Annotated in this window: 55 protein-coding genes and 2 tRNA genes (2 of these 57 running past the window's edge); 19 read left to right on the top strand and 38 right to left on the bottom strand. The window is 73.6% G+C overall.

What is annotated here, in order from left to right; genetic code table 11:
• From ACQPYX_RS08275 to ACQPYX_RS08265, 3 genes are all read right to left on the bottom strand, one after another.
• Positions 1–458: the 5' portion of an AAA family ATPase gene (locus tag ACQPYX_RS08275; RefSeq protein ID WP_433802410.1), read on the bottom strand. The gene continues 433 nt to the left of window position 1, outside the view; only the first 458 of its 891 coding nucleotides appear in the window; it begins with the start codon at positions 456–458; its stop codon lies off the left edge, out of view.
• A gap of 82 nt (positions 459–540) precedes the next feature.
• Positions 541–1548 (bottom strand): 1-aminocyclopropane-1-carboxylate deaminase, encoded by a 1008-nt coding sequence (locus ACQPYX_RS08270; protein ID WP_433802409.1) that lies wholly within the window; start codon positions 1546–1548, stop codon positions 541–543.
• A 9-nt stretch (positions 1549–1557) separates the two neighbouring features.
• Positions 1558–2196, bottom strand: coding sequence for a GntR family transcriptional regulator (locus tag ACQPYX_RS08265; RefSeq protein WP_433802408.1), 639 nt, complete (start codon positions 2194–2196; stop codon positions 1558–1560).
• A 78-nt stretch (positions 2197–2274) separates the two neighbouring features.
• Between ACQPYX_RS08265 and ACQPYX_RS08260 the strand changes: the two genes are divergently transcribed.
• Both ACQPYX_RS08260 and ACQPYX_RS08255 read left to right on the top strand, forming a co-directional pair.
• Positions 2275–4419 carry a RecQ family ATP-dependent DNA helicase gene (locus tag ACQPYX_RS08260; RefSeq protein WP_433802407.1) on the top strand — a complete coding sequence of 715 codons (2145 nt, stop codon included), beginning with the start codon at positions 2275–2277 and terminating at the stop codon, positions 4417–4419.
• A gap of 23 nt (positions 4420–4442) precedes the next feature.
• Positions 4443–4643 carry a hypothetical protein gene (locus ACQPYX_RS08255; protein ID WP_433802406.1) on the top strand — a complete coding sequence of 67 codons (201 nt, stop codon included), beginning with the start codon at positions 4443–4445 and terminating at the stop codon, positions 4641–4643.
• Positions 4644–4653: 10 nt separating this feature from the next.
• Here the strand turns inward: ACQPYX_RS08255 and rpmF are convergent, their stop codons facing one another.
• Positions 4654–4824 (bottom strand): 50S ribosomal protein L32, encoded by a 171-nt coding sequence (rpmF, locus tag ACQPYX_RS08250; RefSeq protein ID WP_433802405.1) that lies wholly within the window; start codon positions 4822–4824, stop codon positions 4654–4656.
• Between the two features lie 190 nt (positions 4825–5014).
• Here rpmF and ACQPYX_RS08245 point away from each other — a divergent pair, with 190 nt between their 5' ends.
• Genes ACQPYX_RS08245 through ACQPYX_RS08235 form a run of 3 tightly spaced genes read left to right on the top strand, consistent with a single transcriptional unit; the run spans position 5015 to position 8843 of the window.
• The gene (locus tag ACQPYX_RS08245; protein WP_433802404.1) at positions 5015–6529 is read left to right on the top strand and encodes a fatty acyl-CoA synthetase; all 1515 of its coding nucleotides are present in this window, start codon (positions 5015–5017) and stop codon (positions 6527–6529) included.
• On the top strand, positions 6526–7209 hold the full coding sequence (locus ACQPYX_RS08240; protein WP_433802403.1) for a ComEA family DNA-binding protein: 684 nt from the start codon (positions 6526–6528) through the stop codon (positions 7207–7209). The genes ACQPYX_RS08245 and ACQPYX_RS08240 overlap by 4 nt, the downstream gene beginning before the upstream one ends.
• 32 nt (positions 7210–7241) lie before the next feature.
• Entirely contained in the window at positions 7242–8843 is a 1602-nt protein-coding gene (locus ACQPYX_RS08235) for a hypothetical protein (RefSeq protein WP_433802402.1), read from the top strand.
• Between the two features lie 9 nt (positions 8844–8852).
• On the opposite strand, the gene ACQPYX_RS08230 is transcribed toward ACQPYX_RS08235, so the two are convergent.
• The 10 genes from ACQPYX_RS08230 to ACQPYX_RS08185 form a co-directional block, all read right to left on the bottom strand.
• Positions 8853–9788 (bottom strand): hypothetical protein, encoded by a 936-nt coding sequence (locus tag ACQPYX_RS08230; RefSeq protein WP_433802401.1) that lies wholly within the window; start codon positions 9786–9788, stop codon positions 8853–8855.
• Positions 9789–10007: 219 nt separating this feature from the next.
• Positions 10008–11282, bottom strand: a complete 1275-nt coding sequence (locus tag ACQPYX_RS08225) for a dicarboxylate/amino acid:cation symporter (protein WP_433802400.1) — start codon at positions 11280–11282, stop codon at positions 10008–10010.
• Positions 11283–11495: 213 nt separating this feature from the next.
• Positions 11496–12749, bottom strand: coding sequence for an aldehyde dehydrogenase family protein (locus tag ACQPYX_RS08220; protein ID WP_433802399.1), 1254 nt, complete (start codon positions 12747–12749; stop codon positions 11496–11498).
• A 67-nt stretch (positions 12750–12816) separates the two neighbouring features.
• Positions 12817–13995, bottom strand: a complete 1179-nt coding sequence (gene proB / locus ACQPYX_RS08215) for a glutamate 5-kinase (RefSeq protein ID WP_433802398.1) — start codon at positions 13993–13995, stop codon at positions 12817–12819.
• Complete coding sequence (obgE, locus tag ACQPYX_RS08210) at positions 13980–15524, bottom strand: GTPase ObgE (protein WP_433802397.1); 1545 nt, start codon at positions 15522–15524, stop codon at positions 13980–13982. Before obgE ends, proB begins: the two co-directional genes overlap by 16 nt.
• Before the next feature lie 76 nt (positions 15525–15600).
• Positions 15601–15858, bottom strand: a complete 258-nt coding sequence (gene rpmA / locus ACQPYX_RS08205) for a 50S ribosomal protein L27 (protein WP_433802396.1) — start codon at positions 15856–15858, stop codon at positions 15601–15603.
• Positions 15859–15871: 13 nt separating this feature from the next.
• Positions 15872–16171 (bottom strand): 50S ribosomal protein L21, encoded by a 300-nt coding sequence (gene rplU / locus ACQPYX_RS08200; RefSeq protein ID WP_433802395.1) that lies wholly within the window; start codon positions 16169–16171, stop codon positions 15872–15874.
• A 167-nt stretch (positions 16172–16338) separates the two neighbouring features.
• Positions 16339–19596 carry an Rne/Rng family ribonuclease gene (locus ACQPYX_RS08195; RefSeq protein ID WP_433802394.1) on the bottom strand — a complete coding sequence of 1086 codons (3258 nt, stop codon included), beginning with the start codon at positions 19594–19596 and terminating at the stop codon, positions 16339–16341.
• A 134-nt stretch (positions 19597–19730) separates the two neighbouring features.
• Positions 19731–20612 carry a TIGR03936 family radical SAM-associated protein gene (locus ACQPYX_RS08190; RefSeq protein ID WP_433802393.1) on the bottom strand — a complete coding sequence of 294 codons (882 nt, stop codon included), beginning with the start codon at positions 20610–20612 and terminating at the stop codon, positions 19731–19733.
• Complete coding sequence (locus ACQPYX_RS08185) at positions 20609–22603, bottom strand: TIGR03960 family B12-binding radical SAM protein (protein ID WP_433802392.1); 1995 nt, start codon at positions 22601–22603, stop codon at positions 20609–20611. Before ACQPYX_RS08185 ends, ACQPYX_RS08190 begins: the two co-directional genes overlap by 4 nt.
• 59 nt (positions 22604–22662) lie before the next feature.
• On the opposite strand from ACQPYX_RS08185, the gene ACQPYX_RS08180 reads away from it, so the two are divergent.
• Complete coding sequence (locus tag ACQPYX_RS08180) at positions 22663–23544, top strand: alpha/beta fold hydrolase (RefSeq protein ID WP_433802391.1); 882 nt, start codon at positions 22663–22665, stop codon at positions 23542–23544.
• On the opposite strand, the gene ndk is transcribed toward ACQPYX_RS08180, so the two are convergent.
• From ndk to ACQPYX_RS08145, 7 genes are all read right to left on the bottom strand, one after another.
• A complete protein-coding gene (gene ndk / locus ACQPYX_RS08175) occupies positions 23525–23932 on the bottom strand; it encodes a nucleoside-diphosphate kinase (protein WP_433802390.1) in 408 nt (135 codons plus the stop codon). The genes ACQPYX_RS08180 and ndk overlap by 20 nt on opposite strands.
• Positions 23933–23947: 15 nt before the next feature.
• On the bottom strand, positions 23948–24868 hold the full coding sequence (locus tag ACQPYX_RS08170) for a hypothetical protein (RefSeq protein WP_433802389.1): 921 nt from the start codon (positions 24866–24868) through the stop codon (positions 23948–23950).
• Positions 24869–24971: 103 nt separating this feature from the next.
• Positions 24972–25133, bottom strand: a complete 162-nt coding sequence (locus ACQPYX_RS08165) for a hypothetical protein (RefSeq protein WP_433802388.1) — start codon at positions 25131–25133, stop codon at positions 24972–24974.
• 17 nt (positions 25134–25150) lie between these two features.
• On the bottom strand, positions 25151–25537 hold the full coding sequence (locus tag ACQPYX_RS08160) for a DUF4233 domain-containing protein (protein WP_433802387.1): 387 nt from the start codon (positions 25535–25537) through the stop codon (positions 25151–25153).
• The gene (gene folC / locus ACQPYX_RS08155; protein ID WP_433802386.1) at positions 25534–27084 is read right to left on the bottom strand and encodes a bifunctional tetrahydrofolate synthase/dihydrofolate synthase; all 1551 of its coding nucleotides are present in this window, start codon (positions 27082–27084) and stop codon (positions 25534–25536) included. Before folC ends, ACQPYX_RS08160 begins: the two co-directional genes overlap by 4 nt.
• Before the next feature lie 22 nt (positions 27085–27106).
• Positions 27107–27223 (bottom strand): MFS transporter small subunit, encoded by a 117-nt coding sequence (locus ACQPYX_RS08150; RefSeq protein ID WP_433802385.1) that lies wholly within the window; start codon positions 27221–27223, stop codon positions 27107–27109.
• A complete protein-coding gene (locus ACQPYX_RS08145) occupies positions 27220–28575 on the bottom strand; it encodes an OFA family MFS transporter (RefSeq protein WP_433803692.1) in 1356 nt (451 codons plus the stop codon). The genes ACQPYX_RS08150 and ACQPYX_RS08145 overlap by 4 nt, the downstream gene beginning before the upstream one ends.
• Positions 28576–28665: 90 nt before the next feature.
• Here ACQPYX_RS08145 and fdhD point away from each other — a divergent pair, with 90 nt between their 5' ends.
• Positions 28666–29508, top strand: coding sequence for a formate dehydrogenase accessory sulfurtransferase FdhD (gene fdhD / locus ACQPYX_RS08140; RefSeq protein WP_433802384.1), 843 nt, complete (start codon positions 28666–28668; stop codon positions 29506–29508).
• Between the two features lie 85 nt (positions 29509–29593).
• Positions 29594–30511 (top strand): alpha/beta hydrolase, encoded by a 918-nt coding sequence (locus ACQPYX_RS08135; protein WP_433802383.1) that lies wholly within the window; start codon positions 29594–29596, stop codon positions 30509–30511.
• A gap of 182 nt (positions 30512–30693) precedes the next feature.
• Here the strand turns inward: ACQPYX_RS08135 and clpX are convergent, their stop codons facing one another.
• From clpX to tig, 4 genes are all read right to left on the bottom strand, one after another.
• Positions 30694–31980, bottom strand: coding sequence for an ATP-dependent Clp protease ATP-binding subunit ClpX (clpX, locus tag ACQPYX_RS08130; protein WP_433802382.1), 1287 nt, complete (start codon positions 31978–31980; stop codon positions 30694–30696).
• Positions 31981–32178: 198 nt separating this feature from the next.
• Entirely contained in the window at positions 32179–32832 is a 654-nt protein-coding gene (locus tag ACQPYX_RS08125) for an ATP-dependent Clp protease proteolytic subunit (RefSeq protein WP_230750983.1), read from the bottom strand.
• An 11-nt stretch (positions 32833–32843) separates the two neighbouring features.
• Positions 32844–33449, bottom strand: a complete 606-nt coding sequence (locus tag ACQPYX_RS08120; protein ID WP_433803691.1) for an ATP-dependent Clp protease proteolytic subunit — start codon at positions 33447–33449, stop codon at positions 32844–32846.
• Positions 33450–33617: 168 nt separating this feature from the next.
• Entirely contained in the window at positions 33618–35060 is a 1443-nt protein-coding gene (tig, locus tag ACQPYX_RS08115) for a trigger factor (protein ID WP_433802381.1), read from the bottom strand.
• A 197-nt stretch (positions 35061–35257) separates the two neighbouring features.
• On the opposite strand from tig, the gene ACQPYX_RS08110 reads away from it, so the two are divergent.
• From ACQPYX_RS08110 to ACQPYX_RS08090, 5 genes are all read left to right on the top strand, one after another.
• Positions 35258–36175, top strand: a complete 918-nt coding sequence (locus ACQPYX_RS08110) for an aldo/keto reductase (protein ID WP_433802380.1) — start codon at positions 35258–35260, stop codon at positions 36173–36175.
• A gap of 18 nt (positions 36176–36193) precedes the next feature.
• Complete coding sequence (locus ACQPYX_RS08105; RefSeq protein WP_433802379.1) at positions 36194–38323, top strand: NAD(+) synthase; 2130 nt, start codon at positions 36194–36196, stop codon at positions 38321–38323.
• A gap of 74 nt (positions 38324–38397) precedes the next feature.
• A complete protein-coding gene (locus ACQPYX_RS08100; protein WP_433802378.1) occupies positions 38398–39438 on the top strand; it encodes a DUF418 domain-containing protein in 1041 nt (346 codons plus the stop codon).
• On the top strand, positions 39435–40538 hold the full coding sequence (locus tag ACQPYX_RS08095; RefSeq protein ID WP_433802377.1) for a sensor histidine kinase: 1104 nt from the start codon (positions 39435–39437) through the stop codon (positions 40536–40538). The genes ACQPYX_RS08100 and ACQPYX_RS08095 overlap by 4 nt, the downstream gene beginning before the upstream one ends.
• Positions 40539–40551: 13 nt before the next feature.
• Complete coding sequence (locus tag ACQPYX_RS08090) at positions 40552–41196, top strand: response regulator (protein WP_433802376.1); 645 nt, start codon at positions 40552–40554, stop codon at positions 41194–41196.
• 55 nt (positions 41197–41251) lie between these two features.
• Here the strand turns inward: ACQPYX_RS08090 and ACQPYX_RS08085 are convergent, their stop codons facing one another.
• On the bottom strand, positions 41252–41983 hold the full coding sequence (locus ACQPYX_RS08085; protein ID WP_433802375.1) for a hypothetical protein: 732 nt from the start codon (positions 41981–41983) through the stop codon (positions 41252–41254).
• Positions 41984–42149: 166 nt separating this feature from the next.
• Here ACQPYX_RS08085 and ACQPYX_RS08080 point away from each other — a divergent pair, with 166 nt between their 5' ends.
• Entirely contained in the window at positions 42150–42731 is a 582-nt protein-coding gene (locus ACQPYX_RS08080) for a DinB family protein (protein ID WP_433802374.1), read from the top strand.
• On the opposite strand, the gene ACQPYX_RS08075 is transcribed toward ACQPYX_RS08080, so the two are convergent.
• From ACQPYX_RS08075 to ACQPYX_RS08050, 6 genes are all read right to left on the bottom strand, one after another.
• On the bottom strand, positions 42721–43050 hold the full coding sequence (locus ACQPYX_RS08075) for a DUF4180 domain-containing protein (RefSeq protein WP_433802373.1): 330 nt from the start codon (positions 43048–43050) through the stop codon (positions 42721–42723). The two genes, ACQPYX_RS08080 and ACQPYX_RS08075, sit on opposite strands and share 11 nt — an antisense overlap.
• Before the next feature lie 136 nt (positions 43051–43186).
• The gene (locus ACQPYX_RS08070) at positions 43187–44191 is read right to left on the bottom strand and encodes a carbon-nitrogen hydrolase family protein (protein ID WP_433802372.1); all 1005 of its coding nucleotides are present in this window, start codon (positions 44189–44191) and stop codon (positions 43187–43189) included.
• A 69-nt stretch (positions 44192–44260) separates the two neighbouring features.
• On the bottom strand, positions 44261–45205 hold the full coding sequence (locus ACQPYX_RS08065) for a helix-turn-helix domain-containing protein (RefSeq protein WP_433802371.1): 945 nt from the start codon (positions 45203–45205) through the stop codon (positions 44261–44263).
• A gap of 38 nt (positions 45206–45243) precedes the next feature.
• Positions 45244–45822 (bottom strand): methyltransferase family protein, encoded by a 579-nt coding sequence (locus ACQPYX_RS08060; protein ID WP_433802370.1) that lies wholly within the window; start codon positions 45820–45822, stop codon positions 45244–45246.
• A 190-nt stretch (positions 45823–46012) separates the two neighbouring features.
• Positions 46013–47620, bottom strand: coding sequence for a transposase (locus tag ACQPYX_RS08055; protein WP_433800559.1), 1608 nt, complete (start codon positions 47618–47620; stop codon positions 46013–46015).
• Positions 47621–47735: 115 nt separating this feature from the next.
• Positions 47736–47812 (bottom strand) — tRNA-Pro (locus ACQPYX_RS08050).
• A gap of 626 nt (positions 47813–48438) precedes the next feature.
• Here ACQPYX_RS08050 and ACQPYX_RS08045 point away from each other — a divergent pair.
• Positions 48439–48512: transfer RNA gene (locus tag ACQPYX_RS08045), tRNA-Gly, on the top strand.
• On the opposite strand, the gene ACQPYX_RS08040 is transcribed toward ACQPYX_RS08045, so the two are convergent.
• Complete coding sequence (locus ACQPYX_RS08040; RefSeq protein WP_433802369.1) at positions 48481–49659, bottom strand: MFS transporter; 1179 nt, start codon at positions 49657–49659, stop codon at positions 48481–48483. The two genes, ACQPYX_RS08045 and ACQPYX_RS08040, sit on opposite strands and share 32 nt — an antisense overlap.
• A 72-nt stretch (positions 49660–49731) precedes the next feature.
• Between ACQPYX_RS08040 and ACQPYX_RS08035 the strand changes: the two genes are divergently transcribed.
• Entirely contained in the window at positions 49732–50637 is a 906-nt protein-coding gene (locus ACQPYX_RS08035) for a LysR family transcriptional regulator (RefSeq protein WP_433802368.1), read from the top strand.
• A gap of 188 nt (positions 50638–50825) precedes the next feature.
• Positions 50826–51029: a cold-shock protein gene (locus tag ACQPYX_RS08030; protein WP_018335397.1), complete on the top strand. Its 204-nt coding sequence runs from the start codon at positions 50826–50828 to the stop codon at positions 51027–51029.
• Between the two features lie 127 nt (positions 51030–51156).
• On the opposite strand, the gene ACQPYX_RS08025 is transcribed toward ACQPYX_RS08030, so the two are convergent.
• Genes ACQPYX_RS08025 through ACQPYX_RS08015 form a run of 3 tightly spaced genes read right to left on the bottom strand, consistent with a single transcriptional unit; the run spans position 51157 to position 52910 of the window.
• Positions 51157–52074 carry an alpha/beta hydrolase gene (locus ACQPYX_RS08025; RefSeq protein WP_433802367.1) on the bottom strand — a complete coding sequence of 306 codons (918 nt, stop codon included), beginning with the start codon at positions 52072–52074 and terminating at the stop codon, positions 51157–51159.
• Positions 52075–52116: 42 nt separating this feature from the next.
• Complete coding sequence (locus ACQPYX_RS08020; RefSeq protein ID WP_433802366.1) at positions 52117–52596, bottom strand: SRPBCC family protein; 480 nt, start codon at positions 52594–52596, stop codon at positions 52117–52119.
• Positions 52593–52910 carry an ArsR/SmtB family transcription factor gene (locus ACQPYX_RS08015; protein ID WP_230751031.1) on the bottom strand — a complete coding sequence of 106 codons (318 nt, stop codon included), beginning with the start codon at positions 52908–52910 and terminating at the stop codon, positions 52593–52595. The genes ACQPYX_RS08020 and ACQPYX_RS08015 overlap by 4 nt, the downstream gene beginning before the upstream one ends.
• Positions 52911–53276: 366 nt before the next feature.
• On the opposite strand from ACQPYX_RS08015, the gene ACQPYX_RS08010 reads away from it, so the two are divergent.
• Positions 53277–53576: a hypothetical protein gene (locus ACQPYX_RS08010; RefSeq protein ID WP_433802365.1), complete on the top strand. Its 300-nt coding sequence runs from the start codon at positions 53277–53279 to the stop codon at positions 53574–53576.
• A 185-nt stretch (positions 53577–53761) separates the two neighbouring features.
• Entirely contained in the window at positions 53762–54403 is a 642-nt protein-coding gene (locus ACQPYX_RS08005) for a TetR/AcrR family transcriptional regulator (RefSeq protein ID WP_433802364.1), read from the top strand.
• Here ACQPYX_RS08005 and ACQPYX_RS08000 read toward each other — a convergent pair.
• Entirely contained in the window at positions 54321–55712 is a 1392-nt protein-coding gene (locus ACQPYX_RS08000) for a uracil-xanthine permease family protein (RefSeq protein WP_433802363.1), read from the bottom strand. The genes ACQPYX_RS08005 and ACQPYX_RS08000 overlap by 83 nt on opposite strands.
• Positions 55709–55999, bottom strand: partial view of a TetR/AcrR family transcriptional regulator gene (locus ACQPYX_RS07995; RefSeq protein WP_433802362.1) — the 3' end only. Its footprint extends 366 nt past the window's final position; the window shows 291 of its 657 coding nt (coding positions 367–657); the start codon falls outside the window, past its right edge; the stop codon is at positions 55709–55711. The genes ACQPYX_RS08000 and ACQPYX_RS07995 overlap by 4 nt, the downstream gene beginning before the upstream one ends.

The following is a 55999-nucleotide window of genomic DNA, read 5'->3' as shown; positions in this document are numbered from 1 at the left end:
TCGACCTCGACGTCGGCCTTGTCGGTCTCGTCGACGAGCAGCACCGTCGGCTCGTCACGACGGATCGCGGTGAGCAGCGGGCGGGTGAGGAGGAACTCCTCGGAGAACACGTCGTCGCGGGTGGCGTCCCAGTCCTGTCCCTGGCTGGCCTGGATGCGCAGCAGCTGCTTGGCGTGGTTCCACTCGTAGAGCGCGCGGGCCTCGTCGATGCCCTCGTAGCACTGCAACCGCACGAGCCCGGCGTCGGTCGCCTCGGCCACCGCCCGCGCGAGCTCGGTCTTCCCCACGCCGGCCGGGCCCTCGACCAGCAGCGGCTTGCCGAGCCGGTCGGCGAGGAAGACGGTCGTCGCGACCGCGTTCGAGGCGAGGTAGCCGACGTCGCCGAGGCGCGTGACGACGTCGTCGACGGAGTCGAAGAGAGTCGCCCGGCCGGTCGCGTCGCTGCCCACGGTCCGCATCCTGCCCGGAGATCGACGAGTTGTCCCCCGCTGATCACGGGGACTGGGCCACATCCGACGTCGGGAACGCCCCGGACGGAGATCAGGCGAACGCCCCGCTGTAGGCGTTGAGCGCGGGCTGGCCCCCGAGGTGGGCGTAGAGCACCGTCGAGCCGCGGTCGATCTCCCCGCCGACGACGAGGTCGACCAGGCCGGCCATCGACTTGCCCTCGTAGACCGGGTCGAGGATGACGCCCTCGAGGCGGGCGGTCAGCTCGATCGCGTCGCGGGTGGAGGCGACCGGGATGCCGTAGCGCTCGCCGGCCCAGCCCTCGAGGACGGTGACCTCGTCGTCGCGCAGGTCGCGCTCGAGGCCGATCAGCTTCGCGGTGTGGCGGGCGATGCGGTCGACCTGGTCGCGGGTCTTCTCGAGGGTCGCGGAGGCGTCGATCCCGATCACCCGCCGGGGGCGGTCGGACTGCGCGAAGCCGGCGATCATCCCGGCGTGCGTGGAGCCGGTGACGGTGCAGACGACGATGGTGTCGAAGAAGACACCGAGCGCCGCCTCCTGCTCCTCGACCTCGCGAGCCCACTGCGCGAACCCGAGGCCGCCCAGCGGGTGCTCCGAGGCCCCGGCGGGGATGCCGTAGGGGACGCCGCCGGCGTCGCGGACCTCCTGCAGGGCGCGCTCGTAGGAGTCGCGCAGGCCGATGTCGAAGCCCGCCGGGTCGAGCCGCACGTCCGCGCCGAGGATGCGCGAGAGCAGGATGTTGCCGACCTTGTCGTTCACGCTGTCGGGCCAGTCGACCCAACGTTCCTGGACGAGGCGGGCCTTCAGGCCGAGCTTCGCCGCGACGGCCGCCACCTGCCGGGTGTGGTTGGACTGCACGCCCCCGATGGAGACGAGCGTGTCGGCGCCGCTGGCCAGGACGTCCGGGACGATGTACTCCAGCTTCCGGGTCTTGTTGCCGCCGTAGGCGAGCCCGGAGTTGCAGTCCTCGCGCTTGGCCCAGATCGCGGCGCCCCCGAGGTGGGCGGTGAGCCGGTCGAGCCGGTGGACCGGGCTGGGACCGAAGAGCAGCAGGTGGCGGTCGAAGTCGTCGAGGGACACGGCGTTCTCCTAGGTGAGGGTGAGCCAGTTGGCGCGGGCCTCGCGGCCCGCCTCGTCGGCGTCGCCGGCCCGCAGGAGCTCGACGATCCGGGCGTGCTGGGCGACCGAGGCACGTCCGGTCAGGGACGCGAAGCGGGTGCGTTCCATGCGGCGGAGCAGGGGCGTGACCTGGTCGAGGGTGTCGCGCAGCGCCCGGTTGGCGGCGACCTCGACGGGGACGCCGTGGAAGGCGTCGTCGGCGGCGATGGCGGCGTCGACGTCGTCGTCGTGCAGGGCGCGCTCGAACCGCTGGTTCGCGTGGGTCATCGCGTGCAGGTGCGCGTCGGTGAGGTGCGGCGCGGCGGCGCGGGTCGCGAGCTCGTGCATCGCCGCCGCCACCTCGGCGGCGTCGCGCGCGGCCCGGTGGTCCAGCGGGCTGACGACGGTGGAACTGCCCGGCTTCACGACGACGAGGCCCGCGAGTTCCAGCCGGGCGATCGCCTCCCGCACGGGGGTGCGGCTGACGCCGAGCCAGCGGCAGAGCTCGGCGTCGTGCAGGCGCTCCCCCGGCTCCAGGGTCCCGTCGACGATGGCCGCGCGGAGCTGCGCGAACACCTGCTCGCGCAGGGAGGTCCGCGGGGCCGCGGCGTCGGAGCTCGGAACCGGCATGCGATATATTGCATGGCAGATCCCACGGGATGTCAAGGACCGGCCCACGCTGTCGGGCCCCTGTGCTTTCGTGGGGCCATGACGACCTCGCCCTCGGAGCTGACCACCGATCTCCGTGCTGACGCCGAGGCCACGCTGCAGCGGCTGGCGGGCCCGGACGCCCGTCTGCGCGAGGACCAGTGGCGGGCGATCGAGGCGTTGGTCGCGCACGGGCGGCGCGCGCTGGTCGTCCAGCGCACCGGGTGGGGCAAGTCGGCGGTGTACTTCGTGGCCACGGCCCTGCTGCGGGCCCGCGGGAAGGGTCCGACGGTGATCGTCAGCCCGCTGCTGGCGCTCATGCGCAACCAGATCGAGGCGGCCGAGCGCGCGGGGATCCGGGCGGTGACGGTCAACTCGGCGAACACCGACGACTGGCAGGCGGTCTACGGCGAGGTCCGCGCCGGTGAGGTCGACGTCTTGCTCGTCAGCCCGGAGCGGCTGAACAACCCGGAGTTCCGCGACCAGGTGCTCCCCGAGCTCTCCCGCACGGCCGGGCTGCTCGTGGTCGACGAGGCGCACTGCATCTCCGACTGGGGGCACGACTTCCGGCCCGATTACCGCCGGCTCCGCACGCTCATCTCCGAGCTGCCCGAGGGCGTGCCCGTCCTCGCCACCACGGCCACGGCGAACGACCGCGTGACCACCGACGTGGCCGACCAGCTCGGGGTCAGCGGTCAGGGCGACGGCGCGCTGGTGGTGCGCGGCGAGCTGGACCGCGAGTCGCTGCACCTCAACGTGCTGTCCCTGGCGAAGGGCGCCGACCGGTTCGCGTGGCTCGCGCAGCACCTCGACGAGCTGCCGGGCTCGGGGATCGTCTACACGCTCACGGTCAGCGCGGCCGACGAGCTCGCCGCGTTCCTGCGCGAACGTGGCCACGCGGTGACCGCGTACACCGGGAAGACCGACCCGGCCGACCGCGAGCGCGCGGAGGACGACCTGCTGGCCAACCGGGTCAAGGCGCTCGTGGCCACGTCCGCGCTCGGGATGGGCTTCGACAAGCCCGACCTCGGCTTCGTCGTCCACCTCGGGGCGCCGCAGTCGCCGGTGGCCTACTACCAGCAGATCGGCCGCGCCGGCCGTGGCGTGGAGCGCGCGGAGGTGCTCCTGCTGCCCGGCCCGGAGGACCGCGACATCTGGGCCTACTTCGCCTCGCTGGCCTTCCCCGGCGAGCCGCAGGTGCGGGTGGCCCTCTCGGTGCTCGGCGACGCCGGCCGGCCGCTGTCGACCGCGGCGCTCGAGCCGCGCGTCGAACTGTCCCGCGGGCGCCTCGAGATGATGCTCAAGGTCCTCGACACCGACGGCGCGGTGAAGCGGGTCAAGGGCGGCTGGGAGGCCACCGGGCAACCTTGGGAGTACGACGGGAAGCGCTACCTCGGCCTGGCGAAGGCCCGGCGGGCCGAGCAGCAGGCGATGCTCGACTACATCACCACCGACGGCTGCCGCATGGAGTTCCTCCGCCGCCAGCTCGACGACCCGGGGGCCCGCCCGTGCGGGCGGTGCGACAACTGCACCGGCAAGCACTACGACCCGTCGGTCGGCGAGGACGTCCGGGTGCAGGCCCAGGAGGTGCTCGACCGCCCCGGGGTGCCGCTCGCGCCGCGCAAGCAGTGGCCGAGCGGGATGGACGCGCTGGACGTGCCGCTCAAGGGCAAGATCAGGCCGGAGGAGTCCGCCGAGGAGGGCCGCGCCATCGGTCGGCTCACCGACGTCGGGTGGGGCCCCCGCCTGCGCCCGCTGATGCGCGCCGACGACCTCACGCCCGACGCGGTCGTGGACGCGGCCGTGCAGGTGCTCAAGGGGTGGGGCTGGGCGGAGCGGCCGACCGGGATCGTCTGGCTGCCCAGCCGCACCCGGCCCGCCCTGGTGGAGAGCTTCGCCCAGCGGATCGCCTCGATCGGGAGGCTCCCGCTGCTCGGGGCGCTCGCCGACGACGCGCCGCCGGTCTACTCCGACCCGGAGGACGACAGCGAGCCGGAGCCGCCCAACTCGGCGCAACGCCTCGCCGAGGTGTACCGGCGGCTGTCCGTCCCGGCGGAGCTCGACCCGGAGAGCCTGCAGGCGGGACCGGTGCTGCTGATCGACGACGTGTCCGACTCGGGGTGGACGCTCACCGTCGCGGCGATGCTGCTGCGCCGCGCCGGCGCCCCGGCCGTGCTGCCGCTGACCGTGGCGACGACGAACTGACGCCCGCTCTCTATCGTCGACCCATGCGCGCCCGGACCCCGCTCCGCATCGTCGGCGTCGTCGCCGCCCTGCTCGGCCTGCTGTTCGCCCTGCAGGGCATCGGCCTCGTGGGCGGCAGCTTCATGACCGGCCAGCGGCTCTGGCTGGTCATCGGGATCGTGCTCGTCGTCCTCGGGATCCTGGTGGCCTCCGGCGGGCTCTTCCGCCGCGGGCCCCACCGCTGAACCGGCCTCGTCAGCCCTCCGGGCGCAGGACGCCGCGCTGGTAGGCGCGCACCAACCGGCGCGGCACGCGGATCTCGCGTCCGTCGACCGTGATCGGCACGAGGTCGGGCGCCTCGGCCTTCCACTGCGACCGGCGGGCGTGGGTGTTGGCGCGCGACATCCGGCGCTTCGGGACAGCCATGCCCGTGATGATAACCGTTACCGATAGAGCCTCTGGCCTCCACGGTGACACCAGGCATCCCGAGCGGCCCGCGAACCTGACTGATGTCCCTCTCGGGAGGGGCGGGGACACCCCGCGCGGCCACTGGACGGCACCCGATCGTTCGGTGAGAGTGACCGGGCACCCCGCACGGCTGGAGGGAAGGGACGACGTGGACACCCGCGCCAACACCGTGGACGGCGTCCTGCGCCGCAGCGCCCGCCGTACGCCCGACCGCCCGGCGCTGGTCTTCGACGACCGCACGTGGACCTACCGCGAGCTCGACGAGGCCACCACCCGGACGGCCGCCTGGCTGCGCAGCCTCGGCGTGGCCCAGGGCGATCGCGTCGCCACCTACGGCCGCAACTCCGACGCCTACGTCCTCAGCTTCCTCGGCGCCGCCCGCCTCGGCGCGGTGCACGTGCCCGTGAACTACGCGCTCACCGGCGAGGAGCTCGCCTACCTGGTCGACCAGTCGGGCTCGAAGGTCCTGATCGTCGACCCCGCGCTCGCCGGGCACGTCGAGGCCCTCGACCACCGGCCCGACCAGGTCGTCCCGATGCGCGACGCCCCCGGCAGCCTGCTCGAGGCGGCACGGACCGGGGCGGTGCCCGAGCTCGACGTGACCGTCGACGACGGCGACCTCGTCCAGCTGCTCTACACGAGCGGCACGACGTCGAAGCCCAAGGGCGCGATGATGACCCACCGCGGGCTCGTCCACCACTACGTGTCCTGCCTCCACGCCCTGACCCTGGAGCAGGACGACGACCCGCTGGTCTGCATGCCGATCTACCACTCCGCCGGCATGCACGTGTTCACGCTGCCCTACCTCGCGGTCGGGGCGACGGTGCGCATGATGGAGGCCCCGGACGTCCCGGAGATCCTCCGCCGCGTCGAGGCCGAGCGGATCGGTTCGCTCTTCCTCGCCCCCACGGTGTGGGTGCCGGCGGTGAACCACGCCGACTTCGCGACCCGCGACCTGTCCAGCCTGCGCAAGGCCCACTACGGCGCGTCGATCATGCCGGGCCCGATCCTCGCGCGGCTCCGCGAGCGGCTGCCGGAGCTGGGCGTCTACAACTGCTTCGGCCAGTCCGAGATCGGCCCGCTCGCGACCGTGCTGCAGCCCGAGGAGCACGACGAGCGCCCGGAGTCGTGCGGGCGGCCGGTCCTGTTCGTCGAGCTGCGGGTGATCGACGAGAACGGCGACGACGTGGCGCCCGGCGGGTCCGGCGAGGTCGTCTACCGCTCGCCCCAGCTCTGCGAGGGGTACTGGGACAAGCCCGAGGAGACCGCGGAGGCGTTCCGGGACGGCTGGTTCCACTCCGGCGACCTGGTGCGGATCGACGAGCAGGGCTTCATCACCGTCGTCGACCGGATCAAGGACGTGATCAACACCGGCGGCATCCTCGTCGCGTCCCGCGAGGTGGAGGACGCGCTGTACACCCACGACGCGGTCGCCGAGGTCGCCGTGATCGGCACGCCCGACGACCGGTGGATCGAGGCCGTCACGGCCTTCGTCGTCCTGCGCCCCGAGCACGCCGACGGGTTCGACCCGGCCGCCCTCGTCGAACACGCGAGGGGCCGGCTCGCGAAGTACAAGGTGCCGAAGTCGGTGCACCTCGTCGAGGAACTGCCGCGCAACCAGTCCGGGAAGCTGCTCAAGCGGGTCCTGCGGGACGCGGTGTGACGGCGCCCGTCGCGCCCCGCGGGAACTGGTTCACCCGCGGCGGGTGGTGGTTCTTCGTCCACGTCCTGAGCCTCGGCGTCCTGACGGTGGTCCCCTACGCGCACGCGGCCACGGTGACCCGCCGTCGGGCGCACGCGGTCGTCGCCGCGGCGGTCGGCGCGGCGACGGTGCTCTGGATCGTGCTGGTCTCGGTCGCGCCCCGGGACGTCACCGGCCGCACCACCGGCGCACCGAACGCGATCGCCGCCCTGATCTTCTTCGTGCTCCTCGTCGGCGGGCTCGTCGGCCTGATCGTGCTGCGGACACAGGTGTACGGCGGCACCCGCGCTCCGTCGCGTCCGGACGGCTCCGATCCCGCCGTCTCCCGGGCGCTCGCCGCGCGGCGGCGTCGGACCGAGGCGCGGCGCCTCGTCACCGACGACCCCCTGCTGGCCCGCGAGCTGCGCATCGGCCGGCCCGACCTGCCCCGCGACTACGACGACGGCGGCCTCGTCGACCTCAACACCGCGCCCGCGCCGGCCATCGCCGACCTCTGCGGACTCGACCCCGCCCAGGCCGGGCGGATCGTGCAGGCCCGGCAGGCCGCGGGCCGGTTCGCCTCCGTCGAGGACGTCTTCTCCTGGACCGAACTCCCCGTCGACACGTGGGACCGCATCCGCGATCGCGGCGTCACGCTCTGACCGACCCGCCTCGCGTCGTGCGACCCGGATGAGTGACATCCGAGAGCGTTTCGTACGGTCGGGGGATCGACCTGACCACCCTCCCCGCCCGCCGTCGGGGAACCGGACTGCGCATCGCCGCCCACGAACTGCGCGACGCCGCCACCGCGATCCCCCGCGCCGTCGCCCTCCCCGCGGCGATCGGACTGTCGACGGCGCTCGCGACGGTCCTCGCCCTCGCCCTGCGCATCGGCCTCGTCACGCTGCCGGGTCTGGGCGGCGGGCTGATCGGCGCCGGGGACAACGGCGACGCGTTCCGCCTGTTCTGCACCGCGGGGCTCACGCCGGACACCCCGTCCCGCGTCTCGCTGTGGCGGGGCGTGGTGGTCACCCTGTTCACGTCCGGCGCCACCCCGTGCACCGCCGCGCCCTCCTCGTCGGCGTTCCTGCTGGGCCTCGTCGTCCCGTCCGGGCCCGGGATGTGGTCCCTCACCGCCTACGCGTGGCTGCTCGCCGGGCTCGCCGCGGCCGTCGTCGGGATCGGCGCGGCGACCCTGGCGACGGTGCGCCCGTGGCGGGCGGCGCTCGTCGTGATCCCGCTGGTCGGTCTGCTCGGCGTCACCTGGTGGACCCGCTTCCTCGTCTCGCTCTACGCCGAGCCGACCGCCCTGGTGGCCACCGTCGGGGTCCTCGTCGGACTGCTCGTCGTCGCCGGGACCCGGCCCGAGCACCGGTGGCAGCGCCTGGTCGCCCTCGCGCTGCTCGGGGCCGGTGGTCTCCTCGGCGCCACCGCCAAGCCCGGGTTCGTGCCGATCGGCCTGGTCGCCGCGGCCTGCGCCGCGCTGGTGGTCGTCCGGTCGCGGTCCCGACGGCGGGTGTGGCGGCTCGCCGGGCCCCTCGTCGCGGTGGCGCTGCTGGCCGGGTCCGCGTACCCGGTGAGCGCCGCGCTCGAGGGCCAGGAACGCGCCTACGCCACGGTCAACGCGCACAACCTGATCTTCACGGCGGTGATGCCGGAGGTCGGCCCGGACGTCGTCGTCCCGGCCCTGGGCCTCCCGCCCGGCGCGGCCGCCCACTCGGGCGAGGGCTACTACTGGGCCGGCGGCCTCGGCATCCCGGGCTGGGCGACGGCGGTCGGCGACCGGCCCGACGAGGCCCGCGCCACCGCCCGCACGCTGCTGCTCGAGCACCCCGGGGCGTTCGCGACGATGGTCGGGCGCGGCCTCACCGCGACCCTGCGGCCCCAGCTGACCTACCTGCCGTCGGAACCCTTCGGCACCGCACCCGAGCACTTCGAGGGACGGACGGTCTACCCGGAGGCGGGCCCGCAGACGGCCCTGCTCGTCCGCTGGCTCGACGCGATCCCGCTCGGATGGCTGCCGCTCGCCCTCGTCGTCGCCCTCCTCGCGGCCGGCGCCGCCACCGCGCTCCCCCGGGCGCGGCGCGGCGACCCGCTGGTCGTCGGGCTGGTCCGCGTCGCGGGGGCGGCGGCGCTGCTCGGGCTCGGCATCGTCACCCTCGCGGTGGCCGGCGACGGCTACTACGAGCTCTCCAAGCACGTCTGGCTGGGCTCGTACCTGTTCCTGACGGCGGGTGTCACCGGCCTGGCGGCCGCGGTCGCCGCGACGACGGCCCGCTTCCGCCGCCGCGCCTGAGCACGCGCCTCAGGACCGGGTGTAGGTCCGGGTGCCGATGATCGTCGTGCCCGCGGGCAGCTGCGCCATCCCGGGGTTCGGACCGTCGGGCCCGCCCTTGTCGATCTGGTACTGCAGCAGGGCGTTGCTGGCCCCGGCGTCGGCGAAGAACAGGTCGATGCGGTACCGCGCGGTGTCCGGGTCGAACTGGCGGCCGAGGTAGTACTGCCCGCAGTCGAAGGTCTCGTCGGCGCGGGTGACGCACGGCTTGTCCTGCGGGAAGAACCGGCCGGTGCCGAAGTCGAACGTGGTCGCCCAGAGCAGGGTCCCGTCGGGCAGCCCGTTGTAGTTTCCGCCCATCCGGAAGGTCTTCGGCACCGTCGTCGTGACGGGGTCGAGGATGGTCGCCGCCGCCGGTTCCCGCGGCCCGGACCACGTCGTCAGCGCCACCGTCGCGAGCGCCAGCCCGGCGCCGACCAGGAGCGACACCACCGCGACGAGCGCCACCGGCACCCGTCGTCGGGACGGCGCGGGAACCGGCACCGGGGCGGGCGCGACGGGCGCCGGCGCCGGGGGCTCGGGCGTGGCCTCGGCGGCCCAGGGCGGCGGGGTCGCGGTGACCGCCTCCCCGGTGCGGCGCCGGGTCTCGAGGACGTGCAGGTGCGCCCAGTAGACGCTCCAGGACTCGACCTCGTCGTCGTCCGCGCCCGCCGCCCGCAGCACCGCCCGCACGAGCGGCAGGTCGGGGAAGGTCTCCCCGCGCAGTGCCTTCGCGAGGGCCGAGCGGCTGAGCCGGACGTCGTCGGGGAAGCGCGCGAGGATCGTGTCGAGCGTCGGTTCCCCGAGCTCCGTCAGCGTCGCGCGCAGCCAGTGCGCCAGCTCCCGTCGTGGTGTGCCGTCGCGTTCCACCCGTGTGGGCCGCCGCCCCGGTTCCCCCCGTCGCGGCCCGTCCCCCTGCTCCCCCATGGGCCGTGACTATGCCCTACGGCGGGGAGAGAAATACCTGGTCGACGGGCCCTTCGTGTCGACCTTTTCCGCGGCGCTGGCGCGCGGGCCGATCTTCTCGGTATCAGTGTCACCGACGGCGCGAGGGGGGACGGGTCGTCACCCGTGGCCGGCTCCGGCCGGCCACGGGCCGCTGGGGGGAGCGGCCGGGCGCCCACGGTGCCCGGCCGTGGCCCGCCGTCACGCGGGCTGGGGCTCCGACTCCGTCTCCGACGTCGACTCCTCGGCGCGCTCCTCGAGCAGGCCCTCCTGCGCGGCCACGAGCGTCGGCACCGTGATCTGCCCGGCGACGTTCGTCGCGGTCCGCATCATGTCCATGATCGGGTCGATGCCGATGATCACGGCGATGCCGGCGGCGATCACCGCGGGCGGCATGCCGACCGCGGCCAGGGTGAGCGTCAGCATCGTGAACCAGCCGGTGGTGCCCGCCGTCGCGAGCGCCCCGAAGACGGCGACCGCGACGATGACCACGTACTGCCACGCCGCCAGCGGCACGCCGGCGAGATGGGCGATGAAGATCGTGGCGAGCGCCGGGTACACGGCGGCGCAGCCGTCCATCTTGGTGGTCGAGCCCAGCGGCACCGCGAAGCCCGCGTAGTTGCGCTCGACGCCGAGGTCGATCGCGGCCTGCCGCGAGAACGGCAGCGAGGCGCCCGAGGACCGGGAGACGAAGGCGAACTGCAGCGTCGGCCAGGTGACGCCGAAGAAGCGGCGCGGGCCGATGCCGGCGACCACGCGCAGCAGCAGCGGGTAGACCACGAACAGCACGAGCGCGCACCCGAGGTACACGGTGCCGATCAGCCCGAACAGGGAGCCGACGACGCCGGACCCGTACGTCGCGAACGCGTTCCCGATCAGGCCGAGGACGCCGATCGGGGCGAGCACGATGATGCCGCGGATGACGGTGAGGACGATCTCGAAGGCCGAGCGGGAGAACGCGACGAAGGGCTCGGCCTTCTCCCCCAGCGCGTAGGCGGCCGCGCCGACGAGCAGGGCGGCGATCACGACCTGCAGCACGTTGTTCTCGGCGAACGCGGCGATCGGGTTGGCCGGGACGAGGTCGGTGAGGAAGGCGCCCCAGGAGCCCGGCGTCTTCGCGTCGACCTTCGCGACCTCGGCCGGGTCGGCCGCGAGCGTGAGGCCCTCGCCCGGGCGGAACACGAGTCCGATCGCGAGGCCGATGAGCACGGCGATCAGCGACGTCCCGGCGAACCAGGCGACCGTGCGCCCGCCGAGCCGCGCCGCGGTGCGGCCACCGCCGAGGTCACGCAGGCTGACGATCCCGACGACGATCGCGAGGAACACCAGCGGCGCGACCGTGAACTGCAGCAGGTTCGTGAACAGGGTGCCGATGGTGTCGAGCGTCGAGGCGAGCCAGTCGGCCCCGGAGACGCGGGCGACGATCCCGAGCAGGGCGCCGAGCACGAGCCCGGCGAGGGTGAGGAGGGCGAACACGCGCGGTGCCTTCCAGGCACGCGCGGCACGGACGACGAGGGACAACGGAGGAGTTCCTTCACGGGTCGGCGGGTCGGGTCGGCGTCAGGGCCGACAGCCGCTGACCACCCGACGGTTCAGGTCGATGACCCGCCGCCGCACCAGGTACGTACCTCTCCCGCGCACGAGCAGGACAACGCGCCCGGTCCGGGTGGTGTTCCTGCTGTGTGAGCGCTATCCCAGGCCGACCGCCGTCGAGGCCGGGACCACCACGAACTGCCGCAGGACGAGGTCGGTGAAGACCACCGGGCCGCGCGGGCCGGGCACGTGGTCGACGTTGATGCCGGTCTCCGGCACGCGGCGCAGCTTGAACCCGTCGAGCAGGCGCGTGGTGGCGTTCCAGAACGCCCCGGTGCCCGCGTAGGTGTCGAGGAAGGTGCGCGCGGCCGCCTCGTCGGCGGTGACCACCGTGGCGGCGAGGCCCGAGGTCTCCCGGTTGGCGATGGCGGCGGCGTCGGCCGGGCCGGACGCGGGGGCCACCGTCACCGTCGCCTCGTGCCCGTCGTCGAGGGCCCACTCGTGCCCGAGTGCGTGCTCGTGCGGCGGCAAGGAGGCCGTCACCCCGGCGCCGGCCAGCAGCTTGACCAGGATCGGCGTCACCGTGTCCCACTGCGGGGCGTCGACCAGCAGCAGGTTCAGCCGGTTGCACACCCCGAGCCGGTCGACCGACTCCGTGACCAGCTTCGCCGCCAGCTCCGGGTCGGCCGCCCGGTCGACGTACAGGACCCCGCCGCCGTCGGCGTGGGCGAGCGTCCGGACGCCGTGCTGCGCCGCCTCCAGCCCCAGGGACCGGGTCGTCTCCCCCGAGCCGCGCAGGATCACGAGCGGGATCAGGCCCGGGCGGCGCACCAGCTCGACCGCGCACTCGCGGCTCGCGTCGCCGACCAGCGTCACCGCGTCCGCGGGCAGCCCCGCCGCTGCGAGGGCCGGCCCGACGACGTCGGCCATCAGCGCGCTCGCCGACGCCAGGGCCGCGCCGCCGGTGCGCAGCACGCCCGCGTTGCGCGACTTCACCAGCTGGGACGCCACGTCGACCACCACGTTCGGCCGGGCCTCGAAGTTCGCGCCGATCACCCCGACCGGCCGGCGCCGCTCGATGAGCCGCAGCCCGTCGGGGCGCTCCTCGACGACCGTGTCCCGCGGCGGCACCGGCACGTCGGCGAGGACGCGCAGCGACTCGGCCATCGCCGCCAGCCGCTGCTCGTCGAGACGCAGCCGGTCGAGCAGCGCGCCGGTCATCCCCGCGTCCTGCGCGGCGGCGAGGTCGGCGGTGTTCGCGACGACGAGCGTGGGCGCCTTCGACACGAGCAGCTCGGCCATCCCCCGCAGCGCCGTGGCGATCTGCGCGTCGTTCGCGGCCGCCATCGCCGGTGCGGCAGCGGCCGCCCGCTCGCCGCAGTCGGTCACGATGTCGGCGGGGGTGCTCATCGGCCCAGTATGCCGATCTCGTCGTCGCCGTTCCCCGGGCGGCGGGTCGGGTCGGCGCTCGGCCGCCTCAGGTCTGCGCGGCCGACTCCGGCACGGAACGCCCACCGACCGGCACCAGGTCGTCGGCGTGCACGACCTCCCGACGCTGCTCCGGCGCCAGGTCACCGGTCTTGCGGCCGACGAGTTCCGGCATCTCCTCGGAGTCGAACGCCACGACCCCGCGCGCGACCGTCTCGCCGCGCGGACCGACGAGGTCGACCACGTCCCCGGCCTCGAAGTCGCCGTCCGACCCGGTGATCCCCGCCGCGAGCAGGGAGCGCCGCTTCGCGGCCGGCCCGGACGTGATCGCCCGCACCGCCCCGTCGTCGAGGTGCAGCCGTCCGTGCGACCCGGCCATGTGCCGCAGCCAGAAGCGGCGCGCGGACAGGCGCGGCCCGGTGGGGGCGAACACGGTGCCGACGTCACCCGGACCGAGGGCCGCCGCGGCGTGCGCGGCACCCGCGACGAGGACCGGCACCCCGGCGCCGGAGGCGAGGTCGGCGGCCGCCAGCTTCGAGGCCATGCCCCCGGTCCCCACCGACGAGGCCCCCGGCTTGGCGACCCGCACCGCGGCGAGGTCGGCCATCCCGTGCACCTCGTCGATCATCGCCGCGCCCGGGACCCGCGGGTCGTCGTCGTAGACGCCCTCGACGTCGGAGAGCAGCACCAGTGCGTCGGCCCCGACGATGTGGGCCACGAGGGCGGCGAGCCGGTCGTTGTCGCCGAACCGGATCTCGTCGGTGGCCACGGTGTCGTTCTCGTTGACCACCGGCACCACCCCGAGGCCGAGCAGCCGCTCGAACGTCCGCTGCGCGTTCCGGTACGGCGCGCGGCGCACCACGTCGTGGCTGGTCAGCAGGACCTGGCCGACCACCCGCTCGTGCCGGGCGAAGGCGTCGGCGTAGGCCCGGGTGAGGTGGAGCTGACCGACCGAGGCGGCCGCCTGCTGGGTGGCGAGGTCCCGGGGACGGCGCGCGAGCCCGAGCGGCGACAGTCCGGCCGCGATCGCGCCGGAGGACACGAGGATCACCTGCGTCCCGGTCGCCGCCCGCTCCGCGACGGCGTCCACGAGCGCGTCGAGCCGCGAGACGTCGAGCCCGCCGGACACGCTGGTCAGCGAGGACGACCCGACCTTGACGACGAGCCGGCGCGCCTCCTGGACGGTGGTGCGCGCCGACCCGCCCGCCCCCGTCACTCCTCGTCCCACCCGGCCAGGTTCTCCCACGACACGGACTCTCCCCCGTCGGCCCACGACGCGACACCGAGATCGGCGTCGTCCCGGTGCCGGCGGCGCTCCGACCGGGCGGCCTTGCGCTCGGCGGCCGAGGACCGCTCGACCCGCCCGACGTTGTCCAGGCGCGCGTCGGTGCCGCGGTTGCCCGACTGGATCGGGCCGCCGAGCGCGGCCACGCCGGCCGGGGTGGAGGGCTCCCAGTCGAAGGTGTGCACCCCGATGGTGACCATGTCGCCCGCCGAGGCGCCGGCCTCCGCGAGCGCCTCCTCCACACCGAGCTTGGCGAGCCGATCGGCGAGGTAGCCGACGGCCTCGTCGTTGGCGAAGTCGGTCTGGCGCACCCAGCGCTCGGGCTTCTCGCCGCGGACCAGCCACGCCGGCCCCTCGGCGGGATCCACGGAGGTGTCGGCGACGACGGTGAACCCGGCGTCGTCGACCGCCTTCGGGCGCAGCACCACGCGCGGCGGCACCGTGACGAGCGCGGTGCGGCGCGCCTCCTCCACCGCCCCCGCCATCAGGAAGGTCAGCTCGCGGAGGCCGGTGTGCGCGGCGGTCGAGATCTCGACGACGGGCCAGCCGAACGCCTCGACGTCGGGCCGCACGAGCTCGGCGAGATCGGCCGCGTCGGGCACGTCCATCTTGTTCAGCGCGACGATCCGCGGCCGCTCCGAGAGGTCGGTGCCCAGCGCCGGGGTGTACGCCGCCAGCTCGGCCTCGAGCGCGCGGATGTCGGACACCGGGTCGCGGTCGGTCTCGAAGGTCGCGCAGTCGACGACGTGCACGAGCACCGAGCACCGCTCGATGTGCCGGAGGAAGTCCAGGCCGAGGCCCTTGCCGCCGGACGCGCCCGGGATGAGGCCGGGGACGTCGGCGACGGTGAAGGTCGTGTCGCCGGCGCTGACCACACCGAGGTGGGGCGTCAGCGTGGTGAACGGGTAGTCGGCGATCTTCGGCCGGGCCGCGGAGAGCGCGGAGACCAGCGACGACTTGCCTGCGCTCGGGAACCCCAGCAGCCCGACGTCGGCCATGGACCGCAGCTCGAGCACCAGGTCGCGGGTGTCGCCCGGCTCGCCGAGCAGCGCGAATCCGGGCGCCTTGCGGGTGGGGCCGGCGAGGGCGGCGTTGCCGAGCCCGCCGCGGCCGCCCGCGACGGCCACGAAGCGCATGCCAGGGACGTTCAGGTCGCCCAGCACCTCGCCCTCGGGGGACATCACGACGGTGCCCTCGGGCACGGCGAGTTCGACGTCCTCGGCGTTCGCGCCGTTGCGGAAGGCGCCCATGCCGGGGCGGCCGTTGCCGGCGACGGCGTGCGGACGGTGGTGGAAGTCCAGGAGGGTGTGCACGCCCGGGTCCGCGACCAGCACGACGTCGCCGCCGCGCCCGCCGTTCCCCCCGTCCGGGCCGCCGAGCGGGACGAACTTCTCGCGGCGGATCGAGGCGCACCCGTGTCCGCCGGAACCGGCGGTCACGTGGAGCGTCACGCGGTCGACGAAACGAGCCATGATGCCTTCCTGGGACAGACGAAGGGGCGGACCCGATCCGGGCCCGCCCCTCGTCTGGAGTGCTGCTGGTGGAGGCTCAGGCCTCGACCGGCACGATGTTGACGTTCTTGCGGCCGCCCTTGTGGCCGAACTGCACGGCGCCCGCGACCAGCGCGAACAGCGTGTCGTCCCCGCCGCGGCCGACGCCGACGCCCGGGTGGAAGTGCGTGCCGCGCTGGCGGACGAGGATCTCGCCGGCCTTGACGACCTGACCGCCGAAGCGCTTGACCCCGAGCCGCTGGGCGTTGGAGTCGCGACCGTTGCGGGAGCTGGATGCACCCTTCTTGTGAGCCATGTGTTCCGCTCCCCTACTTCGAGATGCCGGTGATCTCGACCTGGCTGTAGCGCTGGCGGTGGCCGACGCGCCGCTTGTAGCCGGTCTTGTTCTTGTACTTCATGATCCTGATCTTCGGACCCTTGACCTCACCGCGGACGGTGCCGGTGATCGACACCTTCGCCAGGTCGTCGGCCGAGGACAGGACGGTCGAGCCGTCGACGACGAGCACGGGCTGCAGGTCGACCGAGTCGCCGTCCAGCAGCTCCACGTCGAGGACGTCGCCGACCGCGACCTTGTACTGCTTGCCGCCGGTCTTCACGATCGCGTACATCTCGGACGCAGGCTCCTGTCGTACTGGACGTTCTGTCTGGGTCGGGAGGCCCGCCCACCGGGCGCCTCACCGTGTGCCGACGTGGTCCACCCCGGCACTGCTCGCTCCACGATACCCGCCCGGTCCGGCTCCCCCGAGGTCGGGGTCGCCGGACCGGCGCGGGGTGGTCAGTTCCCGCCGACCGCCACGGGCGGGCCCGCGGGACGGGACGCGGCCCGTCGCCGCTGCCGCTTCGGGGCGGGCTCCGCGTTCCCGACGACGGGTGCCTCGCCGTCCTCGTCCGCCTCGTCGGTCTCGATCGACGCCACGGACACGGTGGAGGCGGACGTGTCCGCCTCCGTCGCCGCCGGGCGCGGCGGGGCCATCGCCCCGATCCGCCCGGTGATGAACGGCTCCTCGGGCTGGTCGGGCTCCTCCGACACCGGCGCGGCGGCCACGACGGGCTCGGCCGCCCCGGCGGACGCGGCGGGAGCCGGCTCCGGGGTGCCGGTCGACTCCTGCGCCAGGTCGGTCTCGAGCGCGACCTCCGGCTCCTCGGCCACGGCCTCGTCGTCGTCCTCGGCCCGGTCGTCGCCCGTGGACGCGTCCTGGGCGACCTCGGGGGTCTTGACGACCTCGCCGGTCGACTCCTCGGCCAGGTCGGCCTCGAGGGCCACCTCGGACTCGTCCGCGTCCTCCACCTCCGGGACGGCGACGGCCGTCGCCGGCGCCTCCTCGACGGTGCCGGTGGACTCCTCGGCGAGCTCGGCCTCGAGCTCCACCTCGGGCTCCTCCGCGCCGTCCGCCGCGGACGAGCGGCGGGCCGCCACGTCGGCGGGGCTGGGCACGGGGCCGTCGTGGCCGTTCGCGCTCGCCACGACGGTGCTCGGCGAGCCGCCGTCGGAGGAGGCGCCGCGGCGTCCGCGGCCCCGGCGGCGACCCGAGCCGGACGACCCGTTGGACCCGGCGGACCCGGTCGAGGTCTCGGTCGCCGGCGCGGGGGACGCGGCCTTCGCCTCGTGGGTGTGGCCGCCGCCGCTCACGCCGGTGACCGGCTCGGTCTGCACGATCACGCCGCGGCCCTTGCAGTGCTCGCAGACCGTGGAGAACTCGTCGAGCAGGCCCTGCCCGACGCGCTTGCGGGTCATCTGCACCAGGCCGAGCGAGGTGACCTCGGCGACCTGGTGGCGGGTGCGGTCGCGGCCCAGGCACTCGGTGAGCCGGCGCAGGACCAGATCGCGGTTCGACTCCAGGACCATGTCGATGAAGTCGATGACGATCATGCCGCCGATGTCGCGCAGCCGCAGCTGGCGCACGACCTCCTCGGCGGCCTCGAGGTTGTTCCGGGTGACCGTCTCCTCGAGGTTGCCCCCGGAGCCGGTGAACTTGCCGGTGTTGACGTCGACCACGGTCATGGCCTCGGTGCGGTCGATCACCAGCGTGCCGCCCGAGGGCAGCCAGACCTTGCGGTCGAGGGCCTTCATCAGCTGCTCGTCGATCCGGTAGGCGCTGAAGACGTCCTCGGGCCCGATGTGGCGCGAGAGCCGCGGCACGAGCTCCGGGGCGACGTGCGAGATGTAGCCCTCGAGGGTCTCCCAGGCCTGCTCGCCCGAGATCACCAGCGAGGAGAAGTCCTCGTTGAACATGTCGCGCACGACCCGGATCAGCAGGTCGGGCTCCTCGTGCACGAGGGAGGGCGCCTTGGGCTTGCTCTTGCCCTTGCCTTCTGCGGCGTCCTTGCCGGTCTTCTCGATGACCTCCCACTGCGCCGCCAGACGACGCACGTCGGCCTCGAGCTCGGCCTCCTCGATGCCCTCCGCGGCCGTGCGGATGATGACCCCGGCCTCGTCGGGAACGATCCGCTTGAGGATCTCCTTGAGCCGCTTGCGCTCCGGCTCGGGCAGCTTGCGGCTGATGCCGGTGGCGCCGCCGCCGGGCACGTAGACGAGGAAGCGGCCGGGCAGGCTGATCTGCGTCGTGAGGCGCGCGCCCTTGTGCCCGACCGGGTCCTTGGTCACCTGGACCAGCACCGCGTCGCCGGAGGACAGGGCGTGCTCGATCTTGCGCTGCTTGCCGTCGAGCCCGGCGGCGTCCCAGTTGACCTCGCCGGCGTAGAGCACCGCGTTGCGCCCGCGGCCGATGTCGACGAACGCCGCCTCCATCGAGGGCAGCACGTTCTGCACGCGGCCGAGGTAGACGTTGCCGACCATCGAGTTCTGGCCGCTGCCCGCGACGAAGTGCTCGACCAGCACGCCGTCCTCGAGGACCCCGATCTGGTTCCGGTCGGCCTGCTGGCGGACGACCATGGTCCGCTCGACGGCCTCGCGCCGGGCGAGGAACTCGGACTCGGAGAGGATCGACGGGCGACGACGCCCGGCCTCGCGGCCGTCCCGACGACGCTGCCGCTTCGCCTCGAGGCGGGTCGAGCCCTTGACGCCCTTGACCTCGTCGTCGCTGGAGCGCTTCGGCTCCTTCTCGGCCTTCTCCGCCTTCTCCCGGACGTGGGTGACGGTGTTCGGCGGGTCGTCGTTCGACGACGCGGCGTCCGACGGGTCGTCCGACCCACGACGGCGGCGCCGACGGCGGCGGCGCGAGGAGCCCGACTCGGAGGAGCCGTCGTCGGACGACGCGTCGCCCTGGTCCTCGGTGTCGTCGGAGTCCTGGTCGTCGGTGTCCTCGCCCTCCTCGGAGTCCTCGGACTCGTCGCCGGCGTCGTCGTCGCCGTTCGCCTCGTCGCCGCCCCGCCCGCGACCACGGCCGCGGCGGCCACGACGACGACGGCGGCGGCCGGACTCGTCGTCGGACTCGGAGTCGGTGCCGTCGGCGGCCGGGCCGGACCCGGTGGAGGTGTCCTCGTCGGCAGGCTCGTCAGCGGCGTCGGCCGACTCGCCCTGCCCCGGCGTCACCACGCCTGCGGAGCGGCTGCCGCGGCGCCGGCGGCGGCCGCCACCGGACTCGGCCTCGTCGCCGTCGCCGCCGCCCCGGGCGGGCGTGGCCGCGTCGGGCGCGAGGAAGAGGGCGGCCGGCGCGGCCGGCGCGGCGTTGATCGCGCCGGTGACCCGCGGCTCGGCGTCCGCCGCCGGGTCGTCGAGGGTCAGGTTCGCCGGGATGTCGGGGAGCGTCTCCGGCACGACCGTGGCCTCGGAGGCCTCGACGGCGTCCGCCACGGCCTCGGCGGGCGGCGGCTCGCTGGGGAAGAAGTACTCCACCACCTGCGAGACGGTCGCGCGGTCGACGCTGGACTGGGCGCTGCGCGCGGCGACCTCGAGCCGGGCGAGCAGCGCGAGCACCTCACGGCTGGACGAGCCGACGAGCCGGGCGAGGGCGTGCACCCGCAGCTTGTCGGGGAGCGCGGCGAGCGCCGCCTCGTCGGGACGACCCGGACTGCCCGTCGCGGGGTCGGCGGGCAGTGATGACGCCTCGGGGTGTGCGTCGTTCTCGGACATGCAACTCCTTCGGCCCCCGGGCGCGACCTCGCGGTCGCGGCCACACGAGGGCATCGCGTGGTCTCGCCTGCCGGCGGCCACCCGACGGGCGGGCGACCTCCTGGAATCTCCGGGACGTGCCGCGCGGGACGGGGTCAGCGACCGATCGGGTCGCGGTCCGCCTCGAGCGGGTCGAGCAGCGCTCCGTCGTCGTCGAGCCGGCCCTGCGCCGTCCTCGTCGATCTGACGGGGACGGGCGGCTCCAGCCCGGCGACGATACGCAGCGCGTTCACCACGTCGTCGGGTCGCACGGCCGGCGTGGTGTGCCGTACGACCGCCGACAGTGTCCCACACACCGCCGACGGCGCATGCGTTCGGCGGTAGGTGATCGCCGACGGGCGTGTCGGCCGCGTGTCGTCCGCTGTCGGTTCATCGTTCGGGTGACGCTCGTCGTGCGTCTCGGTGACGTCGTCGACGGCACCCCGCGGCGATCCCGCCGGCGGGTCCTCGACGAGCACCGACACGAGCGCCGAACGCACGTCCAGGGTCCGCGGGCCGTTCTTGGTCATCCGCTCGACCTCGACGACGTCGGAGTCCAGCAGCGCCGCCACGGCGTCCCGCAGGTCGGCCGGGTCCACCCCGGGCAGCTCGATCCGCCAGGACGAGCCGTCGATCCGGTCGGCGAGGGCGCCCGGGCCGGACCGCACGACGTCCAGGACGACGAGGCCCTCCGGCAGCACCGCCCCGACCTCGCGGGCGACCGCGGACGGGTCCAGGTCGGCGGTCAGCCCGATCTCGACGAACTCGGCCTCGCTCGCCGCGCCGGTCGGCGAGGCACCGATCCAGGACAGCCGCGGGTGCGGGCTGAACCCCTGGGAGAGCGAGACCGGCACGCCCGCCCGGCGCAGCGCCCACTCCATCGCCCGGGCGACGTCGCGGTGGGAGCTGAACCGCGCACGGCCGCGCTTCGCGAACCGCATCCGCACCTTGGCCACCGTCGGCGCGGACGGGTGCGCGGCCTCGCCCTTGTAGCTCACGGGGACAACCGCGGGTTGTGCACCGGGGTCGAGGTGCGCGTCTCCACCGGCGTCAGCGGCAGCATCCGGCCGGGGGCCATCTCGCCCGGCATCGGGCCGATCTGGATCTCGGTGCCCATCTGCGGGCAGACGCCGCAGTCGAAGCACGGCGTCCAGCGGCAGTCGTCCTGCTCCCGGGAGTCCAGGGCGTCCTGCCAGTCGTCCCACAGCCAGCCGCGGTCGAGCCCGGAGTCGAGGTGGTCCCAGGGCAGGACCTCGTGCTGGTCGCGCTCGCGGGTGGTGAACCAGAACAGGTCCACGCCCTGCGGGGGCAGCTGCTCGGCGGCGGCGGTCTCCCAGCGCTGATAAGAGAAGTACTCGCTCCAGCCGTCGAAGTGCCCGCCGTCGCGCCAGACCGCCTCGATCACCCGGCCGACCCGGCGGTCGCCCCGCGAGAGCAGTCCCTCGATCAGTGAGGGCTGGCCGTCGTGGTAGCGCAGGCCGACGTTGCGGCCCAGCGAGCGGTCGGAGTTGATCGCCTCGCGGAGCTTGCGCAGCCGGTCGTCGACGACCTCGGGCGCGGTCTGCGCCGCCCACTGGAACGGGGTGTGCGGCTTGGGGACGAAGGCGCCGATCGACACCGTCGCCCGGACGTCCCCGCGCCCGGCCGCCTTGCGCCCGGTGCGGACGACCTCGTGGGCCATGGCCGCGATCTGCAGCACGTCCTCGTCGGTCTCGGTGGGCAGACCGCACATGAAGTACAGCTTCACCTGGCGCCAGCCGTGCTCGTAGGCGGTCGCCACGGTGGCGATGAGCTCCTCCTCGGAGACCATCTTGTTGATCACCCGGCGCAGCCGCTCCGAGCCGCCCTCGGGCGCGAACGTCAGCCCCGAGCGCCGCCCGGAGCGGGTCAGCTCCTCGGCCAGGTCGACGTTGAAGGCGTCCACCCGGGTCGAGGGCAGCGAGAGGCCCGTGCCGGTGCCCTCGTAGCGGTCGGCGAGACCCTTCGCGATCTCGCCGATCTCCGAGTGGTCGGCGCTGGACAGCGACAGCAGGCCCACCTCGGAGTAGCCCGACGCGGCGAGCCCGGACTCGACCATCTCCGAGACGCCCTGCTTGGACCGCTCCCGCACCGGCCGCGTGATCATCCCGGCCTGGCAGAAGCGGCAGCCCCGCGTGCAGCCGCGGAAGATCTCCACGCTCATCCGCTCGTGGACGGTCTCCGCCATCGGGACCAGCGGCTTCTTCGGGTAGGGCCAGTCGTCGAGGTCGCTCGTGGTGCGCTTGTGGACCCGCTCCGGCGCCGCGGGCGAGGTCGGGCGCACGGCCGCGATCGACCCGTCGTCGTGGTAGTCGACGGCGTAGAGCGCGGGGACGTAGACCCCCGGGACCCCGGCGAGCCGCTCCAGCGTCTCGTGGCGCGACAGACCCTCCGCCTTCGCCGCCTTCACGACGTCGGTGATGTCCCCGACGACCTCCTCGCCGTCGCCGAGCGCGACGAGGTCGACGAAGTCGGCGATCGGCTCCGGGTTGAAGGCGGCGTGACCACCCGCGAGCACGAGCGGGTGCTCGACCGTCCGGTCGGCGGCATGCAGCGGCACGCCCGCGAGATCGAGGATCTCGAGCAGGTTCGTGTAGCCGAGCTCGGTGGCGAACGAGACGCCGAGGACGTCGAACGCCGCGACCGGGCGGTGGGCGTCCACGGTGAACTGCGGGACGTCGTGCTCGCGCATCAGCGCCGCGAGGTCCGGCCACACCGCGTACGTGCGCTCGGCCAGGGCGTCCGGGCGCTCGTTGAGGACCTCGTAGAGGATCATGAGGCCCTGGTTCGGGAGGCCGACCTCGTAGGCGTCCGGGTAGCAGAGCGCCCAGTGGACCTCGGCGTCCTCCCACGGCGTCACCGTCGCGTTGCGCTCACCGCCGACGTACTGCACGGGCTTGCGCACCCGGGGCAGCAGCGGCTCGAGCCGGTCGTACACCGACTCCGGCGCGGTCGACAGATCGAGGGACATGGTTCTCCAGGGTAAACGTGACCGCGAACCGTCCTGCGCGCGCGGGCGAACGATCTCCCGTGACCGGCACCGAGCGCTTCGTCCGCTCCGGCGACCTGCGGATCTGCACGACGACGACGGGCTCGCCCGACGATCCCGCCGTCCTGCTGGTCATGGGGCTCGGGTTGAGCTACGACTGGTGGCGCGAGGACTTCTGCGACGCGCTCGCCGCCCGCGGCCGGTACGTCGTGCGGTTCGACAACCGCGACGTCGGCCGCTCCACCCACGTCACCGGGGCCGGCATCTCGCCCTGGGGCTTCCTGACGAGGCGCGCGCGCCCGGTCTACTCGCTGGGCGACATGGCGGACGACGCCGCGGCCGTCATCGACGCGTACGGGGGCTCCGCGCACGTGGTGGGCGCCTCGCTCGGGGCGATGGTCGCCCAGGAGGTCGCGATCCGGCACCCGGACCGGACGCTGTCGCTGACGTCGATCATGGGGCGTCCCGGCGACGGCCGGACCGGGAAGGTCTCGTGGCGCCGGGTCCCGGACTTCCTGCGCCCGCCCGCCGCCGACCCCGTCGAGGACATGGTCCGCACGTTCCGGCGGATCGGCTCGGCGTCGCGGACCGCGCAGGACGACGAGGACGTGCGCGTGACGATGCGTCGCGCCGCGGGCCGCGAGGCCACGGTCGCCCACGACGGGCAGGGCGGCGGACGCCAGCTCGCCGCCTGTGTCGGCGAGCGGGACCGCACCGCCGACCTGCGCGGCCTGCGGATGCCCGCCCTCGTCGTCCACGGGGCGGCCGACACCGTCATCCGTCCCGACGGCGGCCGGGCCACCGCCGCCGCCATCCCCGGCGCCGAGCTGCTCGAGCTGCCGGGGATGGGTCACGACCTCGCGCGGGCCTCGTGGCCCGCCGTCATCGACGGAATCTGCTCGCTCAGCCGAACCAGAGCTTGATCTCGCGCTCGGCCGACTCCGGCGAGTCCGAGCCGTGCACGATGTTCGAGCCGGTCTCCAGCGCCAGGTCGCCGCGCAGCGAGCCGGGCGTGGCCTTCTCCACCGGGTCGGTGCCGCCCGCGATCTGCCGGAACGCGGCGATCGCGCGCGGGCCCTCGACCACCATCGCGGCGACGGGGCCGGAGGTGATGAACTCGATGAGCTCCCCGAAGAAGGGGCGCTCGGCGTGCTCGGCGTAGTGCTGCTCGGCCACCGACCGCTCGACGTTGCGCAGCTCCAGCGACGCCAGCCGCAGGCCCTTGCGCTCGATGCGCGAGATGACCTCACCGACCAGTCCGCGCTGCACGCCGTCCGGCTTCACCAGCACCAGGGTGCGCTCGTCGGACACGGCGCTCCTCTCTGTTCACTCTCGACAGTCCGCGACGAGCCTACTGAGACCGCCGTCGCACGTTCCGTCCGGCTCCGGCGGGGGCGGGAGCCGCAGCGGCCGCGGCATCCCGAGGCGTGGTTCCGGGTCCCACCGCTCGTACGCGCGCGAGACCCAGCGGGCCACGTCGTCGGCAGGGACGCGGGCGCCGGGCCTGATCACCTCCCACCCGAGCGCCCGCGCCCGGGCCCATCCCTCCCGGTCCCCGCCCAGTCCGACGCGGGCCTCGGGCCAGGCCAGGGCGAGACGGGCGACGAGGACGCCCTCCCCGTCGAGCAGGCACTGCTCGACCGCCGGGACGGGCACGCCGCGCGCCAGCAGCCGCACCCGCCGTCGGGACGCCTCCCCGTCCGGGCTCCGCGGATCGACCCATGCGAGCACCGGGCTCACGGCGCGGGCCGCGCGATCGCCGGGATGTGCGGCGGCGAGGGCGCGGACGTCGTCGGGAACGAGGCCGGTGCAGCGCGCGAGCGCATCGAGCGCGACGACCGCGTCACCGCGCGGGAGCCACCGCGCGAGGTCGTAGGCAGTGCGCGTGGGGGTGGACGAGCGGATGCCGCCGCGGTGCTCGGCGACCTCCTCCGGAGGCAGATCGAGACGGTGCAGACGCACGCCCGGGCAGGACCTTCGGCCGTCGGCGCCCACGGCGAGATCGACGGTGACGTCGAGCGGGTCGTCCTCGGCGCCCCACAGCGCTGCGGCCGCCGTTCCCAGAACCACCGCACCGGGGTGGAGGAGCACCGCTCCGGCCGCGCGCACGCTCAGGGTGACGACGGCGCCGCGGTCGACGGATACGCCTCGGAAGAGCGGGGTGAAGCGACCGTCGACGACGTGGTGCCGGGTGAGCGCGCCGGAGTCGATGAGATCGGAGTGGCGGAAGGGCTGCGAGGTGTCCACGTGGGCTCGGACTCCCCCGCGGACGGAACGGTTCCCCCGGATTCAGGGCGCTAGGCAGTTGATCATGTCGAGCGCGACATCGAGGACGTCGCGCTCGACATGATCATCTGCCTAGCGGATCGGGCAGGGGGTCCTCGCGGGCGAGCAGCTCGACCTCGTCGAGATCGACGTCCTCGACCTCGATCGCGGTCCGCCGGGCGCGGCGGACCTCACGCGTCTTGTCCCGCGAGCGCTGGGCGCGACGGGCGCGGTTGTCGGACCCCATCGGCCCACCCTGACAGCTCAGCGCGGGGCGAACCAGGCCTCCTGCCGACGGATCACCTCGCGGCGCATCCACAGCATCAGGCCCCAGACCAGGCAGAAGATCAGCCCGAGCACGCCGAGTGAGGGCGAGAGCACCCAGCCGAGGAGCATGAGGACCTGCAGGCCGACCGCGAACGCCAGGCCCCACGGCCGCAGGATCACCACGCATCCGACGATCATCCCGAGGGTCAGCACGATCACCAGGACGAGCTTCGGCGCGGTGATGCCGCCCTCGACGTAGTTCATCACCGGCAGCACCAGCGGTACCGCGATGGCCTCGAGGACCAGGCACGCCGACGCCGGACCGCGGAAGGCGCGGCGGGGGTCCGGCGGGCGCAGGTCCTCGGTCCCCTCCGGGGCGGTCATGCGGGCTCCCTCCCGAGCAGTGTGCGGGCCTCGCCGGCCGCGACCACGGAGCCGATGACGAGCACGCCGCCCCCGGCGGTCGCCCCGTCGTCGGAGGTCTCCTCGGACATCGAGATCGCCGTCTCGAGCGCCGCGTCCATCCGGGTCTCGACGACGACCCGCTCGGACCCGAAGCGGGCGACCGCGAGCGCGCCGAGCCGGTCGGGGTCCATCGCGCGCGGCGAGGACATCCCGGTGACGACGACCTCGTCGAGGATGGGCTCGAGGGCGGCGAGGATCCCCTCGGCGTCCTTGTCCCCCATGATCGCGACGACGCCGACGAGGCGCCGGAAGGAGAACTCCTCCTTCACGGCGGCGGCCGCGGCGGCCGCGCCGTGCGGGTTGTGGGCCGCGTCCACGACCACCGTGGGCGCGGAGCGCAGTCGCTCGAGACGCCCCGGGACGCGGACGGCGGCGAACGCGTCGCGCACCGCCTCGAGGTCCAGTCGGCGCGAGGACCCGGCGCCGAAGAAGGCCTCGACGGCGGCGAGCGCGAGAGCGGCGTTGCCGGCCTGGTGCTCACCGAACAGCGGCAGGTAGATGTCGTCGTACTCGCCGCCGAGGCCCTGCAGCCGCAGCTGCTGGCCGCCGACGGCGACGGAGCGCTCCAGCACACCGAACTCGATGCCCGACCGCGCGACCTCGGCGTCGACCGCCACGGCCCTCTCGAGCAGCGCCTGGGCGACCTCGGGCGTCTGCTGCGCGAGCAGCGCCACCGAGCCCGGCTTGATGATGCCCGCCTTCTCGCGGGCGATCCCGAGGATGTCCGACCCGAGGTAGTCCTGGTGGTCGAGCCCGATCGGGGTGATCGCGGCGACCGCCGCGTCGGCGACGTTCGTGGCGTCCCACGACCCGCCGAGGCCGGTCTCGATGACGCCGACGTCGACCGGCGCGTCGGCGAAGGCCGCGAACGCCATCGCGGTGAGCACCTCGAACTTCGAGCAGTGCACCCCGTCGACGCCGTCCCGCGCCCGGTCGACCACCCCGACGTACGGCGCGATCTCCTGCCAGGTCTCGACGTAGCGCCGGGCCGAGATCGGGCGTCCGTCGAGGGCGATCCGCTCGGTGACCCGCTGCAGGTGCGGGCTGGTGTAGCGCCCGGTCCGTGGACCGATGCGCGTCAGCAGCGCGTCGATCATGCGGGTCACGGACGACTTGCCGTTCGTGCCGGCGATGTGGATCACCGGGTACGAGCGCTGCGGCTCCCCGAGGACGTCGCAGAGCGCCCGGATCCGGTCGAGCGAGGGCTCGATCCGCGTCTCCGGCCAGCGCTGGTCGAGCTGGGCCTCGACCTCGCGCAGCGCGGCGAGGTCCTCGGCGGTGTCGTGCTCGGCGGCGGGCACGGCGTCCGGGTCGGGCCCGGTGCGGACCATCGCGTCCGCCAGGGCGCCGCCCCCCGCCGTCGTGTCACCGCCCGCGGCGGCGAGGAGCTGCGCGATCTCGTCCGGGTCGGTGTCGCCCGCGGCGTCCGTGTCGTCACTGCCGAAGGTGTGGGGCTCGTAGCGCATCGAACCCGATCCTACGACCCGGTCAGAACAGGGCCGGAATCTTGATCACCAGCTGGTACACCCCGTAGAGGAACGGGATCAGCACCCACAGCCAGGCCAGCACCATCAGCACCGACCGGGACCCCGTTGCCTGGCTCATCGCGCCGCCTCCTCACGCACCCGGTCGTCGGTGCGGACGTAGTGCTTCGGGTCGACCGGGCGGATCAGCTCGTTCGAGATGAACCCGACGACCAGCAGACCGATCATGATCATGAAGGACACGCTGTACTTGCCGGGCCCGGGGACGTCGCCCTGGGCGTCGACGATCGCGTTGACCACCAGGGGCCCGAGCACCCCGGCCGCCGACCACGCCGTCAGGAGCCGGCCGTGGATCGCGCCGACCTGGTAGGTGCCGAAGAGGTCCTTCAGGTAGGCGGGGACCGTCGCGAACCCGGCGCCGTAGAAGGACAGGATGAGCAGCGAGGCGATCAGGAAGACGACCTTGTTGCCCTCGCCGATCGTCAGGATCACCAGGTAGAGCAGGGCGCCCACGCCGAGGTACATCCGGTAGATGTTCTTGCGGCCGATGACGTCCGAGGCCGAGGACCACACGAACCGGCCGAGCATGTTGGCCAGCGAGAGGATCGAGACGAACGCACCGGCAGCCGCGGCGATGACCGTCGCCGGCGCCGTGTCGGCGAAGAAGTCCTGGTAGATCGGGTTCGCCCGCTCCAGCAGCCCGATCCCGGCCGTGACGTTGAAGCACAGCACGATCCAGAGGAACCAGAACTGCGGGAGCTTGATCGCCGTCGCCGCGGACACCGCGACCTCGTCGCTCGCCGCCTGCTTCGACTGCTGGGGCGGGTTCGGCGGGGTCCAGTCGTCGGCGGGGACGCGCACGAGCAGCCAGCCCACCGACATGAAGATCGCGTAGCCGATCCCCATGACGAGGAAGGTCGCGCCCAGCCCACCCGGCGTCGTCCCGAACGCCGCCAGCAGGTTCGTCTCGATCGGCGCGGCGATCAGGGCACCGCCGCCGAAGCCCATGATCGCGATACCCGTGGCCATGCCGGGCCGGTCCGCGAACCACTTCATCAGCGTGGAGACCGGCGAGATGTAGCCGATGCCGAGGCCGATGCCGCCGAAGAAGCCGTAGCCGACCACGACGAGCCAGTACTGCGACAGGAAGAGCCCGACCGCCGAGATCAGGAAGCCGGCCGAGAAGAAGCACATCGACACGAACATCGCCCAGCGCGGGCCACGCCGTTCGACGGTGGTGCCGCCGAACGCCGCCGACAGGCCGAGCATGACGATCGCGAGCTGGAAGGGCAGCGCCGTGGCCGTGCCGGAGAGGTCGAGACCCTCGCCCAGCCCGGTCTTGAGGTTGCTCCACGCGTAGGCCTGACCGATCGAGAGGTGCACGGCGAGGGCCGCGGGCGGGACGAGCCAGCGGCTCCATCCCGGCGGTGCGACGATGGCCGAGCGGTCCAGGAATCCCAACGCGACCTCCACTGTGCGCAACCGAGTGTGATCGGTGTGTGACCGCTGCACTATCGCACCAGCGCGGACAATCAGCCATTCGGGACGAAGGAGGTGGTTCCGGTGGGCAGGGTGACCGTCCGTCGACCCGTGGTGCGGGTCCGGGAACGTGGGGTGTCCCGCCGTCCCGACGCGCTCGCCGCCGAGGAGCCGCTCGAGATCCGCATCGAGGGGAAGCCGCTCGCGGTGACGATGCGGACGCCGGGGCACGACGTCGAGCTCGCCCACGGCTTCCTGCTGACCGAGGGTGTGATCACCTCGGCCGACGACATCGCCACGGCGCGCTACTGCGACTCGGTCGACGACACCGGCCGCAACACCTACAACGTGCTCGACCTCGCGCTCGCCCCCGGCGTCGCCCCGCCCGACGACTCCGTCGAGCGCCGCTTCTACACGACCTCGAGCTGCGGGGTGTGCGGCAAGGCGTCGCTGGACGCCGTGCGGACCCGGACCGCCTTCTCCCCTGCCGACGATCCCGTGGCGATCGACGCGGACGTGCTCTTCGGGCTCCCCGACGCCCTGCGGGCCGCGCAGAAGGTCTTCGACTCCACGGGGGGCCTGCACGGGGCGGGCCTGTTCCGCGCCGACGGGTCGCTGCTCGCGGTCCGGGAGGACGTGGGTCGGCACAACGCGGTGGACAAGGTCGTCGGGCACGCCCTGCTCTCCGGGGCCGTCCCCGCCGCCGGTAGCGTGCTGATGGTCTCGGGGCGCGCGTCGTTCGAGCTGACCCAGAAGGCCGTCATGGCCGGCATCCCGGCCCTGGCCGCCGTCTCGGCGCCGTCGTCGCTGGCCGCCGAGATGGCCGAGGACGCGGGCATGACCCTGGTCGGCTTCCTGCGTGGCCGCTCGATGAACATCTACGCCGGGGCGTCCCGGATCACGGGGATCGACGTGGATCCCCGGTAACGTCCCACGACGCCACGATCGATACCGCGCAGGAGCGGGATCGAAACATGAACGGGGGCGGTACGTGTCGGGGCAGGGACGCCGGGTGAGCCGTCGACGGCTCCTGCTCGGCGGCGGAGCGGTGGTCGGCGCCGGTGCGCTGGCCGCCGGGGCGACGAGCCTCGCGGCGATGGTCGAGACGCCCGCGCCCATCCCGCAGCGTGTCCCCGCCGTCCCCCGGCCCCCGCGCACGCCCGACGCGGCCACGACCGTCGAGTGGGTCACCTCACGGGCGCGGAACCGCTCGGTGCGCCTCGTCATCTCCTCCCCCGCCGGCGTCGACCGGCGGCAGCTGCCCGTCGCGGTCGGCCTGCACGGGCTCGGCGGCAACGCGCTCTGGTGGGGCGACCCCGGCATGCGCCGCGCCCTGGGGATCGCCTGGGCGTCCGGGGTGCCGCCGTTCGCGATCGCCGCCCTCGACGGCGGGGACAACTACTGGCACCCGTACCGCGTCGGCGACGACCCGATGCGGATGCTGCTGGAGGAACTGCCGCCCTGGCTGGGGCAGCGCGGGATGTCCGGCGTGCCCGCCCTCGCCACCGGGGTGTCCATGGGCGGGGCCGGCTCCCTCATGTACGCCCGGGCCCGGGCCGGGCTGCGATCGCCGGTGAAGGCGGTCGCCGCGATGTCGCCGGGGCTGTTCACGGACTGGTCCGTCGCCGCGAAGCGCCCGTTCGCCGGCGTCGCCGACTGGGAGGCGAACGACCCGCTGCGCTTCTACCCCGAGCTCGCCGGCACCCCGACCGGCATGTGGTGCGGCGACCGGGACTCGTTCGCCGACGCCGTCCGGCGCTACATCGCGCTGGCCCGTCCGCAGTACTCGCGGATCAGCCCCGGGGCGCACACCGGCTCGTACTACGCGACGATCCTGCCGCAGGTGATCGCGTTCCTCGGCCAGCACGTGGCGCCCTCGGCCCTGTCGTTCGGGCCGGTCTCGTCGAACACGGCCTACCCGCACCTGTAGGGCGGTCCGGCCCCGCCGCCGTCCGCGCCGCCGTCCGCGCCGCGAGAGTGACACCACGCAGGCTCGACGGCCCGCCGGCCTGTCCCACGTCACCCTCGCGGCGGTGCCCGAGCCCCGGGAACGACGAACGGGCCGCCCGCCACCGGCGACGGTGGCGGACGGCCCGTCCGGGGCGTCGAGGATCAGGCCGACTTGTCGCGGCGCTCGCGGCGGGCCGGCTGACGGGGGACGATCGTCGGGTTGACGTTCTCCTTCACCGTCTGCTCGGTGACGACCACCTTCGCCACGTCGTCGCGGCTCGGGATGTCGTACATGACCGGGTTGAGGACCTCTTCCATGATCGCGCGCAGACCACGCGCGCCGGTGCCGCGCAGGATCGCCTGGTCGGCGATCGCCTCGAGGGCCTCGGGGGTGAACTCGAGCTCGACCCCGTCCATCTCGAACAGCTTCTGGTACTGCTTCACCAGCGCGTTGCGCGGCTCGGTGAGGATCTGCACCAGGCTGGGCTTGTCGAGGTTCGACACCGACGCCATCACCGGCACGCGGCCGATGAACTCCGGGATCAGCCCGAACTTGATCAGGTCCTCGGGCATCGTGTCGGCGAACGACTCGGCGGACTCCATCTCGGCCTTCGACCGGATGTCCGCGCCGAAGCCGAGGCCACCGCGGCCCACGCGCTCGGCGATGATCTTCTCCAGGCCCGCGAAGGCACCCGCCACGATGAACAGCACGTTCGTCGTGTCGATCTGGATGAACTCCTGGTGCGGGTGCTTGCGCCCGCCCTGCGGGGGCACGCTCGCCGTGGTGCCCTCGAGGATCTTCAGGAGCGCCTGCTGCACGCCCTCGCCGGAGACGTCGCGCGTGATGGACGGGTTCTCCGACTTCCGCGCGATCTTGTCGACCTCGTCGATGTAGATGATGCCGGTCTCGGCGCGCTTGACGTCGTAGTCGGCGGCCTGGATCAGCTTCAGCAGGATGTTCTCGACGTCCTCGCCGACGTACCCGGCCTCGGTGAGCGCCGTGGCGTCGGCGATCGCGAACGGCACGTTCAGCAGCTTCGCGAGCGTCTGCGCGAGGTAGGTCTTGCCGCAGCCGGTGGGGCCGAGCATGAGGATGTTCGACTTCGCCAGCTCGACGGTGTCGTCGTTGCGGGAGTTCTCGCGGTTCTTCTCCCCCGCCTGCACCCGCTTGTAGTGGTTGTAGACGGCGACCGAGAGGGTCTTCTTCGTGTCGTCCTGACCGATGACGTACTGGTCGAGGAACTCGTGGATCTCGGTGGGCTTCGGGAGCTCGTCGAGCTTGACCTCACCGGCCTCGGCGAGCTCCTCCTCGATGATCTCGTTGCAGAGATCGATGCACTCGTCGCAGATGTACACGCCGGGACCGGCGATGAGCTTCTTGACCTGCTTCTGGCTCTTCCCGCAGAACGAGCACTTCAGCAGGTCCCCGCCGTCACCGATGCGTGCCATCGCAGCAGACCCCGTGTCCCATCCGGCGCACCCGGACGGTGCGCGCTGTCGTGATTGACCGTACCCGTCCACTCCGCCACGGCGGGAGGCTTCGGGGTGCGGCGATCCTGCTGGTCGAGTGCCCGCGACGGGCGGCGACGCGCCGTCCCGGCCGGGCGACGCGGTGGGTGGTCCTCGCGGACCACCCACCGCGGAGCGCTACCGGTTCGCCGAGAGCTTCCGGCTCGCGACGACGTCGTCGATGATCCCGTACTCCTTGGCCTCGTCGGCCGTCAGGATCTTGTCGCGCTCGATGTCCGCACGAACCTGCTCCGCGGTGCGGTTGGTGTGGTTCGCGAGGGTGGTCTCGAGCAGCCGGCGCATGCGGGTGATCTCGTTGGCCTGGATCTCCAGGTCGGAGGCCTGCCCGTAGAAGCCCTCGGTGGCCGGCTGGTGGATCATCACGCGTGCGTTCGGCACGGCCAGGCGCTTGCCCGGGGCACCGGCGGCGAGCACGACCGCGGCGGCCGACGCGGCCTGCCCGAGGCAGACCGTGGCGATGTCGGGCCGGACGTACTGCATGGTGTCGTAGATCGCCATGAGCGCGGTGAACGAGCCGCCCGGCGAGTTGATGTACATGGTGATGTCGCGGTCCGGGTCGTTGGACTCCAGGAACAGCAACTGCGCCATGACGTCGTTCGCGGACGCGTCGTCGATCTGCACCCCGAGGAAGATGATGCGTTCCTCGAAGAGCTTGTTGTAGGGGTTGGACTCCTTGACGCCGTAGCTCGTCCGCTCGACGAACGACGGCAGGATGTACCGGGCCTCCGGCGACGCCGAGGCACGCCCACCCGGAACGTGAAGCTCACTCATCGTGCGTCTCCTCAGGCGCTGGTGCCGTTGCCGTTGCCGTTCGAGCTCGCGTCGCTCGCCCGGGTGACCACGTGGTCGATGAAGCCGTACTCCTTGGCCTCGTACGGGTCGAACCAGCGGTCGCGGTCGGAGTCGGCGGTGATCTGCTCGAAGCTCTGGCCGGTGTGCTCCGCGATCAGCTCGGCGAGCTGGCGCTTGAGCTTGCGCAGCGACTCCGCGCGGATCGTGATGTCGGTTTCCGTGCCGCCGAGGCCACCCGAGGGCTGGTGCATCATGATCTGCGCGTGCGGGAGCGCGAAGCGCTTGCCCGGGGCGCCGGCCGAGAGCAGGAACTGCCCCATGGAGGCCGCGAGGCCCATCGCCACGGTGGACACGTCGGGCTCGATCCACTGCATGGTGTCGTAGATCGCCATGCCCGCGGAGACCGAGCCGCCCGGCGAGTTGATGTACAGGCGGATGTCGGACTTGGGGTCCTCCGCGGACAGCAGGAGGAGCTGTGCGGAGATCTGGTTCGCGATCGCGTCGTTGACCTCCTGGCCGAGAACGACGATCCGCTCCCGGAGAAGGCGCTCGTAGACCGAGTCGTTGAGCGTCATCGACCCGCCGGCGGAACGCATGACCGCCCCGGACGGGTCGGAGAGGTGCTGGCTCACCTGTCCCTGCTTTCCTTGGGTTTGGGGTACTTGACGCAGCGCTGCCACCGACACTAACGATCGAGCGGGCCCCGATCGTCCGTCACGGGCCCGTGTTCGCTGTGGGCACACGGACCCGTGACGGTCGCGGTGTCAGCTCTTCGCGGCGGTGCTCTCGACGACCGCGTCCTCGTCCTGGTCGGACCCCGACGCCGCGGTGGCGGTCTCGTCGGCCACCTCGGCGGCGTCGGCCGCCTCCTCGCCCTCCTCGGGCGTGGCGGTGCCGAACAGCTCGGAGAGGTCGACGGGCTCGCCGTCCGGGCCGAGCACGGTGGCGGCCTGGACCACGGAGGCCAGCGCCTTGCCGCGGCGCACGTCGGCGAAGATCGCGCCGAGCTGGTTGGCCTGCTGCGCCTGCTGGATGTACTGCTCGGGGCTGATGCCGAAGCGCTGGGCCTGCATGAAGATGCGCTCCATCAGCTCCTGCTGGTCGACCTGGATCTCGCCCTTCTCGGCGACCTCGTCGAGCAGCAGCTGGGTCTTCACGGCCTGCTCGGCCGCGGTGCGCAGCTCCGCGTCGAACTCCTCGCGGGTCTGGCCCTGGGACTCGACGTACTCGGTGAGCCTGGCCTCGTCGTGGTCGAACTCGTGGACCGCCTCGTGCGCGCGGACCTCGACCTCGGAGGTGACGACGCCCTCGGGCGCCGGGATGTCGGCCGCCTCGAGCAGTGCCTCGAGCACCTTGTCCCGTGCCTGCCCGGCCTGCTCCATCTTCTTGACGCGGCCGTGGCGCTCGCGCAGGTCGGCCTTCAGCTCGTCCAGCGTGTCGAACTCGCTGGCGAGCTGGGCGAACTCGTCGTCGGCCTCCGGGAGCTGGCGCTCCTTGACCTGGGACACCGTGACGGTGACCTCGGCCTCCTGACCGGCGTGCTCGCCGGCGACGAGCTTCGTCGTGAAGGTCTTCGTGTCCCCGGCGGACATGCCCTCGAGCGCGTCGTCGAGGCCCTCGATGAGCTGGCCGGAGCCGACCTGGTGGCTCATCCCGGTGGTCTGCGCCTCCTCGACGGCCTCACCGTCCACGGTGGCCGCGAGGTCGATCACCACGAAGTCGTCCTTCGCGGCGGGGCGCTGCACCCCGGTGAGCGTGCCGAAGCGGGCCTGCAGCCCCTTCAGCTGGTCGTCCACGTCCTCGTCGGTGACCTCGGCCGCGTCGACCGACACCGAGATCGAGGAGAAGTCCGGCAGGGTGATCTCCGGACGGACGTCGACCTCGGCGGTGAAGGCGATCTTGTCGCCGTCGTCGATCGAGGTGACCTCGATCTCCGGCTGCCCGAGCGGGTTGAGCTCGGCCTCGCCGACGGCCTCGCCGTACTTCTGCGGGACGGCCGTGTTGACGACCTCCTCGAGCACGACGCCGCGCCCGAGGCGCTGGTCGAGGATGCGGGCGGGAGCCTTGCCCGGGCGGAAGCCGGGCACGCGGACCTGCTGGGCGATCTTCTTGTACGCCTGGTCGAAGGTCGGCTTGAGCTCGTCGAACGGCACCTCGACGGCGAGACGGACGCGCGTCGGCGACAGGTGCTCGACGGTGGACTTCACAGCTCGTTCTCCTCCGGGCGGGACTTCTGCAGATCGCGACCCGGGGGCGTACGACGGTGACCCGTACGGGCCTCGACGTCGACACCCGCCCGGGCGTTGGCCGCGAGTCTAGACGTGCCCACCGACATCGCGGGGTGGCGGCCCTGACCAGCACCGACGTCACCGTGCGCGCACGCGATCACGGATAGGGTGGCGCGGTGACCGCGTTCGCCCTGGGGCTGGCCGCGCTCGGCCGACCGACCTACGTCAACGTCGGCCGCGACGGGGTGCACCGCGACGTCGAGGCGTTGCGCGCCCTCGCCCACGCCACCCTGGACGCCGCCTGGGACGCGGGGGTGCGCCGCATCGACGCCGCGCGGTCCTACGGGCGGGCGGAGGAGTTCCTCGCGGGCTGGCTCGCCGCCGATCCCGCGCGTCGTCGGGACGCCGTGATCTCCAGCAAGTGGGGCTACCGCTACACCGCCGACTGGGACCCCGACGCCGAGGTGCACGAGGTGAAGGAGCACTCGCTCGCCCACTTCCGCACCCAGTGGGCCGAGACCCGCGCGGTGCTCGGCGTGCCCGACCTCTACCAGGTGCACTCGCTGACCACCGACTCCCCGCTGTTCGACGACGGCCCGCTGCAGCGGGCCCTCGCCGACCTGCGGGACGAGGGGGTGCGGCTGGGCTTCTCGACGTCGGGCCCGGGCCAGCCCGTGGCGGTCCGGCGCGGCCTGGACCTCGAGATGGGCGGCGCACCCCTGTTCACCGCCGTGCAGTCGACGTGGAACCTGCTCGAGACCTCGGTCGGCCCGGCGCTGGCCGAGGCGCACGACGCGGGAGCGCTCGTCCTCGTCAAGGAGGGCGTCGCGAACGGCCGGCTGGTGGTGGATCCGCCGGCCCCGCTCGCACGGGCCGCCGCCGCGCACGGCGTGGGCCCGGACGCCGTGGCGCTCGCCGCGATCGCCGCGCAGCCGTGGGCCGACGTCGTGCTCTGCGGCGCGGCCGACCCGGACCAGCTGCGGTCCAACCTCGCGCCCGTGTCGCTCACCGCCGACGACCTGGCCGCCCTGGACGCCCTCGCGACACCCGCCGACGAGTACTGGACCGCCCGGCGCGCGATGGCCTGGGTCTGAGGAGAACGCCGGGCGTCGATGTCGGACGAGTCGGGCACACTCCCGGGCACCGCAGTGATCACCGGGGAGGGACCGACGTTGCCCGGCATCGGCTCGTACGACTTCAGGAACGCCTACCGCCACGGGTTCGCCCGGGTGGCGGCCGCGACGCTGCGCACGTCGCTGGCCGATCCCCCGGCGAACGCGTCGGCGGTGGTGGAGATGGCCCGGACCTGTCACGACGACGGCGCGGCGCTCGTCGTGTTCCCGGAGCTCACGCTCTGCGGCTACTCGATCGAGGACCTGCTGTTGCAGGACACCCTGCTCGACGCCGTGGAGGCGGCGCTCGGCGCCGTGCTCGCCGAGACCGCCTCCCTGACACCGGTGCTCGTCGTCGGCGCCCCGCTGCGCCACCGGCACCGGATGTACAACTGCGCGGTGGTGATCCACCGGGGCCGTGTCCTCGGGGTGGCGCCGAAGTCCTACCTGCCCACCTACCGCGAGTTCTACGAACGGCGGCAGGCCGCCGCGGGCGACGACCAGCGCGGCACGATCCGGCTCCTCGGCGCCGACGTGCCCTTCGGCCCGGATCTGCTCTTCGCGGCCGCCGACGTACCGGGCTTCGTGCTGCACGCCGAGATCTGCGAGGACATGTTCGTCCCGGTCCCGCCCAGCGCGGAGGCCGCGCTCGCCGGCGCCACCGTCCTCGCCAACCTCAGCGGGAGCCCCATCACCGTGGGCCGCGCGGACGACCGGCAGCTGCTCGCCCGCTCCGCCTCGGCCCGCTGCGCCGCGGCCTACGTCTACGCGGCCGCCGGTGAGGGCGAGTCGACCACCGACCTCGCGTGGGACGGCCAGACCTCGATCCACGAGTTCGGCCGCCTGCTCGCCGAGACGCCGCGCTTCCCGCAGGGCCAGCAGCACGCGGTGGCCGACGTCGACCTCGACCTGCTGGTGGCCGAGCGGCTGCGCACCGGCACGTTCGACGACAACCGCCGCGCGCACGCGGACCGTCTCGCCGACTGGCGCACCGTCGAGTTCACGCTCGACCCCGCCGACGGCGACCTCGGGCTGCGCCGCGGGATCGAGCGGTTCCCGTTCGTGCCGGCCGACCCGTCCCGGCTGGAGCAGGACTGCTACGAGGCCTACTCGATCCAGGTCTCCGGACTCGAGCAGCGGCTCCGGGCCATCGGTGGGCCGAAGATCGTGATCGGGGTGTCCGGCGGGCTCGACTCGACCCACGCGCTGATCGTCGCCGCGCGCGCCCTGGACCGCGCGGGCCGCCCGCGCAGCGACATCCTCGCCTTCACGCTGCCCGGCTTCGCCACGGGCGAGCGCACGAAGGGCAACGCGCAGCGGCTGTGCGAGGCCCTGGGCGTGACGTTCACCGAGATCGACATCACCGAGACCGCGCGGCTGATGCTGCGCAACCTCGACCACCCGTTCTCGCAGGGCGAGCCGGTCTACGACGTGACGTTCGAGAACGTGCAGGCCGGGCTGCGCACCGACTACCTGTTCCGCGCGGCCAACCAGCGCGGCGGCATCGTGCTCGGCACCGGCGACCTCTCCGAGATCGCACTCGGGTGGTCGACGTACGGCGTGGGCGACCAGATGTCGCACTACAACGTCAACGGCGGCGTGCCCAAGACGCTGATGCAGCACCTGATCCGCTGGGTCATCTCCTCCGGGCAGTTCGACGACGAGGTGGGCGAGGTGCTGCAGTCGGTGCTCGACACCGAGATCACCCCGGAGCTCGTGCCGGCCACCGAGGACGCCCCGGTGCAGTCGAGCGAGCAGAAGATCGGCCCCTACAACCTGCAGGACTTCACGCTCTTCCAGATCCTGCGGCACGGGTCGCGCCCCTCGAAGGTCGCCTTCCTCGCCTGGCACGCCTGGCACGACGCCGAGGCCGGCGAGTGGCCCACGGGGTTCCCCGACGACGACCGCGTCGCCTACGACCTCCCGGAGATCCGGCGGTGGCTGGAGGTCTTCGCGCAGCGCTTCTTCCAGTTCGCCCAGTTCAAGCGCTCCGCGGTGCCGAACGGCCCGAAGGTCTCCGCGGGCGGTGCGCTCTCCCCGCGCGGCGACTGGCGGGCGCCCTCGGACTCGTCGGCCCGGATCTGGCTGGACGAGATCGCGCGGGAGGTCCCCGAGCGCTGGCCCGGCTGAACCCGACTTTCGTCGGTGCCGCCGCCGACCGTCGGGGGCGGCGCCGAGGGGGCCGACCGGCCAGGCTCGACACCATGACCGCGATGCCGCGCCAGGCCGAGGACGAGCGCCCGTCCACGATCACCACACCGGGCGCGCGCATCGAGTCGCTCGACGTGCTCCGCGGGGTCGCTCTCTGCGGGATCCCGGTGATCAACATCTACCAGCAGCTGGTGTGGCTGCGCGGTGAACCGGCGGCCCGCACCATCCTCCCGACGGCGATCGACCTGATCTTCTACGAGCGGTTCCTGCCGATCTTCGCGCTGCTGTTCGGCATCGGGTTCGGCCTGTTCCTCGAGCGCGCCGCGACCCGGACCGACCGGCCCCGGGTGGTGCTCGCCCGACGACTCGTCGTGCTGCTCGTGATCGGGGGCGTCCACCAGTTCTTCCACATCGGTGAGGCGCTGTTCCCGTACGCCCTCGTCGGGCTCGTCCTGTTGATCCCGATGTCGTTCCTGCCGCCGCGGGCCTGCCTCGCCGTCGGCATCGTGCTGGTCGTGCTCCTCCCCCAGGTCCAGACCAGTGTCGGCCTGATCGCAGGCCTGTTGCCGCTCGGCTTCGGGCTGGCCCGGGTCGGCGTACCCGAGGGGCTGGCCCGCCACCCCGGACGGATCGCCGTGACCTTCGTGGTGAGCGCACTCGTGGTCGGCGCCTGGACCACGGCGCGGCTCGCCGGCGTGCAGCTGCCGGTGGTCAGCGTGGTGGGCAGCCCGCTCGGTGGCGACCTGATCCACGCGGCGGCGGCCGTGGCCGGAGCGTTCGCCTACTCCTGTCTGGTGCTGCTCCTGCTCCGCACCCCGGTCGGTCCCGCACTCGACGCCGTGTTCGCGCCGATGGGTCGCATGGCGCTGACGAACTACCTCTCCGCCACGGTCCTGTTCCTCGTGCTCGGACCGCTGCTGGGCATCGACTCCCTCGCCGATGCCCCGGCGATCGCCGGGCTGACGGTCGGGATCCTCGTCGTGCAGGTCGTCTGGAGCCGTCTCTGGCTGCGACGATTCGCCTACGGCCCGGTGGAATGGGGGTGGCGGTGCCTGACCTGGGGGCGGCGCGCGCCGCTGCGACGCGGGGCGTGAGACCGGCCGACGTGGCGGTCGCCCTGGCCTTCGCGGTCTGGGGCGTCGCCCTCGTCCTGCTGTTCCCGCCCGCCCCGCACCCGCTCGTCCCGCTGCCGAGAGCCGGCGACCTCCTGATCACCGCGCTCCTCACGGTCGTGCTGCTCCTGCGTCGGGGCCGCCCGGTGCTCGTGGCGGTCCTGACGGCGGGGCTCACCCTCCTGCTGCCGGGGAACTGGTTCGTCTACGGCGCGATCTACGCCGCGGGCGCGCACCTGCACCGCCGCGCGCATCTGTGGTGGGTGGTGCCGATGCTGTTCGGCGCCTCGTTCGTCGGCGGCCAGGGCTGGATCGCGTTCCGGTTCAACGACAACGCGTTCCTGCTGTTCGCCTCGGTCCTCGTGGCGCTGGCCGGGCTGTACGTCGGCACGCGCCGGGAGCTGATCGCGGCCGCGCACGAGCGCGCCGACCGCGCCGAGGAGACCGCCCGGGCCGAGGAACGGACGCGGCTCGCCGCCGAGATGCACGACGTCGTCACCCACCGGGTCAATCTCATGGTGCTGCAGGCGGGCGCCCTCCAGGCCACCACCACCGACCCGGCCGTCGGGCAGGCCGCCGACGAGCTGCGCCGCTCCGGTCGGGCCGCCCTGGCCGAGCTGCGCGACCTCGTCGGGGTCCTGCGCTCCGGCGCGACGACGACGACCGGCTCCCCCACCGCCCCCGCGCAGGTCGACCACGGGGCGGTGCGCACGCTCGTCGAGGAGTCCCGCGCCGTGGGTCTGGACGTCACCTGCACCGAGCACGGTGACCCGTCCGCGCTGACCCCGATGGTGCAGCGCACGATGGTCCGCGTCGTGCAGGAGGCGCTCAGCAACGCGCGCAAGCACGCCCGGGGCGCGCAGGTGACGGTCGAGATCTCCTACGGCGACGGGGCGCGGGTGGCGGTCGTCGACGCGGGCGGCGAGCCCGACCCCGAGCTCGCGACGACGGGTGGCGGCGCCGGGCTGGACGGGTTGCGACGGCGGGTCGCGATGGTCGGCGGCACGCTGGCGGCCGGTCCCGAGGCGTCCGGGTTCGCCGTGCGCGCCCGGCTCCCGGCCTACGTCCCGACCGGATCGTGAGACGCTGCCGGGCGTGCCGGTCCGGGTCCTCGTCGTCGACGACGAGCCGATGGTGTGCGCCCACCTGCGCACCATCCTCGACGCGTCGGACGAGCTCGAGGTCGTCGGTACCGCAGGGGACGGCGCGGAGGCCGTGGAGGAGGCGGTCCGGCACCGTCCCGACGTCGTGCTGCTCGACCTGCGCATGCCCGGGGTCGACGGGTTCGCGGCGCTGCCGGAGCTGGTCGGGGCCGGCGCGCGGGTCGTCGTGCTGACGACCTTCGACGCCGACGACGCCGTCCTGCGCGCACTCGGCGCCGGGGCCTCCGGCTTCCTGCTCAAGTCGACCGGGCCGACCGACCTGGTGCGGTTGGTGCAGGTCGCCGCCGAGGGGCACAACGTGCTCTCGCCCGAGGCGACCGCGCGGCTCGTCCACGCCTCCGCCGCCCCGTCGCAGGCCCGCTCCCGCGCAGCGGAACGGCTGACGGTGCTCTCCGAGCGGGAGACCGAGGTCGTCGCGGCGGTCGGGGCCGGGCTGTCGAACGCCGAGATCGGCGGCCGGCTCTTCCTGTCCGAGGCGACGGTGAAGGGCTACGTGTCGGCGGTGATGCGCAAGCTCGACTGCGACAACCGCACCCAGGTGGGCCTGCTCGCCTACGCCGCGGGCCTCACCGAGTAGGTCACGGGACACGGACCCCGACCCGACGGGAGCCGGACCGGGGTCCGCCGCCGGACTACTGGCGCTGGGCGAGCCCCTTGAGGCACCACGCACCCTGCGCCTGGCCGAGCACGATCTCCGAGGGCAGGGTCTGGCTCTGGCCCTGGTAGGTGAGCTGGAGGTCGACCGGCGTGCGCGCCTCGGTGTCGATCACCGTCGTCGTCGGGCCGGAGGGCCTGACGGAGCCGATGAGCTGCAGCACCTGCGGGGACAGCTGCGCGACCGCGTTGCCGTCCGGGCCCTTGCAGGAGATCTGCTCGAGGGCAGGGGCGTCCTTCGCCGCGAGGGCGGTGACGACCTGGTTCGCGGTGTCCTCCGGGTTCCCCGGCCCGCCGAGGTAGCCCGGGTAGACGAACGCGCCCAGCAGCAGCGCGACGATCGCGCCCAGGACGAGACCACCCGCCGTCCCGAAGGCGAGGCCCTTGCGGAGCTCCCGCTTGTACGCCTTGTCCTCGGCGTCGGCCCAGTCGTCGTCGGGGTCCGAGTCCTCCTTCGCGTCCTTCGCCGGGGCGCTGTGGCGGCCCTCGTCGGTCGCGTCCTCGCCGGGCAGCGTCGCGGCGGCGACGGTGTCGCCCGGCTGCGGCTCCCCGGACTCCCCGCCCTCGTCGGTCGTCCCGACGGCGGGCGTGGTCGCCTCGTCGGCGTCGGTGCGGTCGGCGGGCGTGGTCCCCGACGTCGTCGAGGTGGTCGTCGAGGTGCGCTCGACCTCCGCGTCCGGCTCGCCGACGCTCGTGCGTCCCTCGGTCATCGCGGGTCCTGCTCCCCTGCTCGACGGTTGGCGGCACGGGCGCGTGCCGTGACCCGACGATGCCTCATCGACTCGTTCGCGTTCCCGGCGGGGGCAGGTGCGCTGCGCGCCCGTGAGTAGTAATCCGTGTCTGGACACGGAGAAGTACTCACGGGGCGGAGCCACCTTGAAGACGACGTTGCAGCGGTACCTGACCCGGGCGCGCGACGCCGTCGTCTGGAAGCTGGAGGGGCTGGGCGAGTACGACGTGCGGCGGCCGCTCACCCCCACGGGCACCAACCTGCTGGGGCTGGTCAAGCACCTCGCGATCGTGGAGTCGGGGTATCTCGGCGAGGTGTTCGGCCGGCCCTTCGCCGACACCGTCGGCTGGTTCGAGGCGCACCCGGAGCCGGAGGCGGACCTGTGGGCGCCGGCCGAGGAGTCCCGCGCGGATCTCCTGGACCTCTACGCCCGCGCGGCGGCGCACTCCGACGCGACGATCGCGGCGTTGGACCTCGACGCCGAGGGCCGGGTGCCGCACTGGCCCGAGGAGCGTGCCACCGTCACGCTCCACCAGGTCCTCGTGCACGTGATCGCCGAGACGAACCGCCACGGCGGGCACGCCGACATCGTCCGCGAGCTCGTCGACGGCGCGGCCGGGCTGCGGCGCGACAACGACAACCTCGGGGGCCTCGCCGCGGCGCAGCGCCAGGGCCACGTGGCCCGGCTCGAGCGCAGCGCGCGGCGGGCCGCCGCCCTCACCGACTGAGGCGCTCCTCGAGTTCGGCGGCGTCGGCGACGAACCACAGGTCGCGACCCCGGTTCGCCTCACGCCTCCAGTCCGCGACGGGACCGGCCGTCGTCGTCGGCTCCCCGAGGACGACGAGCCGGACCCCGTACTGGACGAACTTCTGCGTGATCGCCCCGGCGAGGCCCGTGCGGAGCACGAAGAAGTCGGGCGCGAGCCGTCCGACCGGGACGACGACGACGCGCGCGCCCGCCCCGAACGCGTCGCCGAGGACGTCGAGCGCCGCGCGCTCGCCGTCGAGCAGCGGCCCGTCGTCGGGAAGGGTCAGCACCGTGTCCATGGCGACCGATCCCACCGCCGACGGCCGCACCCGACAACCGATTTCCTCCTGCCCGTGATCAGCGAGCACCCTCGGCGACCGGCAGCGGGACGTGGCCGCCGAGGGTGCTCGTTCGTCCCGGTCGCCCGGCCGGGCCTCAGCCCGAGGTGGCCTCCAGCTCGTCGGCGTCGACGAAGGCGGGCATCGTCGGGACGCTCCGGTCGACGACCACCGGGTTCGGCGCGCGGTTGATGAGCAGCCGCATGACGTCGGGCCGGGAGTAGTGGCCGACCGGGTCGGCGGCGGACTTGGCGATCGCGATGAGCGAGAAGTCGAGGTCGGCGACGACCATGCCCTCCTCGGTCTCGGCCAGGTTCTGCCCCAGCGGCGAGCCCTCGGGACCGAAGATGCGCGCGAACCCGCCGCCCTGGAGCAGGAGCTGGCGCTTGACCTCGGTGTCACAGAACAGGTCGTGCGCGGCCTGCCCGACCACCGCGCACGGCGCGACGACGAAGGTCTGCCCCTCGACCGCGTAGACCAGGCTGGCGGCGTTGTTGACCTCCGGGCCGAGCGCCTGCGCCGCGCCGCGGTAGACCGAGAAGCTCGGCCACGCGCCGACGTGGATCTGCTCGTTCATGCTGTACATCGCGTACTTGGTGAGCGGCTGGAAGTGCTCCCAGCAGTTCAGGGCGCCGACCCGGCCGAGGGCGGTGTCGTGGACCTGGATGTCGCTGCCGTCGCCCTCGCCGAACACGGAGCGCTCGACGTGGGTCGGCTTGAGCTTGCGTCGCACGCTCACGACCTGCCCGGCGTCGGAGATCAGCGCCTGCGCCATGTAGAGGCTGCCGCCCGCCCGCTCGGAGAACCCGAACACGACGTGGGTCCCGTGCTGCTTCGCGGCGGCCGCGATGCGCGCCATGTGCTCGCCGTCGCGGGTCATCGAGTTCTCCGCGTACCGCGGCACGAACTGCATGCCCATCGCGGGCGCGTCGAGCCAGATCCACCAGGGGTAGCCGGGGATGAACGTCTCCGGAAACGTCACCAGCTGGGCGCCCTGCGCCGCGGCGTCCGCGATGTAGCCGGTCATGTGCTCGACACCGGCGTCCAGGTCCAGCCAGCGCGGCTCGGCCTGGACCGCGGCGGCACGCACCACGTGGGTCATGGGTCCTCCTCGTCCTCGGTCCCGGAAGGCTCGCGGGGAAGCCCGTCGACCGGATGACGATCCGTGCCGTCAGGTCTCGCGTTCCGTGCCGTCCCGGTCGCGCCAGGCCGCGGGACTCGTCCCGACGACCGCCCGGAAGGCCCGGTGGAACTGGGCCGGCCCGGCGAACCCGCACCGGTCGGCGACGACGGCGACGGGCATCGGCCCGCCGCGCAGCAGCGTCTTCGCCCGCCGCACCCGCTCGTGCCGGACGAGCTCGGTGAGCGTCGTGCCCTCGGCGGCGAGCACGCGGAACAGGGTCCGCCGGGAGACGTGGCAGGCGGCGGCGACGCGGTCGGCGGTGGCGTCGGGGTCGAGGGCGACCCGGGCGATCACGGCCCGGACCCGCTCCCGCAGCGCCGCCCCGGTGGGCTCGGCGTGCCCGTCGGCGGCGAGCCCCAGCGCGAACTCGAGCAGACCGAGGGCGTGCGGGGCGAGCGCGGCGGCGGGATGCCCGGCGTCCTGCTCACGGGCCAGCCCGACGAAGAAGTCGGTCACCAGCCGCGCCGGCCCGACACCGTCCAGCGCACGGGCCGTGCAGCTCCCGGCCCGCCCGGACGGGACCGCCGACTTCGGCACCTGCACGACGAGCTGGCGGAAGGCCCCGTCGAAGTCGAGCGTGTAGGGCCGGGTGCTGTCGTAGAAGGCCATCGCCCCGGGCGCCAGCGCGGCGACCCGGCCGTCCTGCCCGATCCGGCCGCACCCCTCGATCTGGATGCTGGCCAGCAGGTACTCCTCCTGGCTGCGCCGGATCAGCGCGCGCGTGCGGTCGACGCGCTGGGCGTCGGCGTCGACGGTGGAGAGCTCCACGTCGTCGAGGGCGTGGTGGGTGATCGCGCCGCGGAACGGGCCCCGGTGGCGCGGTCGGGCGGAGAGCTGGACGAAGGCGTCGCAGATCGAGTCGCGCCAGTAGTCGAAGGCCAGGTCGGGGTCCACGGCGGACGTGGACCACACGGCGTCCGGGGTCGGACCCATGGCGGGATCGAACAACGCTTCCCCGCGGGTGTCCAGCGTCACCTCGTGCGGGGCAGCACCCGCGGGGTCCTGGCCGCGTAGTCCGCATAGCCGGGGAGCTCGCGGCGCAGCAGGGCGTCCTCGGCGTCCATCCGGTGCCGGTAGGCGGTGCCGACGGCGGCCAGCGTGAGCGCCGGGGCGAGCGCGTTGCGGGCGCTCGCCGCGGCGCCGAGCCACAGCAGCAGCACGCTCGCGTAGCCGGGGTGGCGCACGTGGCGGTAGGGCCCGGTCCGGACGACGGGCTGGTCGGGGACGACGCGCAGCGTGTGCGCGTAGTGGCCGCGCAGGGTGCGCATGGCCCACACCCGCAGCCCGATGCTCCCCACCTGCAGCACGAGCCCGGCCGGGCCGCACCAGCGCGGGAGGCGGACCCCGTCGGCGAGGAGGGGGCTCGCGGCGATCGCGCCGGCGGAGAAGAAGTACGCCCGCGGCAGTTCGTCGAGGCCGATCTGGTTCTCGGGCGCCCCGGCGTCGTCGGCGATCACCGGCGGGCGGAGCCGCTCGATGGCCCACATCCCGGCGAAGGCGCCGCCCACGCCGAACGCGGCCCAGAGGGTGTCGGAGATCGTGCGGTGCACGACCCGGAGCGTAGGCCCGCCGCAAACGAGATCCCGTCGAGCCGAGCGATCTGCTCGCCCAGCAGGCTGTTGCCAAATTAGTCCTGCGTCGGCTCAGTCCGGTAGCGATCAGCGTTGAGGTTGACCGCTGGTGGGGGGTTCGCGGCCCGCGCCGGGGTGCCCGCGAAGCGGGCGCCCCCGCGCTGTTGTCTCAGGTGGGGGCGGCGTGGAGGCGGTGGAGCTTGCGTAGGTTGTGGGCCAGGGCGGCGAGGGTGACTTCGGCGTCGGCGGCGGCCAGTCCGCGGCGGGTGATGCGGGCGAGGAGTTTCTTGACGTTGCCGATGCCGGGTTCGACGGTGGCGCCGCGGCGTTTGTAGGTGGCCCGGCCCTCGGGGGTCCTTAGTCGGTGGTCCATGCGTTCGCGGGCGGTCGCCTCGGGCGGCGGCTCGCCTTCGGCGGGGTGTTCGCGGGCGGCCCGCTCGACGGCGCGGCCTTTGCCCAGCGCGATCAGCCGGTCCGGGCCGGGGGCGGTGAGGTTGGCGTGGCTGGCATAGCCGGCGTCGGCGAGCACGACGCCGATCCCGCCGTGCTCACCGGGGCAGGCCTGCGGGTCGCGGGCCAGGGCGATCTCGACCGCGGCGGCGACCGCGGCCTGGGTCATCGGGGTGAACCAGGCCCCGTCGAAGGGGTCGTTGGTGGCGCGGACGGCGAGCACGAGCTGATCGTCCGAGACCACGAACTGCACGTTGTAGCCCTGGGTCCAGCCCCGCCTGGTCTTCATCAACCGCGAGTCGGGGTCGGTCAGATTCCGCAGCACCCCAGCCCCCGACCCCGACCCCGACCCCGACCCCGCCTGCGGCTCGGCGGACGCGGCGGCGAGTTGGCGGGCGAGGTGTTCGGCTTTGGCCCGGGCCCGGGCCAGCGCTGCTTCGGCGCGGACCACGACCACGGCCTTGTCGACCGGGCGGGGGCAAGCGCCCTGGGGGGCGTAGTAGAACAGCGGGCGGGCCCGGTGATCAGCCCAGCCCTGGTGCCACCGGTCGATCTTGGTTTGCTGCTCGGCGCGTAGCCGGGCGACGTCGGCCTCGCGGGCCTGGACCCGCACCTCGAGCTTCGCGGCCTTCGCCGTGAGGTCGGCCTGCGCGCTCTGCCCGGCGTCCTCCAGCTCGGCCAAACACGTCTGAATCCGTGCCTGCCGGTCTCCGGCCCCCTGCTCAGCCCACCCCGCCGGGCCCCGATCGCCACCCTCAGGGTCACCTCCGGCGTCGAGTCGCTGTCCTTCGGCGGCGTCAGTGGCCGCGGCGGCCTCGACCCGCTCGGCGGCCTGGCGGGCGAACCAGTCGCGGCCGTGGTTCGCCCCGGGTGAGGCGTCGCCGGTGAACTTCGACCCGTCGATCGCGACCGTGCCGACCTGCCCCAGCCCGGCCCGCGCACACAACCGCAGGACCTGGGCGAACACCTCGACGAACTTCTCCTGGTGCGCGGCGCGGAACCGGGCGATCACCGTGTGGTCGGGAATGTCACCGGCGCAGAGCACCCGGAACGCGACATCGGTGTGACAGAGCCGCTCGATGCGCCGCGAGGACTGCAGCCCGTTGGCATACGCGTAGATCAACAGGCCGAGCAGCAGGTCCGGGTCGTAGCCCGCCCGGCCCGCCGTCGATCCCGTGTCCGGACCCTGCTCGCGGCGCCGTGGCCGCCGCGCGAACACCGACGTGTCCATCGCCGCGATCACCTCGAGCAGGAACCACACCAGATGATCCGCCGGCAGCCACTCACGCATGTCCGGCGGCAGCAGGAACCCCTGATCCCGCCGCACCGGCCGATACCCCTTTGCCACCCCAAGATCTTCCCGACCACCGAAGATCAACAGAAGAGCGAATTGGCAACAGCCTGCCAGCGATCACATCGCTCGGCGGATCCGGATCTCGAGCTGGTCGGGGTGGCGGGATTCGAACCCACGGCCCCTCGCTCCCAAAGCGAGTGCGCTACCAAGCTGCGCTACACCCCGTCTGCCGACGAGTGTAGGGCGCGGCCGCCGCGTGCCTCACGGGAGTTCGACGACGCCGACTCCGGGGGGTCACCCCGGGGCGTCGGTCGGCGGTCGGTGGCCTCAGCGTGACGGGGCCACCGGATCCTCGACGGCCGGGCAGCGGTCGCCGCTCCGGCCGGAGTTCATCGTGCTGGATGGTGCTCGACGGGCCGTGCGGACGTCGTCGTCCGCACCCGTCGTCGTGCTCCGGTCAGTCGAGACCGCGGACGATGTGGTCCTCGTCCATGTCGATGACCCTGGTGTCGCGCTCCGTGTCCATGCTCCGGTCCTTTCCGGTCGCTCTCATCGGCCTACGAGGCCATGGTTCACGCGTCGCCGGACCTACCGTGAAGTACCAGGTGAGCGTCACACATCAGCAACGTGTGCCGGCACCGTCGCGTCCGTCGACCGCGCTTGTGTACCCGTTCACGAGCTGTTCGCCAAGGACTGCACCGTGACAGAGCGTCTACTGAACGATCCAGTAACCCGAAGTTCACACCGCCGGGCAACCACCTGGACGGAGCAGCGTCTCTGGGGCACGCCCGGCAGCGTGGCGCCGTTCGGGTATCGGCTACGGTGGTCACGGTCCGGGGTGCCGGACCGTCGCGGGCGTAGCTCAATGGTAGAGCCCCAGTCTTCCAAACTGGCTACGCGGGTTCGATTCCCGTCGCCCGCTCCACGGCGCACACGACGACCATGACGACGGTGAGCGCCAGCGCCCCGAGCGCGGTCGCCGCCAGGGCCTCGTCGAGGGGCAGCGCGGTCGTGAGGACACCGACCAGCAGCGCGGGGAGCCCGGCGCCGAGGTAGAACGCGGAGTAGACGGCGGCCGCGGTCCCGCTGGCCGAGCCCGGCGGCGTGAGCAGGCTGAGCGCGGTCGTCGCCCCGCCGTAGAGCAGCCCGTTGGCGAGCCCCGCGACCACGGCCGCCGTGAGCACCGCGCCGAGCGAGTCCACGGCGGGCACGAGCACGACCAGCGAGAGCGCCAGCGCGACCAGCCCGACGAGCCGCGCCCGGCGGTGGCCCAGCCGACGGACCGCCGGCACGGTCAGGGTCGAGCAGAGCAGGAGCGCCGCGGCGAGGCCGCCGGCCGCGAGCGGGTCGCGCACGCCGAGGAAGCGCGCGGCGACCGAGGCGATCAACCCGAGGAAGAGCCCGACCACCGCCCAGCCGAGGAACCCGCTCACCGCGGCGACGACCAGCCGCCGGGCCGCATCGGGGACGGCCGCGGCCCCGACGTCGGCCGCGAGCCCGCGCTCCGGGTCGCGCACGGTGCCGAGCCCGACGAACACGACGCCGAGCAGCACCACCGTGACGCCGAAGGGCACGAGACCCGGGGTCGGGCCCAGCCGGGTGAGCGCCCCGCCGAGCAGGGGGCCCGCCCCGGTGCCGAGCACGAACACCGTCGCCGACACCGTGCCGGCCCGCACCTTGTCCGCCCCGGCCGTCGCGACCGCGACCCCGGCGCCCGTCAGCACGGCGAGGGCGAGGCCGTAGACGACCCGCCCGACGACCAGCCACGCGACACCCGGCGCGAGTGCGAGGACGAGCGAGCCCACGGCGGCGATCGCGATGCCGCAGCGCATCACCCGGCGCGGCGGGTGCCGGTCCCCGAGCGGACCGAGCAGGAACACCGCCGGGACGCCGACCAAGGGGTAGACCGCGTAGACGACCGTCAGCGTCACGTCCGTGAAGCCGAGCTGCGCCTGGTACGCCGGGTAGAGCGGGCTGGGCACGCCCGCCCCGGCCGCCCCGAGCGCGAGCACGGCGAGCGCCCAGCCGCGCTCCACCTGCGACGGGGCTCGCAGAGCCGGAGACGTGGACACGGCGTGGACGGTGCCCGCCACGACCGTGCAGCACCAGCTCACGCTTCTTCATCGAGCACGTAGCATCACTTCATGATCGACCCGCGGTTGCGGACGCTGCAGCTCGTCGCCCACCACGGCTCGGTCAGCGCGGCGGCGCGGGCGCTGCACTTCACCGCCTCCGCGGTGTCCCAGCAGCTGCGCGGGCTCTCCGACGACCTCGGGGTCGTCCTGGTGCGCCAGGTCGGTCGCCACATGGAGCCGACGGCCGCGGGCCGTGTCCTGCTGCGGCACACCGCGACGTTGCACGCCGCCGCCGAGACCGCGCGGGCCGAGCTGGCCGGCACCGACGACGCGCCGGGCACGATCGGGCTGTGCGGCTTCTCCACGGCCGCCACGCGGTTCCTCGTCCCCACCGCGGCCGCGCTGCGCGAACGGTTCCCCGCGCTGGCGATCCAGGTCGTGGAGGAGGAACCGGCGCGGTGCATCGACCTGCTCCTCGCCGGGGACTGCGACCTCGCGCTGGTCGTCGTCGACGACCGCGTCCCGCCGGCGTCGGACGCCCGCTTCGAGCAGCACGCCGTGCTCGACGACCCGATGGACCTCGCGGTCCCCGTCGGCCACCCCCTCACGACCCGCGCCGTGGTGACGCTGCGCGACGCGGCCGCCGAGTCGTGGATCACCTGCCGGCCGGCGAGCGCGTACCACCGCCTGACCCTCGCGGCGTGCCTGGCCGCGGGGTTCCGGCCCCGGGTGGCCCACCACGCCGAGGAGTGGGACACGGGCACGGCGCTCGTCGCGCACGGCTTCGGCATCTTCATGCTCCCCCGGCTCGCTCCCGTGCACCCCGGGACCGACGTCGTGCGGCTGCGGCTGAGCGGCCCCACGGCTCCGGTCCGGCGCATCGTGGCGGTCACCCGCGCGGGGGCGGCCGGGCAACCCGTGATCGCGCACGCCCTGCGTTCGATCACGGCGGCCGCCGCGGGGACGTCGACCTGACCCGGCGCGGCTGCTGTAGCGTGATCGGTGTTGCAGTCTCGTTCTCCTCGCCGTGCGCGGTGCCGTGGATGATGTGACAACGGCCCGGTCAGCACCGCTGGAGGAAGTTCTCCCGTTCGGGGGGCCGGCGTCGGGCAACACCCGCGGACAGATCGCCCGCGGGGAGCTCGACCCCTGAAAGAGGATTCGTGGCTGAAGGAACGGTCAAGTGGTTCAACGCGGAGAAGGGCTTCGGCTTCATCGCGCCTGACGACGGCGGCAAGGACGTCTTCGTCCACTACTCCGCGATCACCGGCGGCGGCTTCCGCTCGCTGGACGAGAACCAGCGCGTGAGCTTCGAGTCGAGCCAGGGCGCCAAGGGTCCCCAGGCCGACCAGGTGCAGGCGCTCTAGCTCGCACCGACCCGGTCGGGCGCCGCCACACCGGCGCCGCCGCCCGGCCCGCCGGGGCTGTGGACCCACGCCTCATACCCGTGGGACCACAGCCCCTTCGTCGTCTCCGGGCCCCTCACGCCCGTCCTCACGCCTCCGACACGAACCGCCGGAACGCCCGCGCCGCGAGGTCGTCCGCGTGCCGCGTCGCCCCGACGTCCGGGAAGAACACGTCGAACCCGTGCGGCAACCCCGGCAGCACGTGCAGCTCCGTCGGCACCCCGGAGCGCAGCAGCCGCCAGGCGTAGTCGACCGCCTCGTCGCGCAGCGGGTCGTTCTGCCCGACGAGGATCGCGGCCGGGCACAGGCCCGTCAGGTCCTCGGTGCGGTTCGGGACGATGTACGGCGCCGGCGGACCGAGGTTCACCATCACCTGCGCGATCGCCTCCTCCGGGATCACCGGCAGCCCCTCCCGGCGCGAGGCGTGCGCCGGCAGCACCCGGTCGTCGGTGTTCGGGTACAGCGCGAGCTGCAGCGCCGGAGCGGTGTCCCCGCGGTCGCGGGCGAGCTGCGCCAGCGCGAGCGTCAGCATCCCGCCGCCACTGGAGCCGGTGACGGCGATCCGGCGCGGGTCGACGTCGTAGGCCCCGGGGTGCTCGGTGACGTGACGGAGCACCGAGTACGCATCGTCGAAAATCACCGCAGGCGGGTGGTCGGGCGCCATCCGGAAGTCCACGGCGACCCCGACGGCGCCGGTGTCGCGGCACAGCGCCACGCACCGGCGGTGCTCGGTGTTGAGACTCCCGAACGACAGCCCGCCGCCGTGCAGGAGCACGTAGCCCGGCCGGTTCGGATGCGGCTGCGCGGGTCGGTACACGCGCACGGGCACGTCGTGGTCGCCCGCGGTGTTCGGCACCGTCGTGTGCGTCCAGGTGACGTCCGGCTCGGGTGCCGGCTCGGGTCCCGGGTCGCGCAGCACCGCGAGGACCGCCGGGTCGGAGAGGTCGCCGCGCGCGGACGGGAACGTCGCCATCCGGTCCCGCAGCTCCGGGTCCCACCAGATCATGGGAGGTGCCTTCCCCGCTCCCCCACCCGGCCACACCCGCGGTCAGGACGAGAGCAGTTCGTCGAGACGCTCGTAGCCCTGGACGACGCCCTCCTCCATCCCGGAGGCCAGCATCGCGTCGCGCCCCTCGAACGACCCGCACAGCGAGAAGCCCTCGAGCCGGCACCGGCCGCCCGGGAGCTCGGTGAAGGTCATGGTCTCCAGCGCCACCTGGTCGGCGAACGGGACGTAGGCGAACGTCTGGACGATGCGCTCGTCGGGACGGATCTCGTGGAAGGAGCCGAGGAAGTGGTGCTCGGTCCCGTCCTCCCCGACGTGGGTGTAGGCGTACCCGCCCCCGGTCTGCGCGTCCCACCGCTGCACGGTCATCGTCAGGCGGCGCGGACCGAGCCACTGCACGACGAGCCCGGGGTCGACGTGGGCGCGGAAGACCGCCGACACGGAGGCGTCGAACTCCCGGGTGATGCGGATGGCGGGCACGGTGGGGTCGGGCTCGATGGTGGTGGCCAGGGTGGTGTTCACGGGTTCCTCCGGAGGACGTCGTCGAGCCGCTGGTACCGGAGCTCGGCCCGGCGGCGGTAGGTGTCGATCCAGCCGGTCAGCAGGTCGAACACGTCGACCTCGAGGTGCGCCCAGCGTTGCTGGCCGTCCCGGCGGCGGCTGATCAGGCCGGCCGTCTCGAGCACTCGCAGGTGCTTGGAGACGGCCTGGAGGCTCACGTCGTGGTGCGACGCGAGCTCCGTGACGGTCATGTCGTCCGCGGTGAGGCGGGCGACGATGTCCCGTCGGATCGGGTCGGCCAGGGCGGCGAACGCTCGGGAGAGTTCGTCGTCCACCCCGCACTCCGATCGTCGTATTCAACCTTTCGGTTGAGTACGAATGTAGGACTACGAGGCGCGGGAAGTCAACGACGGATCGTCCGGGATGCAGTGATCACGAATCGTTACGGCTGACGATCAACTTCACCCGAAGGAACCAGGCGTCACCTGGTCGAGCGCGTCGAGCGGCCGTTCGCCTCGCGTGAAGCCGCCGACGGGCGGCATCCGGGGCACCGAACGGTTCACTGAGGGTCGATTCACCGAACCGACCCGAGATGAGAGCTCTTCTCAGGTTCAGGAGAGAGTCCCGTCGTCCGTACAACGACGCCCCGGGCGGAAGGACACGCACCGGGCGTCGTGCCACCCACAGGCAGAGGAGCTCTCGTGAGCAGCATGACCAGCAGGATCGCCGCCACCACGATGCTGGCGGGCGTCGGCGTCGTCGCGATGACCGGGGCGGCGAACGCCACCGAGTCGCACTCCCACGGCTCGCACGGCACCGAGCACGTCACCGGGCACGCGACCCAGCAGCACGGCGGCCTCGTCGGCGGGCTCGTCGGCGCGGGCGGCGAGCTGCTCGGCGGGGTCACCGACCTCGTCGGCGGCGTCGTCACCGGCGTGGACGGCGTGGCCGGCCCGCTCGTCGGCGGCGTCACCACCGGCCTGTTCGGCTCGGCGGGCTGACGGCACCCGGCCGACCCCCGGACGGCCGGACCCGTCGTCGGAGCTGGGGAGCACCGACGGCGCGATGACGGTGCGATCCGTGCACGGGGCGCGGAGGAGCACCGGTGACGCGGGGCGGGTGGGTGATGCTGGAACCATCACCCACCCGCTCCGCCGATCCTCCCGCACGGGGGAGACTGTCGGCCATGTCCGGCAGTCGGGCCGCCGCGAAGGCGCGCACCCACGAGAACCTCCTGGACGCGGCGGCGACGGTGTTCGCCGAGCGCGGGTACGGCGCCGCGTCGGTCGAGGAGATCGCCCGGACCGCCGGCACCTCCGTCGGCTCGGTGTACGCGCACTTCACCAGCAAGGAGAAGCTCTTCGTCGCCCTCATGGAGCGGCGCTCCGACCGCGAGTTCGCCGAGGCGCAGGCCGAGCTCGCCGAGGGGTTCGAGGCCGCCGTCCCCGCCCTGAACCGACGGCTGCTCGCCGAGGCCGACTCCGACCACCTCGCCGAGCTCGGCGCCGAGGCCTGGCTCTACGCGCTGCGCTCCCCCGCGTTCGGCGCGGAGCTCGCCGCCCACCACCAGCGGGTGCACGACGTCATCACCGCGATGGTCGCGCAGGAGCGCACGCGCCGCGGGACCACGTTCGCCCTGTCCGACGCCGAGGTCGGCACCGTCGCCTCCGCGCTGGCCCGGGGCCTCGTGCAGCACCGCCGCCTGAGCCCCGACTCGGTGCCCGACGACCTGTTCGGGCGCACCCTCACCGCTCTGCTGGCGGGTCTTGAGGCTCCTGCGTCTCCGCCGGCATCGGGTCCGGCCGGTCCGGCGTCAGCCGACGCATGAGGTGGTAGCCCGCGATCGTCACCACGGTGCCGAACGCGATCCCGCCGAACTGGCCGCCGGCGAAGCGCATGGTCACGTCGCCGACCCCGATGACGATGCCCGCGGCCAACGGCACGAGCACCTCCGGCCGGGAGAAGTCCACCCGGTTCTCCACCCAGATGCGGGCGCCCAGCAGCCCGATCATCCCGTAGAGCACCACCGTGATCCCGCCCAGCACGCCACCCGGTGTGGCCGCGACGACCGCGCCGAACTTCGGGCAGAAGCCGATCAGCACCGCGACCACCGCCGCGACCCAGTAGGCCGCCGTCGAGTACACGCGGGTCGCGGCCATCACGCCGATGTTCTCCGCGTAGGTGGTGGTGGGTGAGCCGCCGACGCCGCCCGCGACCGCGGTGGCGATGCCGTCCGCGGCGAGCGCCCGCCCGAGGTAGGGGTCGAGGTCCTCGCGGGTCATCGACGCGACCGCCTTGACGTGCCCGGTGTTCTCCGCGATCAGGGCGACCACGACCGGGACCACGAGCAGGATCGCCGAGGCGCTGAACGCGGGCAGGTGCAGGCCCGGGGCGTCGGGGGTGCCCAGCGGCAGCCCGACCCAGGGCGCGTCCGCGACCTTCGAGAAGTCCAGCCGCAGGTGGGTGGACACCACTCCGGACGCGTCCGGCGCGGTGATCGGACCCAGCACGGCGTCGAGCACCACCGACAGGACGTAGCCGACGACGAGGCCGACCAGCACGGCGAGGCGCCCCAGCATCCCGCGGGCGGCCACCGCCACCACCATGACGACGAGCATGGTCACCAGGGCGACGCCCTGGTCCTGCGGCCAGTACGTCCCCGCGACGACGGGCGCGAGGTTGAAGCCGATCAGCAGCACCACCGCGCCGGTGACGGCGGGCGGGAGGATCGCGGAGATCACCCGCGCGCCCCCGAGGTGCACGGCGAGGCCGACCAGCGCGAGGACCACGCCGGTCACCGCGATCGCCCCGGTGACCTCGGCGCTCGTGCCGCCGTCCGCCCGGACCGCGGCGACCACCCCGACGAACGACGCGCTCGTCCCCAGGTAGCTCGGGACCCGGCCCCGGGTCATGAGCAGGAAGAGCATCGTCGCGAGCCCGGAGAGCAGGATCGCGAGGTTCGGGTCCAGCCCCATGAGGACCGGGAACACGAACGTCGCCCCGAACATCGCCAGGACGTGCTGCATCCCGAGGCCGACGGTGCGGCCCCAGCTCATCCGCTCGTCGGGTCGCACCACCTCCCCCGGTCCGGGTGCACGGCCGTCGCCGTGCACCGTCCAGCGCAGGGTCCTCGTCACGCGCCACTCCTGTCGGTGCGTCCGAGCCGCTCGGCGACCTCGGCGCGCGGCGGGGGGTCCAGTGGGGGCAGGGGGGTGTGCTCGGCGCGGGCCGCGAGCCCGTCGAGCAGCAGGGGGAGGTAGCGGTGCCAGGCGCTCGCGTTGATCTCGGTGCCGAACGGTGCCGCGACCGCGGCCAGCATGTGCGCGGCCGAGGGGATGTCCCGTGCCTCCAGATCGGACCGGACCACCCCCTGCTCCCGGGCCCGCTCGACGAGGTCGTGCAGGGGCCCGACGAAGCGCAGCAC

This window comes from Actinomycetospora sp. CA-084318 (assembly GCF_050955885.1).
Classification (GTDB): Bacteria; Actinomycetota; Actinomycetes; order Mycobacteriales; family Pseudonocardiaceae; genus Actinomycetospora.
This window is presented reverse-complemented; position numbering and strand designations above follow the sequence as displayed.

What these genes read in the sequence shown, in the direction of transcription:
- ACQPYX_RS08025 (WP_433802367.1), bottom strand. Translation starts at nt 52,074, where the DNA reads ATGATCTGGTGGGACCCGGAGCTGCGGGACCGGATGGCGACGTTCCCG.
- clpX (WP_433802382.1), bottom strand. Translation starts at nt 31,980, where the DNA reads ATGGCACGCATCGGTGACGGCGGGGACCTGCTGAAGTGCTCGTTCTGC.
- folC (WP_433802386.1), bottom strand. Translation starts at nt 27,084, where the DNA reads ATGCGCTACGAGCCCCACACCTTCGGCAGTGACGACACGGACGCCGCG.
- ACQPYX_RS08220 (WP_433802399.1), bottom strand. Translation starts at nt 12,749, where the DNA reads ATGAGCACCCCCGCCGACATCGTGACCGACTGCGGCGAGCGGGCGGCC.
- ACQPYX_RS08150 (WP_433802385.1), bottom strand. Translation starts at nt 27,223, where the DNA reads ATGAGCCAGGCAACGGGGTCCCGGTCGGTGCTGATGGTGCTGGCCTGG.
- ACQPYX_RS08125 (WP_230750983.1), bottom strand. Translation starts at nt 32,832, where the DNA reads ATGAGTGAGCTTCACGTTCCGGGTGGGCGTGCCTCGGCGTCGCCGGAG.
- rpmF (WP_433802405.1), bottom strand. Translation starts at nt 4,824, where the DNA reads ATGGCTGTCCCGAAGCGCCGGATGTCGCGCGCCAACACCCACGCCCGC.
- ACQPYX_RS08255 (WP_433802406.1), top strand. Translation starts at nt 4,443, where the DNA reads ATGCGCGCCCGGACCCCGCTCCGCATCGTCGGCGTCGTCGCCGCCCTG.
- ACQPYX_RS08035 (WP_433802368.1), top strand. Translation starts at nt 49,732, where the DNA reads ATGATCGACCCGCGGTTGCGGACGCTGCAGCTCGTCGCCCACCACGGC.
- ACQPYX_RS08120 (WP_433803691.1), bottom strand. Translation starts at nt 33,449, where the DNA reads ATGCGTTCCGCCGGCGGGTCGATGACGCTCAACGACTCGGTCTACGAG.
- ACQPYX_RS08105 (WP_433802379.1), top strand. Translation starts at nt 36,194, where the DNA reads ATGTCGGACGAGTCGGGCACACTCCCGGGCACCGCAGTGATCACCGGG.
- ACQPYX_RS08160 (WP_433802387.1), bottom strand. Translation starts at nt 25,537, where the DNA reads ATGACCGCCCCGGAGGGGACCGAGGACCTGCGCCCGCCGGACCCCCGC.
- ACQPYX_RS08195 (WP_433802394.1), bottom strand. Translation starts at nt 19,596, where the DNA reads ATGTCCGAGAACGACGCACACCCCGAGGCGTCATCACTGCCCGCCGAC.
- ACQPYX_RS08065 (WP_433802371.1), bottom strand. Translation starts at nt 45,205, where the DNA reads ATGGGTCCGACCCCGGACGCCGTGTGGTCCACGTCCGCCGTGGACCCC.
- ACQPYX_RS08185 (WP_433802392.1), bottom strand. Translation starts at nt 22,603, where the DNA reads ATGTCCCTCGATCTGTCGACCGCGCCGGAGTCGGTGTACGACCGGCTC.
- ACQPYX_RS08165 (WP_433802388.1), bottom strand. Translation starts at nt 25,133, where the DNA reads ATGGGGTCCGACAACCGCGCCCGTCGCGCCCAGCGCTCGCGGGACAAG.
- ACQPYX_RS08005 (WP_433802364.1), top strand. Translation starts at nt 53,762, where the DNA reads ATGTCCGGCAGTCGGGCCGCCGCGAAGGCGCGCACCCACGAGAACCTC.
- ACQPYX_RS08260 (WP_433802407.1), top strand. Translation starts at nt 2,275, where the DNA reads ATGACGACCTCGCCCTCGGAGCTGACCACCGATCTCCGTGCTGACGCC.
- rpmA (WP_433802396.1), bottom strand. Translation starts at nt 15,858, where the DNA reads ATGGCTCACAAGAAGGGTGCATCCAGCTCCCGCAACGGTCGCGACTCC.
- rplU (WP_433802395.1), bottom strand. Translation starts at nt 16,171, where the DNA reads ATGTACGCGATCGTGAAGACCGGCGGCAAGCAGTACAAGGTCGCGGTC.
- ACQPYX_RS08230 (WP_433802401.1), bottom strand. Translation starts at nt 9,788, where the DNA reads ATGGGGGAGCAGGGGGACGGGCCGCGACGGGGGGAACCGGGGCGGCGG.
- obgE (WP_433802397.1), bottom strand. Translation starts at nt 15,524, where the DNA reads ATGGCTCGTTTCGTCGACCGCGTGACGCTCCACGTGACCGCCGGTTCC.
- ACQPYX_RS08085 (WP_433802375.1), bottom strand. Translation starts at nt 41,983, where the DNA reads ATGACCGAGGGACGCACGAGCGTCGGCGAGCCGGACGCGGAGGTCGAG.
- ACQPYX_RS08070 (WP_433802372.1), bottom strand. Translation starts at nt 44,191, where the DNA reads ATGACCCACGTGGTGCGTGCCGCCGCGGTCCAGGCCGAGCCGCGCTGG.
- ACQPYX_RS08100 (WP_433802378.1), top strand. Translation starts at nt 38,398, where the DNA reads ATGACCGCGATGCCGCGCCAGGCCGAGGACGAGCGCCCGTCCACGATC.
- ACQPYX_RS08075 (WP_433802373.1), bottom strand. Translation starts at nt 43,050, where the DNA reads ATGGACACGGTGCTGACCCTTCCCGACGACGGGCCGCTGCTCGACGGC.
- ACQPYX_RS08265 (WP_433802408.1), bottom strand. Translation starts at nt 2,196, where the DNA reads ATGCCGGTTCCGAGCTCCGACGCCGCGGCCCCGCGGACCTCCCTGCGC.